This window comes from Agromyces sp. NPDC057865 (assembly GCF_042796995.1).
GTDB lineage: Bacteria > Actinomycetota > Actinomycetes > Actinomycetales > Microbacteriaceae > Agromyces.
Map to the genome: position 1 here is coordinate 1 of NZ_JBHVMJ010000003.1, position 56,875 is coordinate 56,875.

General features: G+C 70.6%; 52 protein-coding genes (1 of these 52 cut by a window edge). 36 read left to right on the forward strand and 16 right to left on the reverse strand.

The window, feature by feature from the left end:
- The first annotated feature begins 207 nt into the window (after positions 1-207).
- A complete protein-coding gene (locus ACFVN5_RS12985) occupies positions 208-603 on the forward strand; it encodes a hypothetical protein (protein WP_376955652.1) in 396 nt (131 codons plus the stop codon).
- Here the strand turns inward: ACFVN5_RS12985 and ACFVN5_RS12990 are convergent, their stop codons facing one another.
- From ACFVN5_RS12990 to ACFVN5_RS13010, 5 genes are all read right to left on the reverse strand, one after another.
- Entirely contained in the window at positions 604-1,071 is a 468-nt protein-coding gene (locus tag ACFVN5_RS12990) for a GbsR/MarR family transcriptional regulator (RefSeq protein ID WP_376955653.1), read from the reverse strand.
- Between the two features lie 27 nt (positions 1,072-1,098).
- The gene (locus tag ACFVN5_RS12995; protein WP_376955654.1) at positions 1,099-2,721 is read right to left on the reverse strand and encodes an ABC transporter permease; all 1,623 of its coding nucleotides are present in this window, start codon (positions 2,719-2,721) and stop codon (positions 1,099-1,101) included.
- The gene (locus tag ACFVN5_RS13000) at positions 2,718-3,650 is read right to left on the reverse strand and encodes an ATP-binding cassette domain-containing protein (protein WP_376955655.1); all 933 of its coding nucleotides are present in this window, start codon (positions 3,648-3,650) and stop codon (positions 2,718-2,720) included. The genes ACFVN5_RS12995 and ACFVN5_RS13000 overlap by 4 nt, the downstream gene beginning before the upstream one ends.
- Positions 3,651-3,738: 88 nt before the next feature.
- Positions 3,739-4,407 carry a potassium channel family protein gene (locus tag ACFVN5_RS13005; RefSeq protein WP_376955656.1) on the reverse strand — a complete coding sequence of 223 codons (669 nt, stop codon included), beginning with the start codon at positions 4,405-4,407 and terminating at the stop codon, positions 3,739-3,741.
- Positions 4,400-5,845, reverse strand: a complete 1,446-nt coding sequence (locus tag ACFVN5_RS13010; protein ID WP_376955657.1) for a TrkH family potassium uptake protein — start codon at positions 5,843-5,845, stop codon at positions 4,400-4,402. Before ACFVN5_RS13010 ends, ACFVN5_RS13005 begins: the two co-directional genes overlap by 8 nt.
- Positions 5,846-5,917: 72 nt before the next feature.
- Here ACFVN5_RS13010 and ACFVN5_RS13015 point away from each other — a divergent pair, with 72 nt between their 5' ends.
- Together ACFVN5_RS13015 and ACFVN5_RS13020 are read left to right on the forward strand one after the other, a co-directional pair.
- Positions 5,918-6,346, forward strand: a complete 429-nt coding sequence (locus ACFVN5_RS13015; protein ID WP_376955658.1) for an ArsR/SmtB family transcription factor — start codon at positions 5,918-5,920, stop codon at positions 6,344-6,346.
- Between the two features lie 231 nt (positions 6,347-6,577).
- Positions 6,578-6,970 carry a GIY-YIG nuclease family protein gene (locus ACFVN5_RS13020; protein WP_376955659.1) on the forward strand — a complete coding sequence of 131 codons (393 nt, stop codon included), beginning with the start codon at positions 6,578-6,580 and terminating at the stop codon, positions 6,968-6,970.
- A 68-nt stretch (positions 6,971-7,038) separates the two neighbouring features.
- Here the strand turns inward: ACFVN5_RS13020 and ACFVN5_RS13025 are convergent, their stop codons facing one another.
- The gene (locus ACFVN5_RS13025) at positions 7,039-7,527 is read right to left on the reverse strand and encodes a DUF1772 domain-containing protein (protein WP_376955660.1); all 489 of its coding nucleotides are present in this window, start codon (positions 7,525-7,527) and stop codon (positions 7,039-7,041) included.
- 46 nt (positions 7,528-7,573) lie between these two features.
- Complete coding sequence (locus tag ACFVN5_RS13030) at positions 7,574-8,083, reverse strand: GNAT family N-acetyltransferase (RefSeq protein ID WP_376955661.1); 510 nt, start codon at positions 8,081-8,083, stop codon at positions 7,574-7,576.
- 117 nt (positions 8,084-8,200) lie between these two features.
- On the opposite strand from ACFVN5_RS13030, the gene ACFVN5_RS13035 reads away from it, so the two are divergent.
- The 6 genes from ACFVN5_RS13035 (at position 8,201) to ACFVN5_RS13060 (ending at position 15,427) form a co-directional block, all read left to right on the forward strand.
- Positions 8,201-8,299, forward strand: coding sequence for a 30S ribosomal protein bS22 (locus tag ACFVN5_RS13035; protein WP_003792170.1), 99 nt, complete (start codon positions 8,201-8,203; stop codon positions 8,297-8,299).
- Positions 8,300-8,379: 80 nt separating this feature from the next.
- Positions 8,380-8,649 (forward strand): glutaredoxin family protein, encoded by a 270-nt coding sequence (locus ACFVN5_RS13040; protein ID WP_376955662.1) that lies wholly within the window; start codon positions 8,380-8,382, stop codon positions 8,647-8,649.
- An 81-nt stretch (positions 8,650-8,730) separates the two neighbouring features.
- Positions 8,731-10,311 (forward strand): FAD-dependent oxidoreductase, encoded by a 1,581-nt coding sequence (locus ACFVN5_RS13045; protein WP_376955663.1) that lies wholly within the window; start codon positions 8,731-8,733, stop codon positions 10,309-10,311.
- A 176-nt stretch (positions 10,312-10,487) separates the two neighbouring features.
- The gene (locus ACFVN5_RS13050; RefSeq protein WP_376955664.1) at positions 10,488-12,836 is read left to right on the forward strand and encodes an arylsulfatase; all 2,349 of its coding nucleotides are present in this window, start codon (positions 10,488-10,490) and stop codon (positions 12,834-12,836) included.
- A gap of 11 nt (positions 12,837-12,847) precedes the next feature.
- Positions 12,848-13,771, forward strand: coding sequence for an HAD family hydrolase (locus tag ACFVN5_RS13055; RefSeq protein WP_376955665.1), 924 nt, complete (start codon positions 12,848-12,850; stop codon positions 13,769-13,771).
- A gap of 3 nt (positions 13,772-13,774) precedes the next feature.
- The gene (locus ACFVN5_RS13060) at positions 13,775-15,427 is read left to right on the forward strand and encodes a SulP family inorganic anion transporter (RefSeq protein WP_376955666.1); all 1,653 of its coding nucleotides are present in this window, start codon (positions 13,775-13,777) and stop codon (positions 15,425-15,427) included.
- A gap of 81 nt (positions 15,428-15,508) precedes the next feature.
- Here ACFVN5_RS13060 and ACFVN5_RS13065 read toward each other — a convergent pair whose 3' ends face one another.
- Both ACFVN5_RS13065 and aspS read right to left on the reverse strand, forming a co-directional pair.
- Positions 15,509-16,438: a formylglycine-generating enzyme family protein gene (locus ACFVN5_RS13065; protein ID WP_376955667.1), complete on the reverse strand. Its 930-nt coding sequence runs from the start codon at positions 16,436-16,438 to the stop codon at positions 15,509-15,511.
- Between the two features lie 349 nt (positions 16,439-16,787).
- Positions 16,788-18,131 carry an aspartate--tRNA(Asn) ligase gene (gene aspS / locus ACFVN5_RS13070; protein ID WP_376955668.1) on the reverse strand — a complete coding sequence of 448 codons (1,344 nt, stop codon included), beginning with the start codon at positions 18,129-18,131 and terminating at the stop codon, positions 16,788-16,790.
- Positions 18,132-18,317: 186 nt separating this feature from the next.
- On the opposite strand from aspS, the gene ACFVN5_RS13075 reads away from it, so the two are divergent.
- The 8 genes from ACFVN5_RS13075 to pulA all read left to right on the forward strand — a co-directional run bounded on the left by ACFVN5_RS13075 (position 18,318) and on the right by pulA (position 32,882).
- Entirely contained in the window at positions 18,318-18,995 is a 678-nt protein-coding gene (locus ACFVN5_RS13075; RefSeq protein WP_376955669.1) for a histidine phosphatase family protein, read from the forward strand.
- Between the two features lie 59 nt (positions 18,996-19,054).
- Entirely contained in the window at positions 19,055-19,681 is a 627-nt protein-coding gene (locus ACFVN5_RS13080) for a TlpA family protein disulfide reductase (RefSeq protein ID WP_376955670.1), read from the forward strand.
- Between the two features lie 32 nt (positions 19,682-19,713).
- Positions 19,714-20,469: a cytochrome c biogenesis CcdA family protein gene (locus ACFVN5_RS13085; RefSeq protein ID WP_376955671.1), complete on the forward strand. Its 756-nt coding sequence runs from the start codon at positions 19,714-19,716 to the stop codon at positions 20,467-20,469.
- Positions 20,470-20,479: 10 nt separating this feature from the next.
- Complete coding sequence (locus ACFVN5_RS13090) at positions 20,480-22,276, forward strand: cytochrome c biogenesis protein ResB (protein ID WP_376956801.1); 1,797 nt, start codon at positions 20,480-20,482, stop codon at positions 22,274-22,276.
- Between the two features lie 150 nt (positions 22,277-22,426).
- Positions 22,427-23,383 carry a c-type cytochrome biogenesis protein CcsB gene (gene ccsB / locus ACFVN5_RS13095; protein ID WP_376956803.1) on the forward strand — a complete coding sequence of 319 codons (957 nt, stop codon included), beginning with the start codon at positions 22,427-22,429 and terminating at the stop codon, positions 23,381-23,383.
- 307 nt (positions 23,384-23,690) lie between these two features.
- Positions 23,691-26,258, forward strand: a complete 2,568-nt coding sequence (locus tag ACFVN5_RS13100) for an ATP-binding protein (RefSeq protein WP_376955672.1) — start codon at positions 23,691-23,693, stop codon at positions 26,256-26,258.
- Between the two features lie 160 nt (positions 26,259-26,418).
- Positions 26,419-26,649 carry a hypothetical protein gene (locus ACFVN5_RS13105; RefSeq protein WP_376955673.1) on the forward strand — a complete coding sequence of 77 codons (231 nt, stop codon included), beginning with the start codon at positions 26,419-26,421 and terminating at the stop codon, positions 26,647-26,649.
- Positions 26,650-26,852: 203 nt separating this feature from the next.
- Complete coding sequence (gene pulA / locus ACFVN5_RS13110; protein WP_376955674.1) at positions 26,853-32,882, forward strand: pullulanase-type alpha-1,6-glucosidase; 6,030 nt, start codon at positions 26,853-26,855, stop codon at positions 32,880-32,882.
- 77 nt (positions 32,883-32,959) lie between these two features.
- On the opposite strand, the gene ACFVN5_RS13115 is transcribed toward pulA, so the two are convergent.
- Both ACFVN5_RS13115 and ACFVN5_RS13120 read right to left on the reverse strand, forming a co-directional pair.
- The gene (locus ACFVN5_RS13115) at positions 32,960-33,193 is read right to left on the reverse strand and encodes a hypothetical protein (protein WP_376955675.1); all 234 of its coding nucleotides are present in this window, start codon (positions 33,191-33,193) and stop codon (positions 32,960-32,962) included.
- 127 nt (positions 33,194-33,320) lie between these two features.
- Positions 33,321-34,349: an o-succinylbenzoate synthase gene (locus ACFVN5_RS13120; RefSeq protein ID WP_376955676.1), complete on the reverse strand. Its 1,029-nt coding sequence runs from the start codon at positions 34,347-34,349 to the stop codon at positions 33,321-33,323.
- Between the two features lie 68 nt (positions 34,350-34,417).
- On the opposite strand from ACFVN5_RS13120, the gene ACFVN5_RS13125 reads away from it, so the two are divergent.
- Genes ACFVN5_RS13125 through ACFVN5_RS13135 form a run of 3 tightly spaced genes read left to right on the forward strand, consistent with a single transcriptional unit; the run spans position 34,418 to position 36,957 of the window.
- On the forward strand, positions 34,418-34,639 hold the full coding sequence (locus ACFVN5_RS13125; protein WP_376955677.1) for a hypothetical protein: 222 nt from the start codon (positions 34,418-34,420) through the stop codon (positions 34,637-34,639).
- Positions 34,640-34,691: 52 nt separating this feature from the next.
- Positions 34,692-35,684 carry a 1,4-dihydroxy-2-naphthoyl-CoA synthase gene (locus ACFVN5_RS13130; protein WP_376955678.1) on the forward strand — a complete coding sequence of 331 codons (993 nt, stop codon included), beginning with the start codon at positions 34,692-34,694 and terminating at the stop codon, positions 35,682-35,684.
- 7 nt (positions 35,685-35,691) lie between these two features.
- Positions 35,692-36,957 carry an AMP-binding protein gene (locus tag ACFVN5_RS13135; protein ID WP_376955679.1) on the forward strand — a complete coding sequence of 422 codons (1,266 nt, stop codon included), beginning with the start codon at positions 35,692-35,694 and terminating at the stop codon, positions 36,955-36,957.
- Positions 36,958-36,959: 2 nt separating this feature from the next.
- Here ACFVN5_RS13135 and ACFVN5_RS13140 read toward each other — a convergent pair whose 3' ends face one another.
- Positions 36,960-38,441 (reverse strand): MFS transporter, encoded by a 1,482-nt coding sequence (locus ACFVN5_RS13140; protein WP_376955680.1) that lies wholly within the window; start codon positions 38,439-38,441, stop codon positions 36,960-36,962.
- Positions 38,442-38,538: 97 nt separating this feature from the next.
- Here ACFVN5_RS13140 and ACFVN5_RS13145 point away from each other — a divergent pair, with 97 nt between their 5' ends.
- Both ACFVN5_RS13145 and ACFVN5_RS13150 read left to right on the forward strand, forming a co-directional pair.
- Complete coding sequence (locus tag ACFVN5_RS13145; protein WP_376955681.1) at positions 38,539-38,985, forward strand: MarR family winged helix-turn-helix transcriptional regulator; 447 nt, start codon at positions 38,539-38,541, stop codon at positions 38,983-38,985.
- Positions 38,986-39,279: 294 nt separating this feature from the next.
- On the forward strand, positions 39,280-40,269 hold the full coding sequence (locus tag ACFVN5_RS13150; protein WP_376955682.1) for a 1,4-dihydroxy-2-naphthoate polyprenyltransferase: 990 nt from the start codon (positions 39,280-39,282) through the stop codon (positions 40,267-40,269).
- 105 nt (positions 40,270-40,374) lie between these two features.
- On the opposite strand, the gene ACFVN5_RS13155 is transcribed toward ACFVN5_RS13150, so the two are convergent.
- Complete coding sequence (locus ACFVN5_RS13155; RefSeq protein ID WP_376955683.1) at positions 40,375-40,671, reverse strand: DUF4229 domain-containing protein; 297 nt, start codon at positions 40,669-40,671, stop codon at positions 40,375-40,377.
- A gap of 74 nt (positions 40,672-40,745) precedes the next feature.
- Between ACFVN5_RS13155 and ACFVN5_RS13160 the strand changes: the two genes are divergently transcribed.
- The 3 genes from ACFVN5_RS13160 to ACFVN5_RS13170 all read left to right on the forward strand — a co-directional run bounded on the left by ACFVN5_RS13160 (position 40,746) and on the right by ACFVN5_RS13170 (position 43,972).
- On the forward strand, positions 40,746-41,237 hold the full coding sequence (locus ACFVN5_RS13160; RefSeq protein WP_376955684.1) for a PLD nuclease N-terminal domain-containing protein: 492 nt from the start codon (positions 40,746-40,748) through the stop codon (positions 41,235-41,237).
- The gene (gene menD / locus ACFVN5_RS13165) at positions 41,230-43,026 is read left to right on the forward strand and encodes a 2-succinyl-5-enolpyruvyl-6-hydroxy-3-cyclohexene-1-carboxylic-acid synthase (RefSeq protein ID WP_376955685.1); all 1,797 of its coding nucleotides are present in this window, start codon (positions 41,230-41,232) and stop codon (positions 43,024-43,026) included. Before ACFVN5_RS13160 ends, menD begins: the two co-directional genes overlap by 8 nt.
- Before the next feature lie 85 nt (positions 43,027-43,111).
- On the forward strand, positions 43,112-43,972 hold the full coding sequence (locus ACFVN5_RS13170) for a polyphosphate kinase 2 family protein (RefSeq protein WP_376955686.1): 861 nt from the start codon (positions 43,112-43,114) through the stop codon (positions 43,970-43,972).
- A gap of 247 nt (positions 43,973-44,219) precedes the next feature.
- Here ACFVN5_RS13170 and ACFVN5_RS13175 read toward each other — a convergent pair whose 3' ends face one another.
- Both ACFVN5_RS13175 and ACFVN5_RS13180 read right to left on the reverse strand, forming a co-directional pair.
- Complete coding sequence (locus ACFVN5_RS13175) at positions 44,220-45,512, reverse strand: isochorismate synthase MenF (protein ID WP_376955687.1); 1,293 nt, start codon at positions 45,510-45,512, stop codon at positions 44,220-44,222.
- A gap of 75 nt (positions 45,513-45,587) precedes the next feature.
- The gene (locus ACFVN5_RS13180) at positions 45,588-45,872 is read right to left on the reverse strand and encodes a DUF427 domain-containing protein (RefSeq protein ID WP_376955688.1); all 285 of its coding nucleotides are present in this window, start codon (positions 45,870-45,872) and stop codon (positions 45,588-45,590) included.
- A 153-nt stretch (positions 45,873-46,025) separates the two neighbouring features.
- Here ACFVN5_RS13180 and ACFVN5_RS13185 point away from each other — a divergent pair, with 153 nt between their 5' ends.
- The 3 genes from ACFVN5_RS13185 (at position 46,026) to ACFVN5_RS13195 (ending at position 49,529) form a co-directional block, all read left to right on the forward strand.
- Positions 46,026-46,742 (forward strand): class I SAM-dependent methyltransferase, encoded by a 717-nt coding sequence (locus ACFVN5_RS13185; RefSeq protein ID WP_376955689.1) that lies wholly within the window; start codon positions 46,026-46,028, stop codon positions 46,740-46,742.
- Between the two features lie 243 nt (positions 46,743-46,985).
- Complete coding sequence (locus tag ACFVN5_RS13190) at positions 46,986-48,110, forward strand: polyprenyl synthetase family protein (protein ID WP_376955690.1); 1,125 nt, start codon at positions 46,986-46,988, stop codon at positions 48,108-48,110.
- A 33-nt stretch (positions 48,111-48,143) separates the two neighbouring features.
- The gene (locus ACFVN5_RS13195; protein WP_376955691.1) at positions 48,144-49,529 is read left to right on the forward strand and encodes an FAD-dependent oxidoreductase; all 1,386 of its coding nucleotides are present in this window, start codon (positions 48,144-48,146) and stop codon (positions 49,527-49,529) included.
- 96 nt (positions 49,530-49,625) lie between these two features.
- Here ACFVN5_RS13195 and ACFVN5_RS13200 read toward each other — a convergent pair whose 3' ends face one another.
- Positions 49,626-49,949, reverse strand: coding sequence for a hypothetical protein (locus ACFVN5_RS13200; protein ID WP_376955692.1), 324 nt, complete (start codon positions 49,947-49,949; stop codon positions 49,626-49,628).
- A 95-nt stretch (positions 49,950-50,044) separates the two neighbouring features.
- Here ACFVN5_RS13200 and ACFVN5_RS13205 point away from each other — a divergent pair, with 95 nt between their 5' ends.
- The 8 genes from ACFVN5_RS13205 to ACFVN5_RS13240 all read left to right on the forward strand — a co-directional run.
- Positions 50,045-50,680 (forward strand): prepilin peptidase, encoded by a 636-nt coding sequence (locus tag ACFVN5_RS13205; protein ID WP_376955693.1) that lies wholly within the window; start codon positions 50,045-50,047, stop codon positions 50,678-50,680.
- Between the two features lie 237 nt (positions 50,681-50,917).
- Complete coding sequence (locus ACFVN5_RS13210; protein ID WP_376955695.1) at positions 50,918-51,100, forward strand: Flp family type IVb pilin; 183 nt, start codon at positions 50,918-50,920, stop codon at positions 51,098-51,100.
- Positions 51,101-51,184: 84 nt separating this feature from the next.
- The gene (locus ACFVN5_RS13215) at positions 51,185-51,565 is read left to right on the forward strand and encodes a TadE/TadG family type IV pilus assembly protein (protein ID WP_376955696.1); all 381 of its coding nucleotides are present in this window, start codon (positions 51,185-51,187) and stop codon (positions 51,563-51,565) included.
- Positions 51,553-52,530: a pilus assembly protein TadG-related protein gene (locus ACFVN5_RS13220; RefSeq protein ID WP_376955697.1), complete on the forward strand. Its 978-nt coding sequence runs from the start codon at positions 51,553-51,555 to the stop codon at positions 52,528-52,530. Before ACFVN5_RS13215 ends, ACFVN5_RS13220 begins: the two co-directional genes overlap by 13 nt.
- A 66-nt stretch (positions 52,531-52,596) precedes the next feature.
- The gene (locus tag ACFVN5_RS13225; protein ID WP_376955698.1) at positions 52,597-53,340 is read left to right on the forward strand and encodes a Flp pilus assembly protein CpaB; all 744 of its coding nucleotides are present in this window, start codon (positions 52,597-52,599) and stop codon (positions 53,338-53,340) included.
- Positions 53,337-54,692, forward strand: a complete 1,356-nt coding sequence (locus tag ACFVN5_RS13230; protein ID WP_376955699.1) for a CpaE family protein — start codon at positions 53,337-53,339, stop codon at positions 54,690-54,692. The genes ACFVN5_RS13225 and ACFVN5_RS13230 overlap by 4 nt, the downstream gene beginning before the upstream one ends.
- Positions 54,692-56,197, forward strand: a complete 1,506-nt coding sequence (locus tag ACFVN5_RS13235; RefSeq protein WP_376955700.1) for a CpaF family protein — start codon at positions 54,692-54,694, stop codon at positions 56,195-56,197. Before ACFVN5_RS13230 ends, ACFVN5_RS13235 begins: the two co-directional genes overlap by 1 nt.
- Before the next feature lie 5 nt (positions 56,198-56,202).
- Positions 56,203-56,875 carry the 5' portion of a type II secretion system F family protein gene (locus tag ACFVN5_RS13240; RefSeq protein ID WP_376955701.1) on the forward strand. 272 nt of this gene lie beyond the right edge of the window, so 673 of the gene's 945 nt are visible here — the first part of the coding sequence; it begins with the start codon at positions 56,203-56,205; its stop codon lies off the right edge, out of view.

Sequence of the window (56,875 nt, forward strand, 5' to 3'; positions counted from 1 at the left end):
GCCGGAGGCCGACGCGTATCGAGACCGAACATGCCGGGTCTCGATACGCGTCCGGCTGCGCCGGGCGCTACTCGACCACCGGGAAGGCTGCGCCGGGCGCTACTCGACCGCCGGGAAGGCTGCGCCGGGCGCTACTCGACCACCGGGAAGGCTGCGCCGGGCGCTACTCGACCACCGGGGAGGGCCGCGTCCGCTACCGTGTGCTCCATGGATGCGTCGGAGGTCGTCTCGGTCGTCGCCGAGGTGATCGGGTGGATCGCCCTCGGCGGCGGTCTCGTCTGCCTCCTGCTCGCGCTGCTCATCCGCCTCGCCGACGGCCGATGGCTCCCCACGGAGGCGGTCGTGATCGACCAGGAGCACGGCGCGACCATCCGCTGGTTCGCCGAGGGCGCGTTCCACCAGCGCCGACTCAGCGACGAGGAACGCGCGCACGTGCGGCATCCCGAGGAAGAGCCCGCCTACTTCAAGGAGCGCGAGCCCGACCGCCTGCGCCTGCACGAGTCGCCGCCCGGCCGTCGCATCATCCGGAACGTGGGGCTCATCCTGATCGGCATCGCCGTGGTCGCCGGCATCGTCGGCCTCGTGCTGATGTTCACCGCCTGATCAGCGCTCGCGCAGTTCCTCCCACTCGCGCATGAGATCGGGCATCCGTGCATCGATGAAGCGGTAGAACCGCGCCATCTCCCGGGCGCGTGCCGCGCCGGCATCCGTCTCGTCGCCGATGGCGTCGGCGGCACGATCGCCGAGGTCGGCGATCACTCCGTAGACCGGGCTCTTCGCCATGAGCGCGGTGTACCAGGCGTCGTCGAGGAACTCCCAGCGGTCACGGCGACTGCCCGCCTGCGGCACTCGGTGGAGGATGCCGATCTGCGAGAGGTAGCGCACCGCACCCGAGATCGCGGCGGCGCTCACGCCGAGCCGCTCGCCGAGCTCCGACGCGGTGAGGCCGCCGGCTTCGGCGACGAGCAGGGCCATGAGCACGCGCGCCGGCATCCGGGGGAATCCGGCCGCGGTGAGGACCGCGGCCGACTGCTCGACCGCGGCCTTCAGGCCCTGTTCGTCGCGTGGCATCCGCTCAGTCTCCCATCCGGCCGGCGCTCACCCGCCCGACGCCAGTTCGCGTCGCCGCATCGACCAGACCGCGACCGCACCCAGCCCGAGGCCGATGGCGAGCATCCAGAAGCCGCCCGTCCAGTCGGTCCCCCCGCCGGACGGGACCGGCGAGTGGTGGAACGGCGAGAGGTTCACGAGCCAGTCGGGGGCCTGCAGGATCGGGCCCCAGACACCGAGGATGGCGGCGACGCCGACGACCGTCCACCCGGCCGGGATGGTCGCGCGCGGCAGGAAGGCGAAGACGAGCAGCGTCAGCCCGAGGAAGACGAGGCATGCGGGCAACTGGGCCAGCGCCGCCTCGAGCACGTTCGGGATGAGCGACTCGGGATCGGCCGCGCTGCCCGCGCCCGCGATGCCCGCGAGCGCCGAGGCGGCGAGCACGATCACGATCACGATCACGCCGACGATCCAGTACTCGAGGAGCCAGCGCAGCCGCGGCACCGGCGTGCCGAGCACGATCTCGGCGGTGCCGTGCACCTCCTCCTGGCGTGCGCGGATGCCGACCTGGACTGCGCAGCACGCCGCGAGGATGCCGACGATCGAGTAGAAGACGGCGACGAACGCCTCCTCGATCGAGGCCTCGCTGCCGATCGCGTTCCGCAGCGTCTCGAGGATCTGCGGTGCGTCGGTCGCCGCCTGGTTCACCACGGATGAGAGGGACGTCGCGAGCAGGCCGGTGGCGATGCCACCCGCCGTCCACGCCAGCAGGATCGACGTGTTCAGGCGCCACGCGAGTCCGAACGAGCTCGACAGCACCGGCCCGGCGGTCGCCCGGCCGGCCCGGCCCGGCAGCAGGCTGGCGCCCTGGTCGCGGACCGACTGGAGCGCGAAGACGACCCCGATGAGCGCCGCGGCGAACGCCAGCGGGATGAGCAGCAGCGTGAGGTCGTTCTCGACGTAGGCGCCGGTGAACTGCCCGTAGCCGATCGGCGACAGCCAGCTCGGCCATGCCGGCGTGACATGCAGCAGGTCCGCCGACGGGGTTCCCGCGGCGTCGCCGATGCCGCGCAGCAGGTAGGCGGCGAGCACGAAGGTGACGGACAGGCTGTTCGCCCCGCGCGAGGTGCGGAACAGCTGGGCGGCGAACAGCCCGAAGGCGAGGAACGCGAAGCCGGAGACCGTCATCGCGGCGCCCCAGACGAACGATCCGCCGGGCTCGAGGCCACTCGCGATGAGGGCGAGCGCCGTGAGCAGTCCGAGCGCGACGTTGGCGAGGACGCCGTGGATCACCGTCGCGGTCGTCGGCAGGATGCGCCCGGCGCCGGTCGCGGCGACGGCCTCGGCACGACCCTCCTCTTCTTCCTTCCGGGTGTGGCGAACCGCGAGGAAGGTGCTCATCAGGCCGCCCATCAGCGCGAGCCAGGCGAACAGGAGGAAGAAGGCGAAGGCCCCGTCGTCCACGCCGTTCGGCGTGCCGCGGAAGATGAGGATGGTGCGGGTCGCGATCGCGACGCCGAGGATCTCCTTGCGGTCCTGCTCCTCGCCGTAGGTCGAGAACACGGCGCTCATCGAGGCGTACGTGAGCACGGCGATGCCGATGATCCACAGCGCGAGCTGCAGGCGGTCGCGACGGATGCGCTGCCGGAGCAGCACCATGAGCGTGGTCACGCCCGTGCCTCCTCCTCGACCGGGGCGAGCTCGTCGCCGTAGTGGCGCAGGAAGAGGTCCTCCAGCGACGGCGGCGCGACCGTGAGGCCCTGCACGCCGAGTCGTCCGAGGTCGGGGAGCACGTCGGCCACCCGGTCGCTGTCGACCGTGAAGCGCACGCGTCCCTCGTCGATGACGAGATCGTGTATACCCGGGATCGCGGTGACGCCGGCCTCCTTGGCGGGATCGTGGACGAACGAGATCTCGGTGCGGGTCAGGTGGCGGAGCTCGGCGAGCGTGCCGCTCTCGACGACCTTGCCGGCGCGGATGATCGTGACGCGGTCGCACAGCGCCTCGACCTCCGAGAGGATGTGGCTCGACAGCAGCACGGTGGCGCCCTCGCGGGCGACGCGGTCGATCTCGCGGTTGAACACCTGCTCCATGAGCGGGTCGAGGCCGCTCGTCGGCTCGTCGAGCACGTAGAGGTCGGCGGGCGTGGCGAAGGCGGCCACGAGAGCGACCTTCTGGCGGTTGCCCTTCGAGTAGGCGCGGCCCTTCTTGCGCGGGTCGAGCTGGAACACGTCGAGGAGGCGCTGCTTGCGCTCGCGGTAGGCGGCCTTGTCGGTCATCCCGCCGCGCAGGCGCGTGAGCAGGTCGATGGCCTCGCCGCCGGTGAGGTTCGGCCAGAGCGCGACGTCGCCCGGCACGTAGGCCACGCGCTTGTGCAGGTCTGCGGCATCCGTCCACGGATCGCGCTCGAAGAGGGTCGCCTCGCCGCCCGACGCCCGGGCGAGCCCGAGCAGGATGCGGATGGTGGTGGACTTCCCGGCGCCGTTCGGGCCGAGGAAGCCGTGGATCTCGCCGGCGTCGACGGAGAAGTCGAGGCCGTCGAGGGCGATGGTGCGCCCGAAGCGCTTCTCGAGGCCTCGGGTGCTGATCACGGTGGTCATGAGCGCGATGCTACGCGCGATTCACAATTTTGTGAATTCTCTTAACGGATCCCTAACGGGCACGGCGCGCCGCGGCATCCGTGCGCCCCTATTCGAGCGCCGCGAACTTCTCAATGTCGCCCTCGGTGCCCGACACGATGATGAGGTCGTGGTTCGACACGACGGTCTTCTCGGTGGCGTACGTGAACGGCTTGCCGGGGCTCTTCACGCCGACGACGGTGACGTTGTGGCGCGAGCGCACGCCCGACTCCGTGAGGTTCTTGCCTCGGATCGGCTTCGGCGGGTACATCTTCACGAGCGCGAAGTCGTCGTCGAACTCGATGAAGTCGAGCATGCGGCCGCTGACGAGGTGCGCGGTGCGCTCGCCCGCCTCGCGCTCGGGGTAGATCACGTGATTGGCGCCGATGCGCTCGAGGATCTTGCCGTGCGAGGCCGAGATCGCCTTCGCCCAGATCTGCGGGATCTTGAGGTCGACGAGGTTCGCGGTGATGAGCACGGATGCCTCGATCGATGATCCCACCGCGCAGACGGCGATCGAGAAGTCCTGGGCGCCGATCTGGCGCAGGGCGTCGATCGAGCGCGCGTCGGCCACGACCGCGTGCGTGACGCGCTCGGCCCACTTCTGCACGAGCGTCTCGTCGTCGTCGACCGCGAGCACCTCGCGACCGAGCCGGTCGAGCTGGCCCGCGGTCGCAGCTCCGAAGCGGCCGAGGCCGATCACGAGGACCGGCGCGTCGTGCTTGATCCGATCAACCAACGATGGGCCTCTCTTCCGGACGACGGTACAACTGCCGGCGCTGGCTGGCGGCCAGGGCCGCGGCGAATGTCACTGTACCAACCCGCCCCAAGAACATCGTGGCGCCCATCACGTAGACGCCGGCGGGCGGGAGTTCGCCCGTGAGGCCGGTCGACAGGCCGCACGTGGCGAACGCCGAGATGACGTCGAAGAGCACGTAGTCGAAGGGCTCCTTGGTGATCTGCAGAATGGCGATCGACGACACCGCGACGATCGTCGCGCCCCACAGCACGACGCTCACCGAGAGGCGGAGCATGTCGCGCGGGATGCGCCGGCCGAACGCCTCCATCGCGGGCGCGCCGCGCGCCTCCGCGAAGGCGGCGAGGAACAACACGGCGAGCGTTGTGACCTTGATGCCGCCGGCGGTGGACGCGGAGCCGCCGCCGATGAACATGAGCATGTCGGAGACGAGGAGGCTCGACCCGTTCAGGTCGTGCATGTTGATGGTCGCGAAGCCGCCCGACCTCGTCATGGCGGACATGAACAGCGACTGGAAGACGGTCGGCGCGGCATCCAGCTGCCCGTAGGTGCGGGGGTTGTTGTACTCGAGCAGCAGGAACATGCCGGCGCCGAGCACGAACAGGATCACGGTCGTCGTGATCGTGAGCTTGACGTGCAGGCTCCAGCGGCGGGGCGTGCGCCACGATCGCGCGAGCGCGAAGATCACGGGGAAGCCGAGGCTGCCGACGAAGACGCCGATCATGAGCAGCGTCTGCATCCAGTAGTCGTGCTCGAACGGCTCCATCCCGCCGGGGTTCGGGCTGAAGCCCGTGTTCGTGAACGCCATCGCCGAGTAGTAGAAGCTGTACCAGATCGAGTGGAACCAGTCGTATCCCTCGCGCAGCATGCTCGGGATCATCGCCACCGCGAGCGTCAGCTCGATGACGAGGGCGGTGATCACGACGGTGACGAGGAGGCCGCCGACCTCGCCGAGTCGCACCGCCTGCCGCTCGGAGACGGGGCCGACGTGGATGCGCGACGGGTTCGTGTCGCTCGCGGCGATGAGCTTCGCCCGCAGGCCCAGTCGCCGCGAGATGACGAATCCGAGGATCGATGCCAGCGTGAGTACGCCGACGCCGCCGATGTTGACGCCGATGAACACGAGGGCGTTGCCGAACGGCGACCAGTACGTCGCCATGTCGACCGTCGCGAGGCCCGTGACGCAGATGACCGAGACCGCCGTGAAGAACGCGTCGTGCAGCGGCGCGCCGGACCCGGAGCCGGCTCGCGCGATCGGCAGCGAGAACAGCAGCGTGAAGACCAGGATGAGCGCCGCGAACACGAGGATCGCGAACCGCGACGGCGAGCTCTTGACGAGCGCGTCGACGGCGTCGCGCAGCCGGCCGAGCCAGGACCGCCGATCCGATCGACCGAGGCGGTCCATCGCCCGTGCGCGCATCGAGCCCCCTAGCCGCCGTCACCGAATGCGTGAGTCATGGTACTCCTCGGCGGGAATGACTACCCTTGACGCATGGCGGACATCTTCGACGTGGTGGCGGACACGACACGGCGCGACATCCTCGGGGTGCTCCTCGATCGCGAGACGTCCGCGCCCGAATCCGGCGGTGAGATCAGCGTCTCCGAGATCGTCTCGACGCTCGGCCTCAGCCAGCCCACCGTCTCGAAGCACCTGAAGGTGCTGCGAGAGGCGGGTCTCGTGGGCGTTCGCGAAGAGGGACAGCACCGCTACTACCACCTCGACCGGCGTCCGCTCGAGACACTCGAGGACTGGCTCATTCCGTTCGTGTCATCCGATGCGGCAGCGGATGCCGCGACCCTCGCCGGGGCCGAGGCGCAGGACACGGGGCTCAACGACGACCAGCTCGCCTGGGCGTCCGCGATCGGCCAGCGCTTCGCCGAGGCCGCTCACGCGGTCGTCGGCCCGAAGAAGCGTCGCTGAGGCTGCCGGTCGTCGAGGAGCGTCGCGCGAAGCGCGACGCGCATCGAGACGCAAGTCCCGCAGCCGGTCGTCGAGTAGCGCCCGGCGCAGCCGGACGCGTATCGAGACGCAGGTTCCCGCAGCCGGTCGTCGAGTAGCGCCCGGCGCAGCCGGACGCGTATCGAGACGCAAGTCCCGCAGCCGGTCGTCGAGTAGCGCCCGGCGCAGCCGGACGCGTATCGAGACGCAAGCATGGCGGGATCCCGTCCTCCCCATACGCATTCCCACAAGATCCGGAAGCAAGAACGCTTCGAATGCCGCAATCGCCTGGCCCACCCACGCAATCTGGCATCCATGCCGCACTTTTACATCCTCGAATGCATCGACCGCACCATGTATGTCGGGAGCACCATCGATCTCGAGCGGCGGATCGAGCAGCACCAGCGAGGTGAGGGCTCGTCCTACACTCGGCGCCGACTGCCGGTGCGGCTCATCTTCAGCCAGGAATTCGAACGCATCGAAGACGCATTCGCGCTCGAGAAACAGGTGCAGGGATGGAGTCGCGCGAAGCGGATCGCGTTGATCGAGGGCCGGTTCGATGCGCTGCCGGGGTTGTCGCGGAAGCGGTGGAGGCGAGGCGAGTAAGGTGGGCGGCTCGCTGCGTCTCGATATGCGTCCGGCTGCGCCGGGCGCTACTCGACGACCGGGGCAGGTCAGCCTGCCGCGAGCAGGGCGAGCGTGAAGCCCAGGCAGGCGAGCGCCGCGGTGAGCGTGCGGACGTGGTTCCACGCCTGCCAGCCCGGGCGGAACGCCGTCCATGCGGCGGCCAGCCCCGCGGCATCCGTCGTCGATGCAGCGGCGAGCCGGTTGTTCCGGGGCACGTTGGCGGCGCCCGTGACCCCGATGACGCCGACGAGGTAGAGCACGGATGCCGCGATCGCCCACCAGGCGCCGTCCTCGAGCGATCCGAGCAGCGCGAGCACGAACACCACGCCCGCGATGAGCGCCGTGCCGAAGAGCTCGACCATGAGCGGTGCGCGAACGGCGGTGACGTTGACCTCCTGCATGGCCCGCGCGGCATCCGCCGGCTGCAGTCGGTCGAGCCCCTGGGTCACGAACCCGGAGAACGCGTAGAAGACCCCGGCGGCGATGCCGGTGCCGAGGATCGCGGCGATGAGCAGCACGTGGATGAACACGGTCATCACGCAAGTCTGCCGTGACCCGCCGTCAGCCAGGCGAGGCCCGCCGTCAGCGCAGCGGCTTGACCATCTCGAGCTCGAGTCCGCCCGGCGGGAGCTCGTACTCGCGGCTGCGACCGGTCAGGACGAAGCCGAGCTTCTCGTAGAACCGGCGGGCGCGCGGGTTGTCCTCGTGCACCTCGAGGCGCAGCGTGTCGCCGTGCTCGCGCGCCCAGTCCTCGACCGCCTCGAGCAGCCGGCGCGTCACGCCGAGTGAGTCGCCGCGGTAGGCGGGCGACACGTAGACGCCGACGAGCAGCGGGCCGGTGCGTGCATCGGGGATGTACCCGCCCATGTGCCCGACCCAGCGGCCGCCGTCGATCGCGACGATCGACGTCTGGCCGGGCGTCGTGCCCCGCGCGCCGCGGAGCCGCCAGCCGGACTCGTCGACGTGCTCGGCGTGCTCGAGGGTCTCGCCGTAGGCGAGCGGGTAGTCGCGCAGCATCTCGAGCCGCAGCGTGCGCACGGAGGTCCAGTCGTCCTCGGTCGTGGTGCGGATCACGAGGTCGTCGGCGCGCATTCCTCGACGGTAACGCATCCGAACGGCACTCCCGCGCGGATCCGCTAGACTATCCCGAGGCTCTCCGCCCCGGGCTGCGGCACGCGCGCCCGACTGATCTTTTTCTGTGAGGTTTCGATGGGTTCCGTCATCAAGAAGCGCCGCAAGCGCATGGCGAAGAAGAAGCACCGCAAGCTGCTTCGCAAGACGCGTCACCAGCGTCGCAACAAGAAGTAGTCGTCTTCGCACGATCGGCTGAGCGTCAGGCCCCTCGGGCCTGGCGCTTTTCGCTGTGCCCGCCGACGTACGCTGGAGGCGTGACCCGAGACCACCGCCTCACCCTCATCGGCAAACCCGGCTGCCACCTCTGCGACGATGCGCGCGAGGTCGTGCAGGCCGTCATGGCCGAGGTCGAGGCGTCGGATGCCCCGCCGCGCATCACGCTCGAGGAGCAGTCGATCCTCGACGACGCCGCGCTCGCCGAGCGCTACGCCGAGGAGATCCCGGTGCTGCTCGTCGACGGCGAGGTGCACAACTACTGGCGCATCGACCCGGTGCGGCTGAAGACGGCGCTCCTGGCCGGCTGAAAGCGGCGTCCGGGGCATAGTCGCGGCATCCGTCGGGGTCAAACCCTTGCCGGTGCCTCGCCCCGGGCGTTGACTGTGCGCATGGCCTCGCTCTGGAGGGACCTCGCAGCGGCCGCCGTGAACGGCGATGCCGCACCCACCGCCCGGTACGAGGGCGCCGTGTCGCCGGGGGAGCGGTTCGACGTCGCAGTCGTCGGCGCCGGCATCACCGGGCTGTCGACCGCGCTCATGCTCGTCGACGCCGGCGTGCGGGTCGTCGTGCTCGAGGCGCGGGACGTCGGCGCGCTCGCATCGGGCCTCAACACCGGCAAGGCGAGCGTGCTGCAGGGCGCGATGCTGCAGCGGCTGCGTGAGGCGCACCCGGCCAAGCTGGCGCGCGCGTACGTCGAGGCGAACCTCGACGGGCAGCAGTTCATCGCAGACTTCGCCCGGCACCACGGCGTGCCGTTCAGCGAGGAGACCGCGTACAGCTTCGCCACCTCCGACGAGGGGCTCCGCACGGTCGACCGCGAGTTCGCGGCGGCGGCCGAAGCCGGCCTGCCGGTCGAGCGGGTCGAGCGGATGCCGCTTCCCTTCCCGTTCGAGGGCGGCGTCGCGCTGCCCGGGCAGCTCGGGCTCGATCCCTACCGGCTGCTCGTAGCGATGGCGCGCGCCTTCGTCGCGGCGGGCGGCGTGCTCCTCGAGGACATGCGCGTGCAGGGCGTGCACGCCGGGCGACCGGTCGAGCTGCACACGCCGAACGGCGCGGTGCGAGCGGATGCCGCGGTGATCGCCACGGGGCATCCGGTGCTCAATCGCGGGCTCTACTTCGCCAAGCTGCGCCCGTCGCGCTCGTACCTTACGACGTACCGGGCCGACGGACGGTTGCCCGAGGGGCTCTTCATCTCGGTCGACGGCGAGACCCGGTCGCTGCGCATGGTGCCCGACCTCGACGCCGACGCGCCTCCGCTGCTCATGGTCGGCGGCAACCACCACGCCCCGGGTCGCGTGCCCTCGACCGAGGCGAAGGTGCAGGACCTCGTGGACTGGACGGGCGTGCACTTCCCGGGCGCCGAGCTCACGCACCGGTGGGCCGCGCAGGACTACCACTCGGCGAACCTCATCCCGTTCGTCGGGCGGATGCCGCGCGGCTTCGGACGGGTCTGGCTCGCCACCGGCTACGCGAAGTGGGGCCTCACGAACGGCGCCGCGGCCGGCATCCGCATCAGCGAGGAGATCCTCGGCGTGCCGTGGCGGGAGCGCCGCGAGTGGATCCGCGTGATCAGCACGCGCACGACGATGCCGTCGGACCTCTGGCGCGGGATGGCGGAGGGCTCGCAGGTCGGGAAGTGGATCGCGGTGGGCTGGGCCGAGGCGGAGACGCGACGGGCGCCCGCCGACCGTCCGGCCGAGGGGAAGGGCGTCGTCGTCACACGCGGCGGGGTGCCGCACGGGATCTCCACGGTCGACGGGCGCACGGTCGCCGTCCGCGCGGTCTGCACGCACCTCGGTGGGGTGCTGCAGTGGAACGACGCGGAGTGCACGTGGGACTGCCCGCTGCACGGCTCGCGGTTCGAGGCATCCGGTGCTCGCATCGAAGGGCCCGCCGTGCACGACCTGCCCGAGGAGCCGCGGAAGCCCAAGGCGTCGACGGCGAGGAGTCGGTCGATGCCCGACGGGTGAGTGCGCGCGCAGGCGTCTCGATACGCGTCGGCTGCGCCGGCGCTACTCGACGACCGACCGCGGGAGCTGAGCTTCGCTCGCACCTCGTTCCTTGCCACCGCGGATGCCGCATGGCAACGTGAGTGGCACGGCCGCCGAACCCCTCGGCGGCCGTCGAGGGGGAAGGGGTTCGCGAAGTGGCGAAGGAATTCAAGGGCCGGATCGAGCTCGACGTGCGCGACTCGGAGGGCGACTGGGACGCGTTCCTGCCGGAGCCGGCACCGAAGGGCGCACCGAACGTGCTGGTCGTGCTCTACGACGACACGGGGCAGGCGGCCTGGTCGCCGTACGGCGGGCGCATCGACATGCCGACGATGGAACGGCTCGCGAAGGACGGACTCACGTACACGCAGTGGCACACCACGGCGCTGTGCTCCCCGACGCGGTCGACGTTCCTCACCGGACGCAACCACCACGCGAACGGGTTCGCGACCATCTCGGAGTCCTCGACGGGCTTCCCCGGGTACAACTCGCACATCCCGCCCGAGAACGTGCCGATGGCGCACCTGCTGCGCGACGCCGGCTGGGCGACGTTCTGGGTCGGCAAGAACCACAACGTGCCCATCGACGAGTGGACGGCCGGCGCCTCGAAGAAGAACTGGCCGCTCGCGCAGGGCTACGACCGCTTCTACGGGTTCGTCGGCGGCGAGACGAACAACTGGTACCCGTCGCTCGCCGAGGACAACCACTACATCGAGCAGCCGTACACGCCTGAGGAGGGCTACCACCTCTCGAAGGACCTCGCCGACCAGGCGCTGAAGATGATCCGGGACGTCAAGCAGACGGAGCCCGACAAGCCCTGGTACCTCTGGTTCTGCCCGGGCGCCAACCACGCGCCCCACCACGCCCCGCAGGAGTACATCGCCAAGTACAAGGGCGCGTTCGACGACGGCTACGAGGCCTACCGCGAGTGGGTGCTCGCGCGCATGATCGAGAAGGGCATCCTGCCTGAGGGAACGGAGCTCACGCCGCTCAACCCGATGCCCGAGGGCACGTTCTCGGAGTCGGATCGCGTCCGCCCGTGGGACGAGCTCGGCGACGAGGAGAAGGCGATGTTCTGCCGCATGGCGGAGGTCTACGCCGGCTTCTCCGAGTACACCGACGCGCAGGTGGGCCGGATCATCGACTACCTCGAGGAGTCGGGCCAGCTGGAGAACACGCTCGTCATCTACGCGGCCGACAACGGGGCATCCGGTGAAGGAAGCCCGAACGGCTCGGTCAACGAGGGCAAGATCTTCGGCGGCTACCCCGACTCGCTCGAGGACAACCTGCGCCTCGTCGACAAGCTCGGCAGCCCCGACACGTACAACCACTACCCGACGGGCTGGGCGGCCGCGTTCTCGACGCCGTACCGCATGTTCAAGCGATACGTGTACCAGGGCGGCGTCTGCGATCCGCTCGTCATCTCGTGGCCGGCCGGCATGCGGGCGCGCGGCGAGATCCGCAACCAGTACCACCACTCGACCGACATCGTCGCGACGATCCTCGACGCGTGCGGCCTCTCGCTGCCCGAGTCCTACAACGGCGTGACCCAGCGTCCGCTCGACGGCGTCTCGATGCGGTACTCCTTCGACGCCGAGGTCGACGGCCCGACGCAGAAGGAGACCCAGTACTACGAGATGTTCGGCAATCGCGGCATCTGGCACGAGGGCTGGAAGGCCGTCACGGAGCACGGACCGGTGAGCGGGAAGGGCGACTACGACAACGACACGTGGCAGCTGTTCCACACCGACGTCGATCGAGCCGAGTCAGCGGATCTCGCGGCGGCGCATCCCGACAAGGTCGAGGAGCTGAAGGCACTCTGGATGGCGGAGGCGAAGCGCAATCTCGTGCTTCCCCTGAACGATCTCGCCATCCTCTCCAATCCGAAGGACTTCGACCTCTTCGTCAACCAGATGGAGTTCCACGTCCCGGTGCCGCCGTCGGGCCAGTACACGTACTACCCGGGCACGTCCGAGGTGCCGGAGCGCTCGGCGGCGAACACGCACGGCGTCTCGTACAAGGTGCTCGCCGAGGTCGACCTCACGCCGCAGACCGAGGGCGTGATCTTCGCCCACGGATCGCGGTTCGGCGGCCATGCGCTGTTCATCAGGGACGGCCAGGTCGTGTACGTGTACAACTTCCTCGGCATCCCGCCGATCTACCGCGTCGCGGCGCCGGCGCCCACCTCGGGATCGCACGTCATCGGCGTCGACTTCGCGAAGGAGAAGACGGGGGAGTACCGCGAGGGGATCGGGCCGCTGCGGCTGCACATCGACGACCAGCAGGTCGCCGAGACCGAGATCCGTACGGTGCTCGGCCACTTCTCGCTCTGCGGAGAGGGCCTCTGCATCGGCTACGACTCGGCCGACGCGGTCGCGGCCGACTACGCCGGGTCGAACTTCCCGTTCGCGAACGGCGAGATCCGCAAGGTCGTGTTCGACATCGCCGACGACGCCTACGTCGACCTCGAGGCGCACCTGGCCGCGGCGATGGCCAGGGACTGACGGGGCAGCGGATGCCCCGCGCGCTCCCGTCGTGGTCCGACGGGCCGACCCGCGACGCGATCATCGCGTTCGCGACGTCGGTCTCGTCGGGCCCCGACGCCGTGCCCGAGGCCGAGCGCGTCGCCGTTTTCGACAACGACGGCACGCTCTGGACCGAGAAGCCGATGCCGACGCAGCTGCACTTCATCGTGGAGCAGTGGAAGGCGGCCGCCGACGCGGACCCGTCGCTCGCCGAGCAGCAGCCCTACAAGGCCGCCGCCAGCGGTGACCTCGCGTGGCTCGGCGCCGCCATCGACAAGCACTACAACGGCGACGACTCCGACCTGCACGCCATGGTCGGGGCGATCCTCGCCTCGACGGCGGGAGAGAGCGTCGACGACTACGAGGCGCAGGTCGCCATGTTCTACCGCGACGCCCAGCACCTCACGCTGCATCGGCCGTACCGGTTCGCGATCTACCAGCCGATGATCGAGCTGCTGCGGTTCCTCGAGGCGCACGGGTTCGCGTGCTACATCGTGTCGGGCGGCGACCGCGACTTCATGCGCCCGATGACCGTGGAGTACTACGGCATCCCGCCCGAGCGGGTCGTCGGATCGGCGGTCGGGCTGACGTACGACGACGACGCGACGGCCGTGCGCTACGGCTCGACGTTCGACTTCATGGACGACGGACCCGAGAAGCCCATCCGCATCTGGAGCCGCATCGGGCGCCGACCGCTCCTCGCCGCGGGCAACTCGAACGGCGACGTGCCGATGTTGCGCTACGTACAGGGACATCCGCGCTCGCTCTCGCTGCTCATCCGCCACGACGACGACGGCCGTGGCGACGCACCCTACGACACGGGGGCCGAGCAGGCGCTCGCCGCGGCATCCGACCACGGCTTCACCGTCGTGAGCGTCAAGCGCGACTGGTCGACCGTCTTCCCCGAGGCCTAGCGGATGCCACGCGCCGAGGCCCCGGCGGTCGCCGCCCCGCGCCGGTTCCGCCTGTTCCCGACGCTCGCGGGATACCGGCTGGGCTGGCTCGGCCCCGACGTGCTCGCCGGGCTCTCTGCGGGCGCGGTGGTCATCCCGCAGGCGATGGCGTACGCGACCATCGCCAACCTGCCCGTGCAACTCGGCCTCTACACGTGCATGGTGCCGATGCTCGTGTACGCGATGCTCGGCGGCTCGCGCGCGATGAGCGTTTCGACGACGTCCACGATCGCGACGCTGAGCGGCACCACCCTCGTGTCAGCCGGGGTCGCCGCCGGATCCGACGATCCCGTGCCCGACCTCATGGCGCTCACGCTGCTGGTGGGCCTGATCCTGCTCGTGGCGCGCGTCGCGCGCCTCGGGTCGCTCGTCGAGAACATCTCGAAGGCGACGCTCGTCGGCATCCAGGTGGGGGTCGGCGCCACGGTCGCGGTCGGGCAGCTGCCGAAGCTGCTCGGCGAGACCGACGACCTCAGCACGCACGGGTTCATCCGCTCGGTGGTCGCCGTGTTCGAGGCGATCCCCGGCGCGAACGTCGCCACCATCGCGTTGTCGGCGGGCTCGATCGCGGTGCTGCTGCTGCTGAAGCGGTTCCTGCCGCGCGTGCCCGGCCCGCTCGTGGTCGTCGCCGGCGGCATCCTGCTCGTGGCGTTCGCGGGGCTCGGCGACGCGGGGGTCGCGCTCATCGATCCGGTGCCGCAGGGGTTCCCCGCTCCCGAGCTGCCGTCGTTCGCGAACCTCGGCGCGCTCGTGCCCGGGGCGCTCGCGATCGCGATCATGGCGTTCCTGGAGTCGGCGGCGGTGGCGCGGGGCATCCGCAAGCCCGGCGAGCCACAGGTCGACAGCAACCAGGAGCTGCTCGCGACCGGAGCCGCGAACACGCTCGGCTCGTTCTTCCAGGTGCTGCCCGCGGCCGGCGGCTTCTCGCAGAGCGCCGTGAACCAGGGCGCCGGCGCCCGCACCCAGCTCGCCTCAGTCGTGACCGTGGTGCTGGCCGTGCTCGTCGCGCTGTTCCTCGCGCCGGTGCTGAGCCTGCTGCCGCAGGCGACGCTCGCCGCGCTCGTCTTCGTCGCGGTCATCGGGCTCATCGACATCGCGTCGCTCGTGCGGTTCTGGCGCATCAGTCGCAACGACTTCTGGATCGCCGTCGTCACCGCCGCGGTCGGCCTCACGGGGGGGCTCCTGCTCGCCGTCGCCGTCGGCATCGTCGCGACGCTCGGCGTCGTGCTGCGTGAGCTCAACCGGCTGCGGGTGGAGGTGGACGAGCCCGTCGACGGGGTGTTGCCGATCCGGCTGCTCGGCCCGCTCTACACGGCGAACTCGCTCGCGTACGAGAACGCCGTGCTCGACGCGGTGCGGTCGCGCGGCGACACGAGCGTGCGCGCCGTCGCGCTCGAGCTCACGCGCATGGGCGTGACGTCGATCACCGTGCTCGACACGCTCGCCGACCTCGACCGCGAGCTCGCCGGGCACGGGGTCGAGCTGCGGCTCGCGGCGGTGCCGGAGTCGGGTGCGGCGGCGGCGCGGCGGGGGAGCTGGTTCCGCGGGCTGGAGGAGGCGGGTCGGGTCTACCCGACGCTCGCGGACGCGGTCGCGGCGGGGCATCCGGCCGAGTGAGGCGGGCTGCGGCTGGGCAGCGGGCGCTGGGGCGCGCGGTCGCCGGGGCGCGCGGTTGCCGTCGCGGGGTCAGGGGGCCGGTCAGGCGGCGTCGCGCGCGCAGCGGAAGCCGATGTGCGTCGTCGCGGTGTCGTCGGCCTGCGGCGAGCGGGCCGCCGGGCGGTAGCGCAGGCAGTAGTCGGGCGAGCAGAGGTGCGAGCCGCCCTTCAGCACGCGGCGTGGGATGCGCGAGCCCGGTTCGGCGGATGCCGCGGCGAGCAGGTTCTCGCGGTGGCCCGCGTCGACGGGCTCCTGGCCGGGCACCTCGTGTCGCGAGGTGTAGTAGTCGGTCGTCCACTCCCAGACGTTGCCGGTGACGTCGTAGAGGCCGTAGCCGTTCGCCGGGAACGTCATGACGGGCGACGTGCCGGCCCAGCCCTCGGCGCCGGTATTGCGCCACGGGAACGAGCCCTGCCAGCGGTTCACCATGAGCTTCCCGTCGGGGAACTCGTCGTCGCCCCACGCGAAGCGGGCACCGTCGAGTCCGCCGCGGGCCGCGAACTCGAACTCGGCCTCGGTGGGCAGGCGCCGGCCGGCCCAGGCCGCGTAGGCCGAGGCATCCTCGAAGCTGACCTGCACGACCGGATGCCGCGGCCGGGCCTCGAGCACGTCGAGACCGGCGTCGGGCCCGAACGGATGCCGCCACGTCGCGCCCTCGCCCCAACGCCACCACTGCCGCCAGTCGCGCAGGTCGACCGGACCGGGCGTCGGCGTGAACACGAGCGCGCCCGGCACGAGCTCGTCGGGGTCGTACCCGGGGAAGTCCGCCGGATCGAGGGGGCGCTCCGCGACCGTCACGTAGCCCGTCGCCTCGACGAACGCGGCGAACTGCTCGTTCGTCACCGGATGCAGGTCGAGCTCGAACACATCGACCGTGCGCTCGTGCACGGGCGTCTCATCGGGGTAGAACTCCGCGGACCCCATGCGGAACGTCCCGCCCTCGATGCGCACCGTCGGGGTGAGGTCGACCATCCTCCGAGCCTACGTCCCCGGTGATCGAGTCGGGCCGCGCGGAGCGCGACCTTCCCCGGTGATCGAGGAGGGCCGCGCGGAGCGCGAGCTCCCCTGGTGATCGAGTAAGGCCGCGCGGAGCGCGACCTCCCGGTGATCGAGTAGGGCCGCGCGGAGCGCGACCCGTATCGAGATCCCCTCGCCGCGTCTCGATACGCGTCCGGCTGCGCCGGGCGCTACTCGACGACCGGTGGAGTCCGGCTGCGCCGGGCGCTACTCGACGACCGGTGGCGTCCGGCTGCGCCGGGCGCTACTCGACGACCGGTGGCGTCCGGCTGCGCCGGGCGCTCCTCGACGACCGGCAGGCGGCCTACGGCAGCAGGCGCGTCGGACCGCGGAAGAGGTACGTGGTCTCGCGGATCGAGCCCTCGCCGAGCATCAGCATCAGCACGCGGGCCAGGCCCATGCCGAAGCCGCCGTGCGGCGGCACGCCGTACTTGAAGAACTCGAGGTAGGTGCCGAGCTCTTCGGGGTCGAGGCCCATCGACTCGGCCTGCGCGATCAGCACGTCGACGCGGTGCTCGCGCTGCGCGCCCGTGGAGATCTCGGTGCCGTTGTAGATGAGGTCGTACGACTTCGTGAGCGACGGGTCGTCCTCGTGGCGCATGTGGTAGAACGGCCGGATCGTCGACGCGTAGTCCGTGAGGAACACGAAGTCGTGCCCGTACGTCTCCTTGACGTACTGCGAGATGCGGCGCTCGCCCTCGGGGTCCATGTCGGCGTCGGCGCGTGGCACGACGTAGCCGTGGTCGGCCACGATCTGCTTCGCCTCGGCGAGGGGGATGCGCGGGAACGGCGTGGTCGGCACCGTCAGCTCGATGCCGAACAGCTCGGCGACCTCGGCGCCGTGCTTCTCGACGACCGCGGTGAACCCCGCGACCATGAGCTCCTCGTGGAGCTGCATGACGTCCTCGTGCGAGTCGATCCAGCTGACCTCGGAGTCGATCGACGTGAACTCGGTCGCGTGGCGCGACGTGAACGACGGGTCGGCGCGGAACGCGGGGCCGACCTCGAAGATCTTGCCGAAGCCGGCGGACTGCGCCATCTGCTTGAAGTGCTGCGGGCTCTGCGCGAGGTACGCGGTCGTGTCGAAGTACTCGAGCTGGAAGAGCTCGGCGCGCGATTCGGACGGGGAGGCCATGAGCTTCGGCGTCTGGACCTCGACGAACTCGTGCTCGACCCAGTACGTGCGCAGCGCATGCAGGAACGTGGTCTGGATGCGGAAGATGAGGTTCTGCTTCGGGTGCCGCAGGTCGAGGAAGCGCCAGTCCATGCGCTTGTCGAGGCCCGAGTCCGCCGCGATGGGGATCTCGAGGGCCGCCGTGACGACCTCGAGGTCGCCGATCTTCACCTCGAGCCCGCCGAGCTTGACGCGCTCGTCGTGCTTGAGCTCGCCCGTGACGCGCACGAACGTGCCGTGCGAGAGGCCCGAGATGCTCTCGGTGAGGGCGAGCGCCTCGGCCGCGCCGACGCTGACGCCCTCGGGGTCGAGCTCGCGCACGGCGGGGTTCACGACCTGCACCGCGCCGGTCTCGTCGCGCAGGATGACGAACTGCACCTTCTTCTGATCGCGCACGGTGTCGACCCATCCGGCGACGGAGACGGGGCCGTCGGGAAGCGCGGCGAGGTTCTTGATGAGGGTGCGGGAAGTCACGGGCACCCATCCTACCGGCGCGCCCTCCCGCCCTCGACAGGGCCGAATGGGCGATCTTGGCGCGCTCTGCGAGGAGAAAGCGCCAAGATCGCCCACTCGCGAGCCGAGCGGATGCCGCGGGGTCACGATGCGCGGCCGCCCCGCCCTCGGCGGATTCAAAGGGAACCGCTCTCTAGACTGGAGACCGTGCCGGCCGAGCAGATCCATCTCGTGCGCCATGGCGAGGTGTTCAACCCCCAGGGCGTGCTCTACGGCCGACTCCCGGGGTACGGCCTGTCGAGCCTCGGGCAGGAGATGGCGCAGTTCGCCGCCGACGACCTGCTGTCTCGCTCCCGGCCCGTGACCGCACTCGTCGCGTCGCCGCTCCAACGGACGCAGCAGTCCGCCGAGCCGATCGGCCGGGCGTTCGACCTCGAGGCCGCGCTCGACGACCGCGTCATCGAGCCCGAGAACCGCTTCGAGGGCAAGCGTATGAGCGGGCCCGACAGTGCGCTGCTCGACGTGCGCAACTGGGCGTTCCTCATCAACCCGTGGGAGCCGAGCTGGGGCGAGCCGTTCGGCTCGATCGCACGGCGCATGCTGCTCGCCATGGACGACGCGTGGAACGCTGCGGACGGCGGCGATGTCGTGATCGTGAGCCACCAGCTGCCGATCTGGATGGTGCACCGCAGGGTCGCCGACAAGTCGCTCGCGCACGACCCGAGACGCCGCCGCTGCGCGCTGTCGAGCATCACGACGTTCGAGCGTCGCCGTGCGACGGGCGCGGGGTTCAACAGCAATTCCGGTACCGATTGGGTCGAGGTGGGCTACCGCGATCCGGCCGCCGGTCTCTCCGCCAACGCGACCGACGTGGGGGCGGTGTGATGCGCTCCCGAGGAGGTCTCGATACGCGTCGCGCTGCGCGCGGCGCTCCTCGACCAACGGTGGCGATCGTCGCGCTCGCCGCGGCATCCGCCCTGCTGCTCGCCGGCTGCTCGAGCGACCCGCTCGCCGACCAGTACCGCGAGGGCAGCGGCAAGAACTACATCGCCGGCGACGGCACCATCTCGGAGTTCGACGCGTCGCAGCGCGGCGAGCCCATCGAGTTCTCGGGCGAGACGGTCGAGGGCGACACGTTCGACTCCACCGACACGCTCGGCGGGGTCACGGTCGTCAACTTCTGGTACGCGGGCTGCGCCCCGTGCCGCGTCGAGGCGCCGATCCTCGAGGAGGTCTCGCAGTCGTTCGGCGTCGGCGAGCCGACCGGGTCGGCCGACGCAGAGTCGACCACCGAGAACCCGGGCGTCGCCTTCGTGGGCGTGAACGTGCGCGACCAGGCCGGCACCGCGGCATCCTTCGAGCAGACCTACGGCGTCAGCTACCCGTCGATCCTCGACGTGAACGACGGCACCGCGCAGCTCGCCTTCGCGGGCGACGTGCCGCCGGCCGCCGTGCCGACGACGATCGTGCTCGACCGCCAGGGACGCGTCGCGGCCCGCGTGCTCGGCCAGCTCACGGACGCGTCGATCCTCGAGTCGATCATCGACGACCTCCTCGCCGAGCAGGCGTAGCAGGCGTAGCAGGCAGAGGAGGCATCGGGAGCGTGGGAGGCGTCGGCGACATCGTGCTGAACGGGCAGTTGCTCGCGGCCGTGCCGATCGCGCTCGCCGCGGGACTCGTCTCGTTCCTGTCGCCGTGCGTGCTGCCGCTCGTGCCGGGCTACCTCGGCTACCTGGGCGGTTTCACGGATGCCTCGGCCGAGCCCTCGGAGGAACGGCGCTACCGCCGCCGGCTCGTGCTCGGCGTGCTGCTGTTCATCGCCGGCTTCACCCTGGTGTTCGTCACGTTCAACCTGCTCGCGGGCGTCGCGGGCGCATGGTTCAACGCGTACGGCGAGCTCATCACGCGCGTGCTCGGCGTCGTGCTCATCGTCATGGGGCTCGTCTTCATCGGGCAGTTCACGTTCCTGCAGCGCACCATCAAGCCGTCGTGGCGTCCCGCGACCGGGCTCGCCGGCGCTCCGCTGCTCGGCATCGTGTTCGGTCTCGGCTGGACGCCCTGCATCGGCCCGACCCTCGCGGTCGTGCTCGCGCTCAGCGCCGACTCGGCGTCGGCCGGCCGGGCGCTGCTGCTCGGCCTCGCCTACTGCCTCGGCCTCGGCATCCCGTTCCTGCTCGTGGCGCTCGGCTTCGGCTGGGTCACGGGCTCGCTCGCGTTCCTCCGCCGGCACATCCGCACGATCAACATCATCGGCGGCTCGCTGCTCATCGCGATCGGCCTGCTGATGGTGTCGGGACTCTGGACCATCTGGATGTACGAACTGCAGGCGGTGATCACCGGCTTTGTCCCCGCGATCTGATCCCGACGCGCTGTCGCGCCCCGACGACCACATCGACGCCCCCGTGCGCGATGACGGGTCGACGGATGCCGCGAGCCACCTTCGACGAGCTCAGGGACCGGAAGGAGGAGCCGGCGACACGGTCGCGCAGCCGAAGCTGGGATTCGTCGGCTGGCTGCGCTTCGCCTGGCGCCAGCTCACGAGCATGCGCACGGCGCTGCTCCTGCTGCTCCTGCTCGCGATCGCCGCGGTCCCCGGATCGCTCGTGCCGCAGCGCTCGAGCGACCCGAACGGCGTCACCCAGTACTTCGCCGACAACCCCGACCTCGCGCCCGTGCTCGACGGGTTCCAGATGTTCGACGTCTACACGTCGGCGTGGTTCTCGGCGGTGTACCTCCTGCTGTTCGTGTCGCTCATCGGCTGCGTCATCCCGCGCACGAAGCACCACTTCGACGCGCTCCGCGCGAGGCCGCCGCGCACGCCGGTGCGGCTGCAGCGGCTGGCGGGGTACACGGAGGGGTCGCTGACTGCGTTCGAGGAGGCATCCGAGGATCTCGATACGCGTTCGCCTTCGGCGAGCGCTACTCGATCACCGGCTGAGGCAGCGGACGCCGCCATCGCCGCTGCGGCGACGCAGCTGAAGCAGGCGGGCTACCGAGTCGAGCGCTACGAGCTGCGCGGCGAGGCATCCGTGTCGGCCGAACGCGGCTACCTTCGCGAGACCGGGAACCTCATCTTCCACACGGCGCTGCTCGGCGTGCTCGTGGCCGTCGGCATCGGCGGCGGATTCGGGTTCTCCGGCCAGCGCGTCGTGGTCGAGGGCCAGTCCTTCGTGAACACGCTCGCCGCCTACGACTCGTTCAACCCGGGCCGGTTCTTCGACGACACGCGGCTCGACCCCTACCGGCTGTCGCTCGAGGAGCTCGACGCGGTCTACGAGACGCAGAACCAGGAGGCGATCGGGCAGCCGATCGACTTCACCGCGCGCGTGAACGTGCAGGCGCAGGGCGGCGAGCCGTCGGAGGGCGTGGTCAAGGTCAACGAGCCGCTGCGCGTGCACGGCACCGACGTGTACCTGCTCGGCAACGGCTACGCGCCGACCATCACCGTGCGCGACCCCGACGGGAACGTCGTGTTCACCGACTCGGTGCCGTTCCTGCCGCAGGACGCGAACCTCACCTCGATCGGCGTCGTGAAGGTGCCCGACGGCCTCGCCGACCAGCTCGGCATGGTCGGGTTCCTCTACCCGACGCAGACCACGCTCCCGTCGGGCGCGTACACGTCGAGCTACCCCGACCTCGTCTACCCGGTGCTGACGCTCAACGTGTACCAGGGCGACCTCGGCATCGACGGCGGCACCCCCACCTCGGTCTACACGCTCGACCCGTCGACCATGGAACAGCTCACGGGCGGCAGCACCGGCGTCGACTCGCTCGAGCTCATGCCCGGCGACACCGTCGACCTGCCGAACGGGCTCGGCACCATCACCTTCGAGGATGTGTCTGCCAAGACGGGTGGCGATCCGGATGCCGCGGACGACGACTTCTCGCACAGCGTCTCGCGGTTCGCCAGCTTCGACATCCACAACGACCCCTCGCAGGGCTGGGTGCTCGTCTTCGCCGTGCTCATCGTCGGCGGCCTGCTGCTCTCGCTGTTCGTGCCGCGCCGCCGCATTTGGGTGAAGGCCGCGCGCCGGCCCGACGGCACGATCGTGCTCGAATACGCAGGCCTCGCCCGCGGCGAGGATCCCGGCCTCGAGGACGCCGTGGCGGCGTTCGCCGACAAGCACGCGGGCACGGCGCGCGATGACGGTCCGGTCGTCAAGTAGCGCCCGGCGCAGCCGGACGCGTATCGAGTCGCGCAACGGGTCTCGATACGCGTGCTTCGCTCGCTACTCGACCACCGGGTCGCGAATCCACCGACGTAAGGTAGTCACGTGACGCTCGACGAGATCTCCATCATCCTCGTGTACTCGGCCATGGCCGTGTACGCGCTCGCGTTCATCGCGTACGCGATCGACCTCGCGCGTCGCTCGGCCGTTGCGGCGAAGGCCGCCGACGACGCGAAGGCCGCCTCCGTCGAGGCATCCGGAGCCGAGGCCGCCGAGGCGGCCGGCGGGGGCACGATCGTGGCCGCACCGCCGAAGCGCGCGGCATCCGTCGCCTACGGCCGCTCGCCCTCGCTGCGCGTCGGCGTCGCCCTCACCGTCGTCGCGTGGCTGCTGCACCTCGCGGCCGACATCACGCGCGGGCTCGCCGCGGGCCGCGTGCCGTGGGCCAACATGTACGAGTTCGCGCTCACGGGCACGCTCATCATCACGAGCGTCTACCTGCTCGTCCTCGTGGTCTCGAAGCACGACCTGCGCTTCCTCGGCACGTTCGTGACGGGCCTCGTGCTCGTCCTGCTCGGCATCGCCACGGTGAACTTCTACGTCAGCGTCGTGCCGCTGCCGCCCGCACTTCAGTCCGCCTGGCTCGTGATCCACGTGTTCGTCGCGACCTCGGCGGTGGGTTTCCTCGCGCTCGGGTTCGCCCTGTCGGTCGTGCAGCTCATGCAGGCGCGCCGCGAGTCGATCGCAGCATCCGGCACGGCGGCGAAGCAGTCGTTCCTCGCGACGCTGCCCGACTCGGCGACGCTCGAGAACCTCGCCTACCGCGTCATCATCATCGGGTTCATCCTCTGGACGTTCACGCTCATGGCCGGCGCGATCTGGGCCGAGGCCGCCTGGGGCCGGTACTGGGGCTGGGACACCAAGGAGGTGTGGACCTTCATCATCTGGGTGGTCTACGCCGGGTACATCCACGCGCGCGCGACGCGCGGCTGGCGCGGCTCGCGGTCGGCCTGGCTCGCGATCATCGGCTTCTCGACCGTGCTGTTCAACTTCACGATCGTCAACCTGTTCTTCAAGGGCCTGCACGCGTACTCGGGTCTCTGATCGCCGGATGCTCCTTCGGCTCCGCGCCTGAGCGCGCCTGACCGCGGCCGACCGCGCCCGCGCGAGCAGGATCGACCTGCCTGCATCGACGTTTCGAATCCGCCTCATGTGAGGCGGATTCGTCATGAGGATCGCGATGCGCGATTGGTTCAGGTCCGCCTCATGTGAGGCGGATTCGACATGAGCCTGGAGGATCGATCGCCCGCTGCCGACAGCGGCGATGGCGAGCGCTCGCGAGGCACGTGTCGCGTACTCGGGTCTGCGCAGCCTCGTTGCGCTCCGTCGGCGGAGCAGGCACGATCGCAGGATGAGGCTGCTCGAGCGCGAGCGTGATCTCGCGGAGCTCGGCGACGCGGTGCGGGCCGCGACCGAGGGGCGCGGAGGCGTGGTGCTGGTGCACGGCGAGGCCGGGATCGGCAAGTCGAGCCTCGTGGGCGCCCTGCGCGAGCAGCCGCCCGACGGCAGCCGTGTGCTGGTCGGCGCGTGCGACGCGCTCTCGACGCCACGCACCCTGGGGCCGCTTCGCGACCTTGCTCCGTTCGTGGGACCCCGTCTTCGCGACGCGCTCCGGGCGGGCGACCGCGAGGAGGTCTTCGGCGCGCTCCACGAGGAGCTCGCCTCCCCTCCCGCGACGGTCCTCGTCGTCGAAGACGCGCACTGGTCGGATGAGGCGACGCTCGACGCCCTGCGATTCATCGCCCGTCGCATCGACCGGCTCCCCGCCGTGCTCGTGCTCACCTACCGCGACGACGAGCTCGATCGGGACCATCCGCTCGGCCGGCTCCTGGGCGACCTGCACACCAACGTGCACCACATCGCGCTGCGGCGACTGTCGCAGGCAGCGGTCGCGACGCTGGCCGCCGGACGTGAGGACGCCGGTCGCGTGTTCGCGTTGACCCGCGGCAATCCGTACTTCGTCTCGGAGCTCGTCGCCTCGACGGACGCCGCACAGGTGCCGCGAACGGTCGTCGATTCGGTCACCGCGCGCCTGCGGCGCCTGGACCCGGTGACGCAGGGCTACGTCGAGCAGCTCGCCGTGGTTCCCTCGGTCGTGGTCGCCCCCGAGCTCGCTCGGCTCGTTCCCGGCGGCGCAGGTGCCCTCGGCGCCGCCGAGGAGGGCGGCCTGTTGACCGTGCGACCCGACGGCGTGCAGTTCCGGCACGAGCTCACGCGCCGCGCGATCGTCGACGCGCTCCCGGCCTCGCGGCGCATCGAGCTCAACGCCCGCGTGCTCGCCATGCTGATCGAGGTCGGCGCCGATCCGAGCCGGATTGTCTCGCACGCGGCCGAGGCCGGCGACGTCGACGCGATCGTGGAGTGGGCGCCGCGGGCCGCACGCGATGCCTCCGTCAGCGGTGCCCATCGACAGGCCGCCGCCCACTACCGGGCGGCGCTCGACCATGCGGACCGGTTCGACGTCGAGGCGCGTGCCGAGCTGCTCCAGAACTATGCGATCGAGGCGTACGTGCTCGGCCGTGAGCCGGAGGCCGTCGAGGCGGAGACGGAAGCGGTGCGCCTCCGTCGAGGGCTCGGGGACCGCGACGCACTCGGCGCGAGCCTGCGCTGGCTCTCCCGGTTCGAGTGGATCGCCGCGAATCGACCCGCCGCCGAGGCGGCGGCGGCGGAGGCGTCCGCCGTGCTCGCCGAGTCCGAGAATCGTGGGCTGCTGGCCCTCGCGCTGAGCAACGAGGCGCAACTGGCGATGCTCGCGCACGACCTGCCCCGCACGATCGAGCTGGCGACCCGGGCCGTCGAGCTCGCCCGGGAGTCCGGCGAGCAGCGCGCCCTCTCGCACGCGCTCAACAACCTCGGCACCGCGCGCATGCTGCAGGGCGACGATGCGGGCATGCAGGACCTGGTCACGGCGGCCGAGATCGCGGCAGCCGCCGGCTTCGTGGACGACGCCGCGCGCGCTCACGTCAACCTCGTCTGGAGCCTGCTCGACCAGTACCGCCTCGACCTCGCCGAGCAGTACCTGCAGCCGGCGATGGAGTTCTCGGAGCGCACCGAGGTGCTGGGGCTCTGGACGTACCAACAGGTGGAACGTGGGCGTCTCCACCTGGCGCGGGCGCAGTGGGACGAGGCCCTCGCCGCTGCCGCCTACTCCTCGGAGCTCCTGCCGCAGGCGGAATGCGTCGCCCTCGCGATCGTCGGGACTGTTCGCACCCGCCGCGGCGAACCCGGCGCCGACCTGGCGCTCGACGAGGCGAGGCAGCTCGCCGAGCGGGTCGGCGAGCTGCAGCGCACCGGGCCCGTCGCCGCGGCACGGGCCGAGGCTGCACTGCTCCGCGGCGACCCCGACGAGGTGCGCGCGATCGCCGGACCCGCCTACGCGGAGGCCGCGCGACTGCACGATCGGAACCTCCAGGCGGAGCTCGCGTGGCTGCTCCGGCGAGCCGGCGACGACGTGGCTCCTCCCGAGGGCGACCACCCGTTCGCGGTGCAGGCCCGTGGCGACTGGCAGCGCGCGGCCGAGCTCTGGCGAGCGAGCGGATGCCCCTACCACGAGGCATCCGCGCTTGCGGAGAGTCCGCACGAGGCGGACCTGCTGGCCGCCGTCGCGATCCTCGACCGCATCGGCGCGGAGCCGCTCGCCCGCCGGGTCCGCGCGGACCTGCGGGAGCGCGGCGTTCGGAGCATCCCCCGCGGCCCGTCGACACTGACGCGCCGCAACCCCATGGGGCTCACGGATCGTCAGGTCGATGTGCTCCGGCTGGTCGCGGACGGACTCACGAACGTCCAGATCGCCGACCGGCTCGTCGTCTCGGTCCGCACGGTCGACAGTCACGTCGCCGCGATCCTCGCCAAGCTCGGCGTCCCGACCCGACAGGATGCGGCGCGGCTCGCACCCGGGGTGCTCGAGCAGCTCGGCTGACGCGAGCACGTCGCACCGGGCTCGGCACCGGATGCGTCGAGATCTCGGTAGCCCGATCGGGTGATCTCGGTAGCCGTCGCCGATGAGGCGATGCACCGGTCGGCGCTGTACTGGGGTCATGGCCCGCACCGGGCGGGCCCCGCAACCATCGAGGATCGTCATGAACACCGCACTCACCATCAGCTCCTCCGCCCCGGCGACCGAGGTCGGCGCGGTCCACGGTCTCGCGCGGATGGCGCAGGCGACCCGCGCTCGCGTGCTCGCCCTGTTCGCCACGTCGCGACAGCCGCTCAGCCGCGACGAGCTCGCAGCACTCCACGAGCGCCGCCTCGAGGGCGCGCGTCTGCGCGACGAGATGCGCCGCTCGGTCTACCTCACGCACACGTTCTGATCGCCGCCGGGCCAGAGGACTCGACGGGAGCAAAGGGCCCGCACCTCCGTGAGAGCGCTTGCAATGCGGATGCCGCCTCGACGCGGCATCCGCATTGTCGTGGGCGAGTTGTGTTGCAAGCGCTTGCATTAACGCGAGCCCCGCTGCTAGCGTCACCCCCAGCCGGGTGGCACGTCGACGTGCCCTGAGAACTGGAGTCGAGGATGACGCGGAGCGCGAAGCAGCGCAGGTGGTTGGCGGCGATCGTGACGGGAGCGCTCGCGGCATCCGCTGCGGTGGTGCTCCCGGTGCTTCCCGCACAGGCGGAGGACCGGTCGTTCGCCCTGGTCGGCAGCCTGCAGTCGGAGCTGGGCTGCTCGGGCGACTGGCAGCCCGAGTGCGCGCAGACCGAGCTCGCGCCCACGGCCACGCCCGGCGTCTACGCCGCGGACTTCACCATCCCGGCCGGCACCTGGGAGTACAAGGTCGCCGTGAACGACGGCTGGGCCGAGTCGTACGGCCTGAACGGCGGCGGCGACAACATCCCGCTGACCGTCGACGGGGACACCCCCGTGCGCATCGTGTTCGACGACACGCTCAAGCGCGTCGGCCTCGAGGCCACCGGACTGCGCGGCGCGTACGACGAGGCATCCGACGCTGCCCTCGTGGCCGACCCCGTGCGCCAGCCCGGCAGCGACGAGGTGTTCTACTTCGTCATGACCGACCGGTTCGCGAACGGCGACGCGTCGAACGACCAGGGCGGGCTCACGGGCGACGCCCTCACGACCGGCTTCGACCCGACCCACAAGGGCTTCTACCAGGGCGGCGACCTCGCCGGCCTGCGCTCGCAGCTCGACTACATCGACGGCCTCGGCACCACGGCGATCTGGCTCACTCCGAGCTTCAAGAACCGTCCGGTGCAGGGCGAGGGCGCGAACGCGAGCGCCGGCTACCACGGCTACTGGGTGACCGACTTCACGCAGATCGACCCGCACCTCGGCACCAACGCGGAGCTCGAGGCGCTCATCGCCGACGCCCACGCGCGCGGCATCAAGGTGTACTTCGACATCATCACGAACCACACGGCCGACGTCATCGACTACGAGGAGCAGCAGTACTCGTACATCGACCAGAAGACCTCGCCCTACACGGACGCCGCCGGCAACCCGATCGACCTCGCCGAGTACGCCGACGGCTCGAAGCCGTTCCCGGCGCTCGACGCGGCGACGAGCTTCCCCTACACGCCGAAGGTCGCCGCCGAGGACGCCGACCTCAAGGTCCCGGCGTGGCTCAACGACCCGACGCTGTACCACAACCGCGGCGACTCGACGTGGGAGGGCGAGTCGGTCACGTACGGCGACTTCGTCGGCCTCGACGACCTCATGACCGAGCACCCGACCGTCGTGAACGGCTTCGTCGACGTGTACGAGGACTGGATCGACCTCGGCATCGACGGGTTCCGCATCGACACCGCCAAGCACGTCAATTTCGAGTTCTGGGAGCAGTGGGCCACCGACGTGCTCGACTACGCGCACGCCCACGACAAGCCCGACTTCTTCATGTTCGGCGAGGTCTACGACGCCGACCCGCAGAAGCTCTCGCCCTACGTGCGCAAGACCGACATGAACTCGGTGCTCGACTTCACCTTCCAGTCGCAGGCGGTGAGCTTCGCGGCCGGCAACTCGGCGAAGAACCTGCAGTCCCTGTTCGCGGGCGACGACTACTACACGACGCCCGACTCGTCGGCCACCGCGCTGCCGACCTTCCTCGGCAACCACGACATGGGTCGCGTCGGCTACTTCCTGCAGTCGACGGATGCCCCGATGCAGCGCGACGAGCTCGCGCACGACCTGCTCTTCCTCACGCGCGGCCAGCCCGTGGTCTACTACGGCGACGAGCAGGGCTTCGCAGGGATCGGCGGCGACCAGAGCGCGCGCCAGACCCTCTTCCCGACCCAGGTCGCGGAGTACCAGGGCCAGTCGCTCGTGACCGGTGAGGCGTTCGGAACCGGGGCCCACACGGGCACCGACGTGCCGCTCTACGGCCACATCAGCGAGCTGTCGGCCCTTCGCCAGGCGCACCCCGCGCTCGCGACGGGCGCCCAGGTCGAGCGCTACGTCGACAACGGCGCGGGCGTCTACGCGTTCTCGCGCATCGACCGCACCGAGAAGGTCGAGTACCTGGTCGCGGCGAACAACTCGAACTCGGCGAAGACCGTCGACGTGCCGACGCTCACGAAGGGCGGCGTGTTCGCGCCCCTCTACGGCGCCGTCGCCGGCGTCTCGGCGAACGCCGACGGCGTGGCCTCCGTCACGGTGCCGGCGCTCGGCGCGGTCGTGCTGCAGGCCGACCGCACCGTGAGCGCGCCCGACGCGGCATCCGCCATCTCGGTCGCCACCCCCGCCGCCGGCGCGGGCGTCACCGGCATCACGCCGGTCGTCGGCGACGTCGACGACGCCACCTGGGCCGAGACGAGCTTCTCGTGGCGCGTCGCCGGCGGCGACGAGTGGCACGCGCTCGGCACCGCCGAGGACACCACGCCGCGCGTGTTCCACGACACCGCGGGCCTCGCGAAGGGCACGCTCATCGAGTACCGCGCGGTCTCGACGGATGCCGCGGGCCACCGCTCGGCCGCCTCGACCTACGCCTCGGTCGACAACGCCGTGAACCTCGTCGAGGAGGAGGAGCCCGAGCAGCCGATCGACCTCGTGACGGTGCCCGGCAGCCACAACTCCGAGATGGGCTGCGCCGGCGACTGGGCGCCCGGCTGCGAGGCGGCGAAGCTCACGAAGCGCGCCGACGGTATCTGGGAGGGCACCTTCACGGTTCCCGCCGGCAGCTACGAGTACAAGGTCGCGATCAACGGCAGCTGGGACGTGAACTACGGCGCGAACGGCGAGCCGAATGGCCCGAACGTCGCCTACACGACCGACGGCACGAAGCCGGTGACCTTCTTCTGGAACCCGGTCACGAAGGTCGTCTCGTCGACGGCCGAGGGTCCCGTCGTGACGCTGCCGGGCAGCTTCCAGTCCGAGGTCGGATGCCCCGGCGACTGGCAGCCCGAGTGCCTCGCGTCGCTCATGCAGGACGGCGACAAGGACGGCGTGTACACGTGGTCGAGCTCGTCGATCCCGAGCGGCAACTACGAGGTCAAGGTCGCGCACGACCGCAGCTGGGCCGAGAACTACGGCGTCGGCGGCGCGCGCGACGGCGGGAACTACTCGTTCACCGCGACCGACGGCAAGCTCGTCGAGTTCCGCTACACGCTCTCGACGCACGTGCTCGAGATCGTCGTGACGGACCCGCCGCTGGCGGGCACCGGGCAGTCTCGAGCGCACTGGGTGAGCGAGGACACGCTCGCCTGGCCGGCCGACCTGCTCGGCGGGGCATCCGCGGCCTCCGCGACGTGGGCGCTCGAGCACGCGGCCGACGCCGGACTCGCGGTCGCCGACGGCGCTGTGACCGGCGGCGGCGAGCCGATCGAGCTCCGGCGCGACCCCGCGGGACTCACGGACGCGCAGCTCGCGAAGTTCCCGGCGCTCGAGGGCTTCATCGCCCTGCACCCGGTCGGGCTCGACCGGACCGACGTCCAGCGGCTCCTCACCGAGCAGCTCGCGGTGTCGCAGCGGACGGGCTCAGCGACACGGACCGCCTTCACGGGCGTGCAGGTGCCGGGCGTGCTCGACGACCTCTACGCCGACGCCGTGGCATCCGTGCCGCTCGGCGCGACGGTGAGCGGCCAGGGCGCGACCCTGCGCCTCTGGGCGCCCACCGCGCAGTCGGTCTCGCTCGAGGTGTGGCCGTCGGGCGGAACCGGTGAGCCGACGGTGGTCGCGGCCGAGTTCGACCCGGCGAACGGCACGTGGAGCGTCGACGGCCGCGCGGTCGGCGACGAGTACCGCTGGTCCGTCACGGTGTTCGCACCCACGACGGGTGAGGTCGAGGTCAACTCGGTCACCGACCCGTACTCCGTCGCCCTCACCACGAACTCGGCGCGCACGGTCGTCGTGAACCTCGACGACGACTCCCTCGCTCCCGCACAGTGGGCGAAGACGCCCGCGCCGAAGGTGGGGCGAGCCGTCGACCGGGCGATCTACGAGCTGCACGTGCGCGACTTCTCGATCACCGACGAGACGGTGCCCGAGGCGGAGCGCGGCACGTACGCGGCGTTCACCCGCGACTCGGCCGGCACGGCGCAGCTGCGCCAGCTCGCCGACGCCGGCATCAACACCGTGCACCTGCTGCCGACGTTCGACATCGCCACCATCGAGGAGCGACGCGACCAGCAGGCGACACCCGCGTGCGACCTCGCGTCGTACGGTCCGGCGTCGACCGAGCAGCAGGCGTGCATCGACGGGATCCGCGACCTCGACGGCTTCAACTGGGGCTACGACCCGTTCCACTACCAGGCGCCCGAGGGCTCCTATGCGGTGGACCCGGACGGCGGCGCCCGAGTGGCGGAGTTCCGCGGCATGGTGGGCGCGCTGCACGGCATGGGCCTGCAGGTCGTGCTCGACGAGGTGTACAACCACACCGCGGCATCCGGTCAGGGGGAGAAGTCGGTGCTCGACAGGATCGTGCCCGGCTACTACCAGCGCCTGAACGGCGTCGGCAACGTCGAGACCTCGACGTGCTGCCAGAACATCGCCACCGAGCACGAGGTCGCCGGCAAGCTCATGGTCGACTCCGTGGTGCTGTGGGCCAAGGAGTACAAGATCGACGGCTTCCGCTTCGACCTCATGGGCCACCACTCTCGCGACAACATGCTCGCGATCCGGGCCGCGCTCGACGAGCTCACGCTCGCCGAGGACGGCGTCGACGGCTCGGCCGTGTACCTCTACGGCGAGGGCTGGAACTTCGGCGAGGTGGCCGACAACGCGCTGTTCGAGCAGGCCACGCAGGGCCAGCTCGGCGGCACGGGCATCGGCACGTTCAACGACCGGCTCCGGGACGGCGTGCACGGCGGCAGCCCCGTCGACGCGGGGTCGAAGTTCGACCAGGGCTTCGGCACCGGGCTTGCGGGCGACCCGAACGGGCACCCCGTTCGCGAGGGCACGCGCACGCTGGGCCAGCAGACCGACCTCGTGAAGCTCGGACTCGCGGGCAACCTGCGCGCGTTCGAGTTCACCGGCTCCGACGGCACGGCGAAGCGCGGCGACGCGTTCGACTACAACGGCTCGCCTGCCGGCTACGCCGACCAGCCCGACGAGGTCATCAACTACGTCGACGCGCACGACAACGAGACGCTCTTCGACCTCGGGATCCTGAAGCTCCCGACCGACACGTCGATGGCCGACCGCGTGCGCATGAATACGCTGTCGCTCGCGACCGTGACGTACGCGCAGACGCCCTCGTTCTGGCACGCCGGCACCGAGCTGCTGCGCTCGAAGTCGCTCGACCGCAACAGCTACAACTCGGGCGACTGGTTCAACCGCATCGACTGGACCGGCCAGGAGTCGACCTTCGGCTCGGGCCTGCCGGGCGAGGCGGACAACGGCGACCACTGGAACGACATGGCGCCGCTGCTCGCGAACCCCGCGCTGAAGCCGACCGCGGCGGACATGGCGGCGGCCGAGGCATCCGCCCTCGACCTGCTGCGCGTGCGCGACGAGGTCGACCTGCTGCAGCTGGGCTCGGGCGAGCTGATCGACCAGAAGGTCAGCTTCCCGAACAGCGGGCCGGATGCCACGCCGGGCCTCATCGTGATGCAGATCGACGACCTCGTGGGCGATGACGTCGACCCCGAGCTCGACGGTGCCCTGGTGGTGTTCAACTCGTCGCCCGACGCGATCACCGAGCAGGTCGACGGCCTCGCCGGCCGGGAGTTCGCGCTCGCCGATGCACTGGCGAAGGGCTCCGACCCGGTCGTGAAAACGACCGCGTGGAACACCGCCTCGGGCACGCTCACGCTCCCGGCACGCACCGCAGCGGTGCTCGTCGACGAGCAGGAGCCGCCCGCCGTCTCGACGAGCGTCATCGCGGTGCCGAGCAAGGTGCTCGCGAAGGCCGGCTCGGCGGTGAAGGTCGCCGGGCAGGTGACGGCCGCCGACGGCACCAAGCCGGTCGGCACGGTCACGATCTCCGACAATGGGACCGCGATCGCGACCACGCAGGTCGCGGTCGACGCCCGCGGGCGGTTCGACGTGAAGCTGCCGAAGCTCGGTGCCGGGGTGCACGCGTTCACCGTCGAGTTCGACGGCGGCGAGGGCTATGCCGACTCGAGCTCGGTCCCGATGGTGGTGGTGCTCTGGTAGCCCGTCCGTCGGGGACCGTCCCGGCATGAGACAGGCCCGGGTGGAGCGGCATCGCTCCACCCGGGCCTGTCGGTTGCTCACTCGGGAGGAAGCTCGATCCCGCAGATCTCGAGGCTTCCGAAGATCTCCGCGCCGTATGCGGCGAAGACCTCGTCGATGCCCTTGCCGTCGCCGGCCTTCTCGGGGTGCGGGTTGTTCGAGGCGATCGTGCCGCCCTGGCCGGTCGCGCCCTTCACGTGGATCGTGAACGACGAGGGAGCGCCGGTCTCGGCGTAGGCGTCGAGGAAGCACGTCGCATCCTCCTCGGACATGGCGCGCACATCCCCCCACGGTCGCGTCATCGTCGACGCGAGGCATCCGTGCGACCCCTGACTAGCGGAGACTTGTCTCCGCCATGAGTGCCCAATCCGGGGGGTTAGGCCTTCGGCGCGCTTCGCCCTACTCGGCCGCCGGGCCGGCGGTGAGCACCGCGTAGGCGCGACCGAGGCGCTCCAGCCACCAGTCGGTGTGCGCCTCGTCGGCGGCGTACCGGTCGAGCAGCTCGGGGTCGGGCACGACGCGGCGCACCGCGATCGACCCGTCCTCGGGCAGGAGCGGCGCCCGCGTGACATCCGCCGCCAGCAGCGACGCCGTGCCGAGGCCGCAGTCGAAGTCGAGGTTCGGCACGGATGCCGCGAGGTGCGCGCCCATCGCGAGGCCAATGCTCGTGTCGAGGGCGCTCGAGACGACCACGGGCAGCCCGGCGCGCTCGATGATCCGCAGCGCCCGGTGGATGCCGCCGAGAGGCTGCGCCTTGATCACGAGCAGGTCGGCCGCGCCCGCCTCGGCCACCGCGAGCGGGTCGGACACCCGCCGCACGCTCTCGTCGGCGGCGATCGGAATGCCCATGTACTTCGTGCGGAGGCGGATCTCGGCGAGCTCGTCGATCGACGGGCAGGGCTGCTCCACGTACTCGAGGTCGAACGGCGCGAGGGCGTGGATCGCGTGCTCGGCCTCGTCGACGTTCCAGCCGCCGTTCGCGTCGACGCGGATGCGTCCCTCGGGGCCGAGCGCCTCGCGCACGGCGCGCGCGCGCGCGACATCCGTCGACAGGGTCTCGTCGCCGCCTGCGACCTTCACCTTCGCGGTGCGGCAGCCGGGGAAGCGCTCGAGCACGACGCGAACGCTGTCGGGGTCGACGGCCGGCACGGTCGCGTTGACGGGGATGCGGTCGCGCAGCGCGGGCGGCGGCGCGCTCCAGCCGAAGTCGATGGCCGCGGCGAGCCACGCGGATGCCTCCTCGTCGTCGTACTCGGCGAAGGGCGAGAACTCCGTCCAGCCCTCGGGGCCCTCGAGCAGCATCGCGGCGCGCACCTCGATGCCGCGGAATCGCGTCACCATCGGGAGGGCCACGACGCGCGCCGTGGCGAGCAGCTCGTCGAGGGTCGGGAGCGCGCCGGAGGTCGGCAGTGCGGCGTCATCGGTCACCCTCCCATCGTGGCACCTGTGAACCGGAGAACACTCGTCTGTTAGCGTGAGGTTCCTTGGGGGTGCCTATGTCCGACGAACTCGACCAGCTCGGCGTCGAGGAGACCGAGGTGCGCCGCGACTCGGCGGGCCGCAACGTGGTCATCGCCGTCATCGGACTCGTGCTGCTCGTCGCGGCGCTCATCCCGCTCACCTACGGCGCGATCTGGGTCGGCTCGGTCGTGTACGCGGGCGTCGTCGCCTTCTTCACCGGCGGTCCCACGCCCGAGCCGCCGCTTCCCGTCACCTAGGCCGCGGAGGTACCCGCCCGCTCCGTCGGAACGTCGGGAATAGGCTGGACGCATGGCGCGCGAGGTCTCCGAACTGTTCGATGCGAGCGAGTGGACGGATGCCGCACCCGGCGTCCCCGGCGGGCGGCCCGAGGGCTTCACCGACATCACCTACCACCACTCGAACGACGGGCGCATCGCCCGTGTCGCGTTCGACCGGCCCGAGGTGCGCAACGCGTTCCGGCCGCACACCGTCGACGAGCTGTTCCGCGCGCTCGAGGACGCCCGCACGAACCCCCGCATCGGCGTCGTGTTGCTCACGGGCAACGGCCCGAGCCCGAAGGACGGCGGCTGGGCGTTCTGCTCGGGCGGCGACCAGCGCATCCGCGGTCGCGACGGCTACAAGTACGAGGAGCCCGGTGGTCGAGTAGCGCCGCCGGAGGCGACGCGTATCGAGACCCAGGACGCCGACGCAGAGACGCACGCCTCCCGAGACCCCTCCCTCTCCTCGCTCGGCCGCCTGCACATCCTCGAGGTGCAGCGGCTCATCCGCTTCATGCCGAAGGTCGTCATCGCGGTCGTGCCCGGCTGGGCGGCCGGCGGCGGGCACTCGCTGCACGTCGTCTGCGACCTCACGATCGCGAGCCGCGAGCACGGCCGGTTCAAGCAGACGGATGCCGACGTCGGCTCGTTCGACGCCGGGTACGGCTCCGCGTACTTCGCCCGCCAGATCGGGCAGAAGTTCGCCCGCGAGGTGTTCTTCCTGGCCGAGGAGTACTCGGCGCAGCGCGCCTACGAGATGGGCGCCGTGAACCGGGTCGTGCCGCATGCCGACCTCGAGCGCGAGGCGCTGGCGATGGCGCGCACGATCCTCACGAAGTCGCCGACGGCGATCCGCATGCTGAAGTACGCCTTCAACGCGGTCGACGACGGCATGGTCGGACAGCAGGTGTTCGCCGGCGAGGCCACGCGGCTCGCGTACGGGACCGACGAAGCGGTCGAGGGCCGCGACGCGTTCCTGCAGAAGCGCGACCCCGACTGGGGTCCGTACCCGTGGCACTACTGAGGCCGCGATGAAGCCGCTGATCCGGGTTCCGGCGAGTGACGTGACCGCGGTAGCGGACGCGCTCCGTGCCGCCCTCGCGGGCGGGCCCGCGGTGTGGCCCGTTCCGGTGGGGGGTTTCGAGACGCGTCCTTCGGGCGCTCCTCAACCCGCGGCGGACCCCACCTGGCTCGTCGACGACCACATCGCCCTCGTGGTCGAGACGAGCGGCTCCACGGATGCCCCGAAGCGCGTGCTGCTCTCCGCCGACGCCCTCCGCGCGAGCGCCGCGGCGACGGAGGCCGCGCTCCACGGTCCGGGGCAGTGGCTGCTCGCCCTGCCCGTGCACTACATCGCGGGCGCGCAGGTGCTCGTCCGCTCGATCGTGGCGGGCACCGAGCCCGTGCTGCTCGCCGGCGAGCACTTCGACCCGGCCGAGTTCGTCGCGGCATCCGCTCGCCTCGACAAGCGGTACCCGCGGTACACGTCGCTCGTGCCCGTGCAGCTGCAGCGGCTGGTCGATGCGGCGCACACCGACCCGAAGGTCGCCGACGCGCTGCACGTGTTCGACCGCATCCTCCTCGGCGGACAGGCCGCTTCGCCTGCCCTCACCCTTGCCGCCGACACGCTCGGCGTGCGCATCACGCGCACCTACGGCTCGAGCGAGACCGCCGGCGGATGCGTCTACGACGGCCGTGCACTCGACGGTGTCGCCATCCGGATCGTCGACGCCCCTTCGACGGGCTCAGGGCGCCGCCCTTCGACGGGCTCAGGGCACCGCCCTTCGACGGGCTCAGGGACCGGCGCCGTGGAGCTGTCGGGCGCGATGCTCGCCGACGGCTACCTCGGCGACCCCGAGCGCACCGCGGCCGCCTTCACGACCGACGCCGACGGCACGCGTTGGTACCGCACGGGCGACCTCGGGGAGCTCACGCACGACCGCACGCTCCGCATCCGCGGCCGCGCCGACGACGTGATCATCTCGGGCGGCGTCAAGGTCTCGCTCGGCGACGTCGAGCGGGCTGTGCGGGCGGTCCCGGGGTTCGCCGACGCGGTCGCGGTGAGCGTCCCCGATCGCGAGTGGGGCGAGCGCGCGGCGGTGGTGGCGACGCGCACGGATGCCGCCGCGGCATCCGCCGGGCTCGAGGCCCTCGCGGCGGCGACCGATGCCGCCCGCCTGCCGCCCGCCGCCCGGCCCGTGCGCCTCGAGCTCGTGGATGCGCTGCCGCTGCTGGCGTCGGGCAAGCCCGACCGCCGCGCCCTCGAGGCGAGGATGCGCGGCGGCGGGGACGGCTAGCCTCACGCGACGGGCGCGGGCTCCACGGCCTCGGGGTCGACGTCGGCCACGGCGAGGCGGCGCGCCTCCTCGAGGTGCGCCTGCACGCGACGGCGGCTCGGCAGCAGCAGGCTGGCGAGGGCCGCGATCGCGAAGCCCGCCACCGACACCCAGACGGAGACCTGCAGCGCGGTGAGCACGTGCTCGCGGCTCCAGTCGTCGCCGATCACGGTGAAGAACACGGTGGTCGAGATCGCGACGCCCGCCGCCGCTCCGAGCTGCTGGAACGTGCTGTAGGCACCGGATGCCGCGCCGGCGTCGGCCACCGGCACCGTCGCGAGCGCGACGTCGACGAGCGGGATGATGAGCAGCGCGAGCCCGAGGCCCGACAGGAGCATGGGCCACACGGCGGCCCAGCCGGTGAAGTCGGCGCCGGTCTCGGCGACCACTGCGAAGACCCAGAGCACGCCGACGGCGAGGATCACGGCGCCCGCGGTGACGAGGTACTTGCCCACGCGTCCGACGAGCGGGATCACGACGCCGGTGCCCACGAGCGCGCCGAGGCTGAACGCCAGGAGGTTGAGGCCCGCGGTGAGGGCGTCGAAGCCGAGTCCGACCTGCAGGTAGATGATGAACGGCAGGGTGAACGCGTTGAGCGAGCCCTGGAACGCGGCCTGCGTCACGATGCCCGCCGAGAACCCGCGATCGGCGAACAGCGGCATGGGCAGCAGGGCGGAGCCGTCGCGGCGCATGCGCCGGCGCTCGTGCAGCACGAAGACCCCGAGCAGCACGACGCCCGCGGCGACGGGCCACCACAGCCAGGCCGGCCAGCCGAGCGACTGGCCCTCGACGAGCGGCACCATGAACGCGAGCACGACGGCGCTCAGCAGCGCGACGCCGACGAGGTCGAGGCGCATCGGGCGCGGCGAGCGCGTCTCGGGCACGAACCGGGCGGCCAGCACGAAGATCACGATGCCCACCGGGATGTTGATGAGGAACACCGTGCGCCAGCCGAGGCCCCATAGGTCGGCGTCGACGAGCCAGCCGCCGAGCACCGGACCGAGCACCGCGGCGAGGCCGCTGACGCCGCCGATGAGGCCGTACATTGGCGCACGCTCCTTCGGCGAGAACAGCGCCTGCACCGAGGCGAGCAGCTGCGGCACCATGAGCGCGGCGAAGAGTCCCTGTGCGATGCGGGTGACGACGAGCGCGTCGCCCGACCAGGCGAACGCGGCGGCCGCCGAGGCGAGCGTGAACCCGGCGACGCCGACGAGGAAGATGCGGCGACGGCCGAACAGGTCGCCGAGGCGGCCGCCCGTGATGAGCGCGACGGCGAACGCGAGCATGTAGCCGCTCACGATCCATTCGAGCTGCGCCTCGGACGCCCCGAGGTCGGCGCCGATCGAGGGCAGCGCCACCTGCACGATCGTGACGTCGAGGAGGTCCATGAACGAGGCGAAGAGGAGGATGCCGATGGCGAGGCCTCGGCGTGGGGTGGTGGCCATGCTCGTCGTCCTTTCGTATGCTGAAGTTGCTTCCATTGCGGGATAGTCCCGATATGGGATAATCCCATAACGGGAACGATAAGGAGTCGGAGCGCAGATGTCAAGCAAGGCGGAGGTCACCGGACGCATCGCGGGACTCATGCAGCTCGTGATCGCCTCGTCCGTGATGACGAACGAGCGCATCGCGCGCTCGCTGGGGCTCAACGTGGTCGACTTCCAGACGTTCGGCTACATCGCCCGCAACGGCGCGCCGATGACCGCCGGCGAGGTGAGCCAGCAGACGGAGCTGCCGACGAGCACGACCACCCGGGTGCTCGACCGGCTCGAGCAGCGGGGATTCATCGAGCGGACGACCGATCCGAACGACCGGCGGCGGGTCGTCGTGCGCGCTCGGCCCGAGGCGATGGCGGGCGCCGGCGAGGGCGGCGAGGACGACCCGTACCGGGGCATCCTCGACGGGATGAACCGCGTGCACGAGCAGTTCACCATCGCCGAGCTCGAGGTGGTGGCGCGCTACCTGGAGGCCGTGAAGGACGTGCGCTGAGGCCGGGGTCGCGACTCCGGTCGTCGAGTAGCGCCGACGAAGTCGACGCGTATCGAGACGCAACCACCGGTCGTCGAGTAGCGCCGACGAAGTCGACGCGTATCGAGACGCAACGATGCCGATCGAATGAGGCTCGCCACGTCTCGATACGCGTCCGCCTCCGGCGGGCGCTACTCGACGACCGGGAAGGGTCCGCCTCCGGCGGGCGCTACTCGACGACCGGGAAGGGTCCGCCTCCGGCGGGCGCTACTCGACGACCGACGAAGACATAGCGTCGCGAACTACCATGGCCGTGTGGCACGCCCGAAACCCCAGCGAGTGAACCCCGACGACGTCCGCGCCCGCACCTACGGGAAGTCGGGCAATCCGGCGAGAGCGGGCTCCGGCCCGCGCGCCCCGCGCGGCCCCGCGACCGCCGCCGACTGGGTGGCCGGTGCGCGCCTGCGCACGCTGCCGCTCGCGATCGCGCCCGTCGCGCTTGGCACCGGAGCCGGCGTCGTGGCCATCGCGGACGGCCCGTGGCATCCGGCCCGCGCCCTGCTCGCGCTCGTCGTCGCGCTGGCCCTGCAGATCGCGGTGAACTTCGCCAACGACTACTCCGACGGCATCCGCGGCACCGACGACCACCGCGTCGGACCCGCGCGACTCACGGGCTCGGGCGCTGCGAAGCCCAAGCAGGTGCTCGCGGTGTCACTGAGCTTCTTCGCGCTCGCGGCGCTGGCGGGCCTCGCGCTCGTGATCGTGACGCAGCAGTGGTGGCTGCTCGCGGTCGGTGCCGTCGCGATCGTCGCCGCGTGGTTCTACACGGGCGGGAAGCATCCGTACGGCTACTACGGACTCGGCGAGCTGTTCGTCTTCGTGTTCTTCGGCCTCGTCGCCACCGCCGGGTCGGCCTACGTGCAGGCGCTCACGGTGAACCTCGAGGCGTGGCTCGGCGGCGTCGGGGCGGGGCTGCTCGCCTGTGCCGTGCTCATGGCGAACAACCTCCGCGACGTCACGCAGGACAAGGCCGCGCGCAAGCGCACGCTCGCGGTGCTCGTGGGGCCGCGCGCCGGCCGGATCCTGTTCGCCGTGTTCATGCTCGTGCCGTTCGCGTTCGTCGTGTTCTTCGCGCTGCTCTACCCGACGGCGTGGCTCGTCATGTTCGCGCTGCTCCTGGCGATCCCGGCGTGCATCATCGTGCTCTGGTCGAAGACCACTCGAGAGCTGCTGCTGGCGCTGCAGCTCGCGAGCTTCACCGCGCTCGCCTACGGCGTGGGGCTGGGGCTCGCGTTCGCGTTCTGAGCTTCAGGCCGCCGGTCGTCGAGTAGCGCCCGGCGCAGCCGGACGCGTATCGAGGCGCAGTACGTGGAGATCTCGATACGCGTCGCCTTCGACGGCGCTACTCGATCACCGGTGGCGCTCCTCGTCGCTGGGGGTTGACTCCGCGGCGTCGACCGCTGCGTCCTCCTCCTCGTCGTCGACGCGCACCGCGGGCTTCTCGCGGTGGCGGGCGGCGTAGAGGTCGCCCGCGATCTCCTCGCGCTGGCGGCGCAGGAAGAGCAGCGAGGCGCTGAGCCCGAACAGGGCGGCGACGGCCGCGGACACCCACGGATTCACGCCCGCGATGAGCAGCACGGCGAGCGGGACCGCGAAGAGCAGGACGCGCAGCGCGGTGAACCAGATCCAGGTGGGCACGGATTTCACCATGACAGTGTAGGTCGACGCTCCCTGAGCGCTCTCACAGCCCTAACGGGCCGCGACGCGCCTAGACTGTGAGAATGGCCCGGCTGCTCTTCGGACTCGGCGTCGCCGCCGTGATCTTCACGATCTACGCCGTCGCCGACTGCGCGTTCTTCGACCGGACGCGCATCCGCGGACTGCGCCGCGGATGGTGGATCGTCGTGATCCTCTTCGTGCCCATCATCGGGCCGCTGCTGTGGTTCATCATCGGCCGCGGGCGGGCCAACCGCGTCGGCTCCGCACGGGGTCGCACGATGGCGCCCGACGACGACGCCGAGTTCCTTCGTCAGCTCCGCGACGACGCCGCGCAGGACGAGCGAATCCGCCGCCTCGAGCAGGAGCTCGCCGACCTCGACGACGACGACCCCGCGAAACCGTCCAAGCCCGGACGCTCGCAGGGTCGTGCCGCCGGCGAGGTCTCGTCCGACGGGTTCGAGACGGGTGGCGACACCCTCGGCACCGAGCGCAAGCGACCCGACGCCCCCGACGCGCCCGGCGAGGCAGGCCCCTCCGGGCGCCCGAATGGGTGATGCGGAGCCCCGACCGGTCGTGACCCGGCGGAGCCCCGCGAGCGATGCCGCGACGGCGCTCCTCGGCGCGCTCGTGCGCGAGGGCGTGCGCGACGTGGTCGTGGCGCCCGGCTCGCGTTCTCAGGCGCTCGCGCTCGCCGCGGCGGAGCTCGAGCGCGTCGGCGCCATCCGCCTGCACGTGCGCATCGACGAGCGGGGCGCGGGCTTCCTGGCGCTCGGCACGGCCGTCGAGTCCGGCCGTCCGGCGGTGGTCGTGACGACCTCGGGCACCGCCGTCGCGAACCTGCACCCCGCCGTGCTCGAGGCGCACCACGCCGGCGTGCCCCTCATCGTGTGCTCCGCCGACCGCCCGGTGGAGCTCCGCGGCATCCGCTCGAACCAGACCACCGTGCAGCCGGGCATCTTCGCCGGCGCCGTGCGGCTCGAGCGCGACGTCGCTGCACCCAATGACAGCGCAGGCGAAGCGGATGCCGCATCGCGCCTCGCCCGCGAGGCCGTCGACGCGGCGCTCGGCCGCGACGCCTCTGGCGATCCCGTGCCGCATCCCGGCCCGGGCCCGGTGCACCTCAACCTCCAGTACCGCGAGCCGCTGTCGGCCGTGGTCCCGCTCGACGAACCGCCGCGGGCGAGTGCCCGGGGCGAGCGGGCGGCGCTCGACCGTCAGGGCGCGAACGCGGCATCCGTCGACGCGACCGTCATCGAGGCCGGACCGCGCACGCTCGTCGTCGCCGGCGCGGGCGCCGGCCCGATCGCCGAGGAGTTCGCGCGCGCCGGCGGCTGGCCGCTCGCCGCCGAGGTCACGAGCGGCGCGCACTTCGGTCCGAACCTCGTCGTCGCCTACCGCGAGCTGCTGCACGAGCCCGGATTCGGCGACTCCGTCGAGCGCGTCGTGGTGTTCGGGCATCCGACGCTCTCCCGTGAGGTGCCCGCGCTCGTGCAGCGCGACGGCGTCGAGACGATCGTCGTGGCGCCGTGGGGGAGCGAATGGTACAACCCCGGGCACAAGGTGCGCCGCTTCGAGCGCGCGGTGCGCGCGGCCGACCACGCGCAGACACCCGAGGAGCGCGCGTGGACCGGCCGCTGGGTGCGGGCGAGCCGCATGCTCGTCGACGAGGGGCTGCCGGCCGTGGCATCCGTGCGCGACGGCATCGACGAGACCGGGCACGTGTCGGACTTCGCCGCGCAGCGCGAGTACATGCGTGCGCAGCTCGCCGTCGTGCGGGCCCCCGTGACCCGGCGGATGCTCGTCGATGCGCTGTGGGCCGCGACGTGGCCGCACGACCGGCTCGTGTTCGGGGCGTCGAGGCTCATCCGCGACGCCGACCGAGCCGTGCCCGGACGGCGAATCACCGTGCATTCGAACCGCGGCCTTGCGGGTATCGACGGCACCGTCGCGACGGCGCTGGGCATCGCGATCGCGAGCCAGTCGCCGAACCCGGGCTCCTCAACCAGCGGAGGTGGCGTCACCCGGGCCCTCATCGGCGACCTCACGCTGCTGCACGACGTCGGGTCGCTGCTGCTCGGGCAGGGCGAGCAGCGTCCGCGCATCCAGGTGATCGTGGGCAACGACGGCGGCGGCACGATCTTCGACGCGCTCGAGGTCGCCGGTTCGGCCCCGCCCGAGGCGTTCGACCGGGTGCAGTTCACGCCGCAGCAGGTCGACTTCTCCGCACTCGCCGCGGCCTACGGCTGGGCCTACGTCCGCGTCACGACGCGCGGCGAGCTCGACGAGGCGCTCACGGGCCGCATCGACGGCCCGCAGCTCGTCGAGGTGCCGCTCGAGCGCTGACGTTCCGCGCCACCCCTTGCCGCGGCATCCGCCCGCTCGACAGGATGGACCTGCGCGTCGCCGCGTCGCGCGAGGGGAGCGTGACATGAGCCGCGAGTCGTACTGGACCGAGGACCCGAAGCTGCTCCTGCGCGTGGAGCCGGGGTTCCAGCTGATCACCGCCCCGACGGACACGCATCCGGGCTTCGAGGGCAACAAGGCGGGCGGCGTCGCAGCCCTCGCCGAGGGTGCGCTCGTGCTCGCCGACCTCCAGGAGCGCCTCTATGCGAACCACCAGGCCGGCGACGACGGGCGTCGCGTGCTGCTCGTGTTGCAGGCGATGGACACCGCCGGCAAGGGCGGCATCATCAAGCACGTGATGGGCTCGGTCGACCCGCAGGGCGTGCAGCTCGCGGCCTTCAAGAAGCCGACCGAGGAGGAGCTCGCCCACGACTTCCTCTGGCGCATCCGGAAGGAGGCGCCCCAGGCGGGCAAGATCGGCGTCTTCGATCGTTCGCACTACGAGGACGTGCTCATCGGCCGGGTGCGCGAGCTCGCGCCGCCCGAGGAGATCGAGCGGCGCTACGGCGCGATCAACGAGTTCGAGGCCGAGCTCGTCGACGAGGGCACGACGATCGTCAAGGTCATGCTGCACATCTCGGCGGCCGAGCAGAAGGTGCGCCTGCTCGATCGGCTCGAGCGGCCCGAGAAGCAGTGGAAGTTCAACCCGGGCGATATCGAGGAGCGCATGCTCTGGCCCAAGTACCAGGACGCCTACCAGGTGCTGTTCGACCGCACGTCGACGCCGATCGCGCCGTGGTACGTCGTGCCCGCCGATCGAAAGTGGTACGCGCGGCTCGCGGTGCAGCACCTGCTCATCGACGCGCTCGAGGCGATGGACCTGCAGTGGCCGGGCGTCGAGTACGACGTCGAGGCGGAGAAGGCGCGGCTGCTCGCGGCGACGTGACGCCACCGGTGGTCGAGGTGCGAGCGGAGCACGCGTATCGAGACCGGCTTGCGCCATCGGTGGTCGAGTAGCGAGCGAAGCACGCGTATCGAGACCGGCGTGACGCGTCTCGATACGCGTTCGGCTTCGCCGAGCGCTACTCGACGACGGGAGGGCTTCGCCGAGCGCTACTCGACGACCGGAGGGCTGCGCCGAGCGCTACTCGACGACCGAGGGGCTCCGAGCGCTACTCGACGACCGGAGGGGGTCAGCCGCCGAAGGCCTCCACGATCGGACGGAACTTCATGACCGTCTCGGCGAGCTCGTCGGCCGGCACGGAGTCGTGCACGATGCCGCAGCCCGCGTAGGCGGCGACGGTGCCGTCCGGCGCGACCTGGGCGCAGCGCAGCGCGATCGCCCACTCGCCGTCGCCTCCGCCGTCGATCCAGCCGACCGGGCCGGCGTAGCGGCCGCGGTCGAACCCCTCGAGCTCCGCGAGCACCTGCAGCGCCACGCGTCGCGGCGTGCCGGCGACCGCGGCGGTCGGATGCACCGCCTGCACGAGGTCGAGCGAGCTCGATCCATCGCCCAGCGTGCCCTTCAGGTCGGTGGCGAGGTGCCAGAGGTTCGGCAGCTGGAGCGTGAACGGCTCGGGGCTCGTGTCGAGGCGCGCGGTGTGCGGCTCGAGGCGCTTCACGGCGCTCGCGACGGCGAGGGCGTGCTCGGCGAGGTCCTTCGCCGACGAGGCGAGTGCCGCTGCGCGCTCGCGATCGGATGCCTCGCCCGCGCCCCGCGCGGTCGTGCCGGCCAGCACGCGCGCCGAGACCGTGCCGTGGTCGACGCGCACGAGCGTCTCGGGGCTCGCTCCGATGAGGCCGTCGACCGCGTACACCCACGTGTCGGGGTAGTCCTCGGCGAGGCGGTTGATGGTCGCGCGCAGGCCGTCCTCCTCCTGCAGCTCGCCGAGGAGCTGGCGGGCGAGCACGACCTTCTCGAGGTCGCCCGCGTCGATGCGGCGCACGGCCTCGGCCACGGCGGCCTGGTATTGCTCGGGCGGCACCGCGCCCGGTGAGAACGTCACCCGGGGAACGCGACGCCTCGGCGCCGGATCGGGGATCTGGAGCACGTCGGAGGCCGCGGCATCCGCCGCCTCGTCGTCGCCCGTCGCGAGCGCGATGCGGGTGACCCAGGCGCGTCCCTCGCGGATGCCGAGCACGAGCTCGGGCACGACCAGCACGCTCGTCGATTCGGACTCGTCGGCGAACGCGAACGCGCCGAACGCGACGAGACCCGTGCCGGGCAGGCCGACGCGGTCGTCGATGTCGGCGTCGGCGGCGAGCGACGTCCACGCGGCCGCGGCGTCGACCACGCGGTCGCTCCCGCTCGTTTCGATCCGCAGCGTCTCGCCGAGGCCGACGATGCCCTCGCCGCGTCGCATCCAGAGCAGCGGATGCCGCGGGTCGGCGCGCTGGATCAGGGGGGCGAGCTCGTCGACGGGCTCGGTGCGGACGACGAGACGCGGTCGCGCGGCGTGCGACGCCGAGGCATCCGGGTGAATCACCGCACCAGCCTAGAGCCCGGTGGTTGAGGAGCGCCCGGCGGAGCCGGACGCGTCTCGAAACCCCGTGCCGCCGAACTAGGCCGCGACGACCTCCACGCCGTGCCAGAAGGCGACGTGGCCCGCGATCTCGGTCGCCGCCTCGGAGGGCGTCGGGTAGAACCAGGCCGCGTTCGGGTTGCGCTGCCCATCGACCTCGACGTGGTAGTAGCTGGCGGTGCCCTTCCAGTGGCAGACGCTCCGGTTGCCGCTCGACGAGAAGTGCTGGTCGACGAGCGACTCGCGCGGGAAGTAGTGGTTGCCCTCGACCACGATCGTGTCGTCGGACTCCGCGATCACCGCGCCGTTCCAGATGGCCTTCATGGATTCCTCCCCGCGGGCGTCCGCCCGCATAGCTTCCGGGTGATGGAACGCCGCGGCATCCGATTGCATTCCGATGTATGCAGCGCGCTCAGGACCTTCGCAGGCGGGCCGACCGCGCCGGAACGGCGGGCGTGCGCGCCGTAGACTCGAGGGATGACACGCGCGGACCTCGGCAAGGATCCCGACCAGGTCTCGGCCATGTTCGATCGGGTCGCGGCCCGCTACGACCGCACCAACAACGTGCTCTCGGTGGGCAATGCACCGCTGTGGCGGGCTGCCACCACGAAGGCCGTCGCACCGAAGGCGGGGGAGCGCATCCTCGACGTCGCGGCGGGCACCGGCACGTCGAGCGCCAGCCTCGCCAAGTCCGGGGCATCCGTCGTGGCCGCCGACTTCTCGCCCGGCATGATCGAGGTCGGACGCCGTCGTCAGGTGGGCATGCCGAACATCGTCTTCGTCGAGGCGGATGCCACGAAGCTCCCGTTCGGCGACGAGGAGTTCGACGCCGTCACGATCTCGTTCGGCCTGCGCAACGTGAACGAGCCGAAGCAGGCGCTCGCGGAATTCTTCCGCGTCGCGAAGCCCGGCGGACGCCTGGTCATCTGCGAGTTCTCGCACCCACCGGCAGGGGTCGTGAAGACCGGGTACCACGCGTACCAGCGCTACGTGATGCCCTCGCTCGTGAAGCTGTCGAGCTCGAACGACACCGCCTACGAGTACCTCAACGAGTCGATCAACGCGTGGCCCGACCAGCGCACGCTCGCCGGCTGGATCCGCGACGCGGGCTGGGTCGACGTCGAGTGGCGCAACCTCTCGATGGGCATCGTCGCGCTGCACCGGGCGCGCAAGCCCGACCCGGTGGTCGAGTAGCGCCCGGCGCAGCCCCCTCCCGGTGGTCGAGTAGCGCCCGGCGCAGCCGGACGCGTATCGAGACCCATGCTGCGTCTCGATACGCGTCGCCTCCGGCGGCGCTACTCGACGACCGGGCGGGTGCGTCGGCCTCCGGCCGGCGCTACTCGACCACCGGCGCCATCGCCGAGGCGGCGAGCGACGGGGCATCCGCTCGCCGTCATCGACACGGCTCACAGGAACCGCACCGGTAGGCTGGGGAACGTGAAACCGAGCAGTCCGGTCGCCCGACGCGGCTCCGCGCTCGCCGCGAATCTCGGCTTGAGCGAGCGGGTCTTCGCGTCATCCGCCGACCGGGCCATGGCGCGTGCGATCGACGACGGCATCGAGCGCGTCGAGGCCGGCCTCCTGCGCGAGGTGAGCTTCGCCGACTCGATCGCGGACGTCTCGACGCGCTACCTGCTCGAGGCGGGCGGCAAGCGCGTGCGTCCCATGCTCACGCTGCTCACGGCCCAGCTCGGGGCGGGCGTCACCGACGACGTCGTCACCGCGGCCGAGGCCATCGAGATCACGCACCTCGGCTCGCTGTACCACGACGACGTCATGGACGACTCCGAGCGCCGCCGCGGCGTGCCGAGCGCGCAGACCGTGTGGGGCAACTCGGTCGCGATCCTCACGGGCGACCTCCTCTTCGCCCGCGCCAGCCAGCTCATGGCGAGCCTCGGCGAGCGGGCGATCCGCATGCAGGCCGACACGTTCGAGCGCTTGGTGCTCGGCCAGCTGCACGAGACGGTCGGGCCCACCAACGGCGACGACCCGATCGCGCACTACATCCAGGTGCTCGCCGACAAGACCGGCTCCCTCATCGCGGCGGCTGCGCAGTCGGGCGTCGTGTTCTCGGGCGCCGACCCCGCCTTCGAGAAGCCGATCGTCGAGTTCGGCGAGAAGATCGGCGTGGCGTTCCAGCTCATCGACGACGTCATCGACCTCTCGCCGCAGCCCGAGGAGACCGGCAAGGTTCCGGGCACCGACCTGCGCGCCGGGGTGGTCACGCTGCCGCTGCTGCGTCTCGATGAGCTCGCACGCACGGATGCCGCATCCGCCGACCTGCTTCGCCGCATCAAGCGCGACGTGGTGACCGTCGCCGAGCCCGCCACCGCGTTCGACCCGCACGACACGAACACGCAGGCCGCGCGCATCGTGCCGTCGCGCCGCACGGTCGACTCGATCGTCGCGGAGCTGCGCGAGCACGAGGCCACGCGCGCTACGCTCGCTGAGGCCCACCGGTGGGCGCGCGAGGCCGTGGATGCGCTCGCGCCGCTGCCCGAGGGCAGCGTGAAGAAGGCGCTCACGCGATTCGCCGAGACGATCGTGGAGCGACAGAGCTGACCGACAGCCAGACCTGATGGAGAGACCACGCCCGTGACGAGGAACAAGCTGCGACTCGCGATCGTCGGAGCCGGCCCCGCCGGCATCTATGCCGCCGACATCCTGCTGAAGGCCGAGCGGAACTTCGACGTCTCGATCGACCTCTTCGACCACCTCCCCGCGCCCTACGGACTCGTGCGCTACGGCGTCGCGCCCGACCACCCCCGCATCAAGGGCATCATCACCGCCCTGCGTGAGGTGCTCGACCGCGGCGACATCCGCATCTTCGGCAACGTGCGCTTCGGCACCGACATCACGCTCGACGACCTCAAGCACCACTACAACGCAGTGATCTTCGCGACCGGCGCCGTGCGCGACGCGTCGCTCAACATCCCGGGCATCGAACTCGAGGGCTCCTACGGCGCCGCCGAGTTCGTGAGCTGGTTCGACGGGCACCCCGACTACCCGCGCACCTGGCCGCTCGAGGCCGAGGAGGTCGCGGTCATCGGCAACGGCAACGTGGCCCTCGACATCTCGCGGATCCTCGCGAAGCACGTCGAGGACCTGATGCCCACCGAGATCCCGGCGAACGTCGCCGCCGGCCTCGCCGAGTCGCCCGTCACCGACGTGCACGTGTTCGGCCGCCGCGGCCCGACGTCGGTGAAGTTCACGCCCCTCGAGCTGCGCGAGCTCGGCGAGCTGCGCGACGTCGACATGATCCTGTACGACGAGGACTTCGACTACGACGACGCCGCACGCGCGGCGGTCTCGGGCAACAAGCAGGTCTTCGTCATCGACAAGGTGCTGCAGCAGTGGCGCCAGCGCGAGGTCGGGCAGGCATCGCGTCGCCTGCACCTCCACTTCTACGCCAAGCCGCTCGAGGTCCTCTCCGACGGCAACGGCCGCGTGGGCGCCATCCGCTGGGAGCGCACCGAGCCCGACGGCGCAGGCGGCGTGCGCGGCACGGGCGAGATCCGCGAGCTGCCCGTGCAGGCCGTCTACCGCGCGGTCGGGTACTTCGGCACGCCGCTGCCCGGCATCCCGTTCGACAAGAAGTTCGGCGTGATCCCGAACCACGAGGGCCAGGTGCTCATCCGCGACAAGGAGTCGGGCGACCCGCGCCAGATGTACGGCGTCTACGCGACCGGCTGGATCAAGCGCGGCCCTGTGGGCCTCATCGGGCACACGAAGTCCGACGCCATGGAGACGATCCGCCACCTCATCAACGACCTCGGCAACTGGTGGCGTCCCGAGTCACCGTCGGAGGAGTCGGTGATCGAGATGCTCGAGTCACGCGGCATCGAGTGGACCGACCTCGACGGCTGGCACCGCCTCGACGAGCACGAACTCGCGCTCGGCGCGGCCGAGGGCCGGGTGCGCGTCAAGGTCGTGCCCCGCGACGAGATGGTCACGATCTCGCGCGACGAGCTGGCGAGCTAGGTCCCGGTGGTCGAGTAGCGCCGGCCGAAGCCGACACCGGTGGTTGAGGAGCGCCCGGCGGAGCCGGACGCGTCTCGAAACCACGCCCCGGGTACCCTACGACTGATGCCCGACCGGCGGCTCGCCGACGAACTGGTGCGCCTCCCGGGCCAGCTCCGACCAGAGCTGCAGATCGGCGACCCGCACCCAGTTGCGGCTGTCGCCGCCCTTCGTCGAGTGGAACGCCACGGCGATCCCGCGCTCGCGCAGGTCGGCCGAGCGGGCCTCGGGCAGCTCCACGACGAGGTCGTCGTCCTCGAGGAACGCGAACAGCCGGCCCTTCACGAGCAGGCCGTCGGGCGTCAGATCGACGTCGTAGTCCTCGTCCATGAGCAGCTCGCGCGTGACCGCTTCGTATGCGAGCTCGACTTCGCCGGCCATGTCGCCCCCTCCGTGTGGTCCCTCCACTGTGGCAGTCGCGGCGCACGCTGTCGATGCGTCGAGCCGCTACGCTGCACATCATGCCGCTCGAGACCGTGACCACCGCCGTGGTCGCGGCCATCGTCGGGGCCGCCCTGGGGTGGTGGCCGCTCGCCGCCTGGACCCAGTATTCGATCAAGGGCGAGCGGATGCCGCTGCGCACCGTCCGTGTGGCTGGCGCCGTCGTCACCGCCGTCACATACGGCGCGCTCGCCTGGCGGTTCGGCCTCTCGTGGATCCTGCCCGCCCTGCTCGTCTTCGCCGCGGCATCCACGGTGCTCGCCCTTGTCGACCTCGCTGAGAAGCGGCTCCCGAATGCGGTCATCTTCCCGACGCTCGGGGTCGTCGGGGTGCTGCTCGTCCCGCCGACGTGGGCCGCGGGCGAATGGATGGCTCTGGTCTGGGCGGCTGCCGGAGCGGCGGGGATGTTCGCGGTGTACTTCGTCATCGCCTTGATTTCGCCCTCGGCTATGGGCATGGGGGACGTCAAGCTCGCGCTCGTGATCGGCCTCCTGCTCGGGTGGTTCGGGCTGAGCGCGTGGGTTGTCGGGTTGCTCGCCGCGTTCGTTGTGGGGGGCATCATTGCGATCGTGGCGCTGCTGTTGCGGCGCGTCACCCTCCGTGGGTCGATTCCGTTCGGTCCATCGATGCTCGCAGGTGCTCTGATCGCGATGCTCTACACCGGTCCCTGAACTCGCCCAAAGATTCTCGTGTCAACCCCCTTGGGGTACACGTTCGTACCCCCAGACCGGGGGACCAGGAATCGGTGAATCCGCGATTTTCCGGGCTTTCCCACGGGCTCATGTGCTGCAAACGCTCTCAGACCCCCAAACGGGGCATGGCTCGGTATGCATACGCACGGTTACCGTCAATCAGCCGCTGGTGCCCGCCGGCGGCAAGTGTTACCCCCGAACCCGAAGGATCCTGCAATGCTCAAGCTCTACACGCGCGCCCAGGCGCGCCTCAACGCCCTCCGTGCCGACGAGTCCGGCAACGCCGCTGAGTATGGCCTCATCATCGCGATCGTCGCGCTGGGCATCGTCGTCGGCCTCGGTGCACTCGCGCTGGCGCTCAACGGCATGTTCACCGACGTGGCGACCGAGCTCGGCTAGACGTCCACGAAGCGACCGCATCTGCGGCGAGGCGGACTCCGGGGCCACCCGGGGTCCGCGTCGCCGTCGATCGGAAGGATGCGCATGCGTAGGATCTCCCGAGAGCGGGGGGCCGCCGCCGTCGAGTTCGCGCTCATCGTCCCGGTGCTCCTGCTCCTGGTGTTCGGCATCTTCGAGTTCAGCCGGTTGTACAACGAGCAAATCTCGCTAAGCAATGCGGCGCGCGCCTCTGCACGCGTAATGGCGATCTCGAACGACCAGGTCAAGGCGAGGACGGCGGCGACGTCCGGCGCTCCGGCGCTGGACCCGTTGATCGCCGGCGGGCAGGTGTCGTTCTCCCCGGCGACGTGTTCGCCCGGCGGGACCATGACGGTCACCATCACCTACCCCACCGACCTCCTGACCGGCTGGTTCGGCGCATCGATGACGCTTACAGGTAAAGGGGCCATGCCATGCGGCGGCTGATTGGGCACGCTGACCGCGAACGCGGCGCGAGTGCTGTGCTGTTCGGGCTCCTGCTGATCCCGCTGCTCGGATTCGGTGGGATCGCGGTGGATGTGGGCGCGCTCTACGCCGAGAAGGCGGAACTGCAGAACGGCGCCGATGCAGCGGCACTGCAGGTTGCGGTCGCGTGTGGCAAGAGCGAGACCGCAGCAGCCTGCATTAGTCCGACTCCGGCATCGATCGCCGGAGCGAACGACTCGAACGACAACGTCGCCGACATCCAATCGGTCGCCGTGAACACGAGCTCCAACATCGTCACAGTGAAGACAAAGACCGAGAATCTCGGCGTGCGGCATCCTCTCGCGTCGATGATCCCGGGGATCGGCGATGCAACGGTGGTGCACGCGGAGGGCGCCGCCGAGTGGGGCGTTCCCGTGCGTGGAACAACCATCCCTCTGGCCATCGGGTATTGCGAGTTCGCCGACCATCCACCGCAGGAGGGCGTGGCGAATCCGACGAAGATCCTTGTGGAGTACAACACGGGCACGAGGCGGAACTGTCCTGGCGCCTTCGCTCCTGGCGGTTTCGGATGGCTGGCTGACTCCGACTGCTCCGTCGTAGTCGACGTTGCCAACCCCTGGGTAGCGAGCACGACCGGGAACAACGCCAATGGAACCGGATGCAACGACAGCCTCTTCGCGAGTCTGATCGGCCAGACGGTTTTTCTCCCCGTCTACGACGATTTCACCGGCACCGGCAACAACGTCCAGTTCCACGTCAGGGAGTTCGCCGCCTTCAAGGTGACCGGCTTCAAGATCACTGGTGGCAATAGCTACACCGACCCGGGGGCCCCCCGCTGCACGGGCAACTGTCGCGGTATCCAGGGCTACTTCATGAAATACGTCTCTGTGAGCGACGCTTTCAAGCTTGGCAGCGGCACGGGGGCAGGGACCGGCGCTGCGATCGTCCGACTCATCCTTCCGTGAACCTGCATAACCTGACATGACTCGGCTGTTCCAGACCGCCGGACTCCCTACAGAAAGGCGCCCGAGATGATCCGTATCATCGGTGCGATCGTGGCAGTGCTCCTCGCTGTCGCTGGAGGCTTCGCCCTCTACCTCTACGTACAGAGTGCGGACGCGCGCGCAGCCGAAGGTGCCGAGTTCCAGAAGGTGTACATCGTCACGGACGAGGTGCCCCAGGGGACGCCCGGCGAGTCGATCAACGAGTTCATCGAAGTCGATGAGCTGCCCGCGATCTCCATCCAGTCCGACATCGTCACCGACCTGACCACGCTCGAGGGCCTCGTCGCCAATGCGACCCTGTATCCGGGTGAACAGCTCATCGAAGCCAGGTTCTCGAACCCCGAAGAGCTCGCCGCCGAAGGCGAAGTCACGGTCCCCGCGGGCATGCAGGAGATCACCGTCGCACTTCCGGTCGAACGCGTCGTCGGCGGAGCGGTGGTGCCCGGCAGCAAGGTGGGCGTCGTGATCTCGTCGAACACCGCGAGCCAGTCGGTGAACGACCAGACCGCGCAGACCCAGTTCACCTACCACGGCATGCTCGTGACCCGCGTCACCCCCGGTCGGACGCTCGTGTCGGGCGACTCGGAGGAGTCGACCGAGGTCAGCGCCTTCCTGGTCACGCTCGCAGCGACCACTCCGCAGGTAGAGAAGATCGCCTACGCGGCGGAGCAGCAGGACGACAACAACGGCGGCATCTGGTTGACGCTCGAGCCCGACACCGCCGACCAGTCCGGCAGCACCCAGCGCAACGGGGAGAACATCTTCCAGTGACCAGGTTCTTGCTGGTCAGCCGTAGTGCGGAGTACGAGTCGCGACTCCGCAGGTTGATCCGTGCGCGCTTGCAGATCGTACCGGCCGAGTACGTCACCTTCGGTGCCGAGGCGGTCGTCGACAAGGTCGTCGGTCAACCGCGGATCGCACTACTCGGACCACTACTCAGCTTCGAGGAGACGAAAGCGCTCAGCGAGAGCCTCAGCGCGCGGTACCCCGGCATCGGGCTGATCGTCGTCCGCGAGCAGCGCTCCGATCTCGAAGACTGGGTGGACGGGATGGAGATCCACGCGGTCCTCAGCCCGGATGCCGCCGACTCGACCAACGAAGGGCTTATCACCCGCCTCGACTCCTGGCTGGCGGTGTCGGGCCGCCTTCCCGACGACGGGGAAGAGTTCATCGACGAGTCAGAGGTCGAGGAAGCGGAGGGTGACGACGTACTCGTTGCCCTTCTGAACCCGCAATTCGAGCGGGAATCGCGGCCCGCGCTCGAAGAGACGGACCTCGACGACGAATCCGAGCCGGAGGCGGAGTCGGAGCCAGATCCCGCAGAACCCGAGTGGATCCTCCCGCCGATCGCAGAGAACGTGAGGTCCGAGGTCATCGTCGTCGCGGCCCCGAAGGGCGGCCAGGGCAAGACCACGACAGCCATCAATCTCGCGGCGGGGCTCGCTGAAGTCGAACCGAACTCCGTCGTGTTGGTCGACGCCGATGTCCAGTTCGGCGACATCGCCAATGCCCTGGATCTCGAACCCCACTACTCGCTGACCGATGTCGCTCAGGCCGGAACCGATGAGGTCGCGCTGAAGGCGCTCCTGGCGCATCACGATGACGACTTCTTCGTCATCGCTGCGCCACCGTCACCGGAACTCGCGGACCACGTCACGACCGCGTCGCTCGGTGCACTGCTCGATCGCCTCGCGACCATGTTCCGCTACGTGATCGTCGACACGACGCCCGGTCTCGGTGAGCACACGTTGACGGCGCTCGAGCATGCGACCGACGGGGTGTTCGTGACCAACATGACCGTTCCGAGCCTGCGTGCCCTTCGCAAGGAATTCGAACTGCTCGTCGCACTCAACCTCGTGCCCAACAACCGGCACATCGTGCTCAATTTCGTCGAGAAGAACAACGGACTCCTGCGGAAAGATGCGGAGACCATCATCGGAGCCCAGATCGATGTCGAGGTTCCGCGATCGACCGCGGTCGTGCTCGCTTCGAACGATGGTGTTCCCCTCATCCACCACGACGTCCGAGATCCGGCTGCGAAGGCGATACGCGGGGTCGTGCTTCGAATCGATCCCACCGCGGTTCCGACCCGGAAGCGCATCCACAGGAAAGCGAGGGCGTGATGAGCCTGAGTGATCGGCTCGAGCGCGCCAAGGGCGTACATCGAGCGGCGGAAGCCGAGGAATTCGACCTCACGCTCCAAGAGCCTGCGCTCGTCGACGCATCGTCGAGTGTGACGGAGGAGAGCGATTCCTCGTCGGTCGAATCCGAGCAGCACACGAGTACGTGGACGGCATTGACCGGGAATGCGGAGCCCGCACCGGTCTCGGATGCACTCCTGGAGCTCAAGGAGCGTGCAGCGGAGGAACTGTTCCGTCGGATCGGATCGCGTCTCAACGACACGACCCTCACCGAGGAGAAGCTTCACGCACTCGCGCGCGAGGAGCTCGGTTACATCGTCGAGGCCGAGCAGGTGGCGCTCACCAGTGCCGAGCGGAACCGTCTCATCACCGAGATCGGCGCCGACGTGCTCGGATTCGGTCCGCTCGAACCGCTGCTCGACGACGCGCACGTCACCGAGATCATGGTCAATCGGTTCGATCAGATCTACGTCGAGCGCAATGGTCGCCTGTACGAGTCGCGGAGCCGGTTCACGGGCGAGCCGCAGCTGCGTCGGGTGATCGAACGGATCGTGTCGCGAGTGGGTCGTCGCATCGACGAGTCGTCCCCACTGGTGGATGCACGCCTCGCTGATGGATCGCGAGTGAATGCGATCATCCCCCCGCTCGCAGTCGACGGGTCGTCGCTCACCATCCGGAAGTTCTCGCGCACGCCGTACACGGTCGACGACCTCATCGGCTTCGACACCCTCACGCGCGAGATCGCCACGTTGTTGGACGCGTCAGTGCGCGGGAAGCTCAACATCCTGGTCTCCGGTGGAACCGGCACGGGAAAGACCACGCTCTTGAACGTGCTCTCCGCGTTCATCCCCGGCGACGAGCGCATCATCACCATCGAGGACGCCGTCGAGCTCCAGCTGCAGCAGGAGCACGTGGTGCGCCTCGAGAGTCGGCCGGCGAACATCGAGGGTCGGGGCGAAGTCACGATCCGCGACCTCGTTCGGAACTCGCTCCGCATGCGGCCCGACCGCATCGTGATCGGCGAGGTTCGTGGTGGTGAGAGCCTCGACATGCTCCAGGCGATGAACACCGGTCACGAGGGATCTATATCGACGATCCACGCCAACTCGCCGCGCGACGCTCTGGCCCGCCTCGAGACGCTCGTGCTGATGGCAGGCATGGACCTTCCGCTCCGTGCGATCCGTGAGCAGATCTCGTCCGCGATCGACCTCGTCGTGCAGATCTCCCGGCTCCGGGACGGCACGCGGCGCGTGGTGAGCTTGACCGAGGTACAGGGCATGGAGGGCGACATCATCACCCTGCAGGACGCATTCGCCTTCGACTTCGCCGCGGGCGTAGACAGTGACGGGCGCTTCCGAGGACACGCGGTTCCGACCGGCGTGCGCCCTCGATTCGTCGACCGGTTCAACGATCTCGGAATCGTGGTCCCGACGACGATCTTCCAGTATCAGCCTCGCGATCCCTACGGTTTGGGTGAGCTGGGATGACGCCCATGCTGGTCCTCGGGATCATCCTCGCGCTGTTCGCGCTGCTGGCGTTGGTGTTCCTGGTCGTCGCGCCTCCGCCGCGCCGAGTCGGCGTCGAGCGGCGCCTCGCGCCGGGCACCACGCACGTGTCCGCACTGTCGAAGGCGACCGACCGGACCGTGGCCACGATCGACGCGGCGATGTCGCGGCGACAGGGCGGGGCGTTCAATGAGGAACGCCTCGAGCTCGCCGGAGTTCGCATGACGCCGTCAGCGTTCGTGCTGGTCGTCTTCGCCGGCGCCGCGGTGCTCGCCGTCGTCGGGTTCCTCGTCGGGTTCGGTTCGTGGTGGTCGATCCTGTGGGCGCTTCTCCTCGCGGCATTGGCGCCGTTGTTCGCGACCCTTTACCTCTCCATCCGGACCGGCCATCGCCGCAGCGCGTTCGGCGACCAGCTCGATGACACGCTGCAGCTCGTGTCCGGCAATCTCCGCGCCGGACACGGTCTCGCGCAGGCGCTGGACTCGGTCGCGCGCTACGCCGATCCGCCCACCTCCGAGGAGTTCAGCCGCATCGTCAACGAATCGCGCATCGGCCGCGACCTGAACGACGCTCTGAACGACACCGCCGTGCGGATGCGCTCGGACGACTTCAGCTGGGCCGCTCAGGCCATCGCGATCAACCGCGAGACCGGCGGAAATC

Excerpts from the sequence above, each read along its gene's own strand:
- ACFVN5_RS12985 (WP_376955652.1), top strand. The coding sequence starts at position 208 with ATGGATGCGTCGGAGGTCGTCTCGGTCGTCGCCGAGGTGATCGGGTGG.
- ACFVN5_RS12990 (WP_376955653.1), bottom strand. The coding sequence starts at position 1,071 with ATGCCACGCGACGAACAGGGCCTGAAGGCCGCGGTCGAGCAGTCGGCC.
- ACFVN5_RS13000 (WP_376955655.1), bottom strand. The coding sequence starts at position 3,650 with ATGACCACCGTGATCAGCACCCGAGGCCTCGAGAAGCGCTTCGGGCGC.
- ACFVN5_RS13010 (WP_376955657.1), bottom strand. The coding sequence starts at position 5,845 with ATGCGCGCACGGGCGATGGACCGCCTCGGTCGATCGGATCGGCGGTCC.
- ACFVN5_RS13015 (WP_376955658.1), top strand. The coding sequence starts at position 5,918 with ATGGCGGACATCTTCGACGTGGTGGCGGACACGACACGGCGCGACATC.
- ACFVN5_RS13020 (WP_376955659.1), top strand. The coding sequence starts at position 6,578 with ATGGCGGGATCCCGTCCTCCCCATACGCATTCCCACAAGATCCGGAAG.
- ACFVN5_RS13025 (WP_376955660.1), bottom strand. The coding sequence starts at position 7,527 with ATGACCGTGTTCATCCACGTGCTGCTCATCGCCGCGATCCTCGGCACC.
- ACFVN5_RS13030 (WP_376955661.1), bottom strand. The coding sequence starts at position 8,083 with ATGCGCGCCGACGACCTCGTGATCCGCACCACGACCGAGGACGACTGG.
- ACFVN5_RS13035 (WP_003792170.1), top strand. The coding sequence starts at position 8,201 with ATGGGTTCCGTCATCAAGAAGCGCCGCAAGCGCATGGCGAAGAAGAAG.
- ACFVN5_RS13045 (WP_376955663.1), top strand. The coding sequence starts at position 8,731 with ATGGCCTCGCTCTGGAGGGACCTCGCAGCGGCCGCCGTGAACGGCGAT.
- ACFVN5_RS13055 (WP_376955665.1), top strand. The coding sequence starts at position 12,848 with ATGCCCCGCGCGCTCCCGTCGTGGTCCGACGGGCCGACCCGCGACGCG.
- ACFVN5_RS13060 (WP_376955666.1), top strand. The coding sequence starts at position 13,775 with ATGCCACGCGCCGAGGCCCCGGCGGTCGCCGCCCCGCGCCGGTTCCGC.
- ACFVN5_RS13065 (WP_376955667.1), bottom strand. The coding sequence starts at position 16,438 with ATGGTCGACCTCACCCCGACGGTGCGCATCGAGGGCGGGACGTTCCGC.
- ccsB (WP_376956803.1), top strand. The coding sequence starts at position 22,427 with ATGGCCGTGTACGCGCTCGCGTTCATCGCGTACGCGATCGACCTCGCG.
- ACFVN5_RS13100 (WP_376955672.1), top strand. The coding sequence starts at position 23,691 with ATGAGGCTGCTCGAGCGCGAGCGTGATCTCGCGGAGCTCGGCGACGCG.
- ACFVN5_RS13105 (WP_376955673.1), top strand. The coding sequence starts at position 26,419 with ATGAACACCGCACTCACCATCAGCTCCTCCGCCCCGGCGACCGAGGTC.
- pulA (WP_376955674.1), top strand. The coding sequence starts at position 26,853 with ATGACGCGGAGCGCGAAGCAGCGCAGGTGGTTGGCGGCGATCGTGACG.
- ACFVN5_RS13115 (WP_376955675.1), bottom strand. The coding sequence starts at position 33,193 with ATGTCCGAGGAGGATGCGACGTGCTTCCTCGACGCCTACGCCGAGACC.
- ACFVN5_RS13125 (WP_376955677.1), top strand. The coding sequence starts at position 34,418 with ATGTCCGACGAACTCGACCAGCTCGGCGTCGAGGAGACCGAGGTGCGC.
- ACFVN5_RS13130 (WP_376955678.1), top strand. The coding sequence starts at position 34,692 with ATGGCGCGCGAGGTCTCCGAACTGTTCGATGCGAGCGAGTGGACGGAT.
- ACFVN5_RS13135 (WP_376955679.1), top strand. The coding sequence starts at position 35,692 with ATGAAGCCGCTGATCCGGGTTCCGGCGAGTGACGTGACCGCGGTAGCG.
- ACFVN5_RS13140 (WP_376955680.1), bottom strand. The coding sequence starts at position 38,441 with ATGGCCACCACCCCACGCCGAGGCCTCGCCATCGGCATCCTCCTCTTC.
- ACFVN5_RS13145 (WP_376955681.1), top strand. The coding sequence starts at position 38,539 with ATGTCAAGCAAGGCGGAGGTCACCGGACGCATCGCGGGACTCATGCAG.
- ACFVN5_RS13160 (WP_376955684.1), top strand. The coding sequence starts at position 40,746 with ATGGCCCGGCTGCTCTTCGGACTCGGCGTCGCCGCCGTGATCTTCACG.
- menD (WP_376955685.1), top strand. The coding sequence starts at position 41,230 with ATGGGTGATGCGGAGCCCCGACCGGTCGTGACCCGGCGGAGCCCCGCG.
- ACFVN5_RS13170 (WP_376955686.1), top strand. The coding sequence starts at position 43,112 with ATGAGCCGCGAGTCGTACTGGACCGAGGACCCGAAGCTGCTCCTGCGC.
- ACFVN5_RS13180 (WP_376955688.1), bottom strand. The coding sequence starts at position 45,872 with ATGAAGGCCATCTGGAACGGCGCGGTGATCGCGGAGTCCGACGACACG.
- ACFVN5_RS13185 (WP_376955689.1), top strand. The coding sequence starts at position 46,026 with ATGACACGCGCGGACCTCGGCAAGGATCCCGACCAGGTCTCGGCCATG.
- ACFVN5_RS13200 (WP_376955692.1), bottom strand. The coding sequence starts at position 49,949 with ATGGCCGGCGAAGTCGAGCTCGCATACGAAGCGGTCACGCGCGAGCTG.
- ACFVN5_RS13210 (WP_376955695.1), top strand. The coding sequence starts at position 50,918 with ATGCTCAAGCTCTACACGCGCGCCCAGGCGCGCCTCAACGCCCTCCGT.
- ACFVN5_RS13215 (WP_376955696.1), top strand. The coding sequence starts at position 51,185 with ATGCGTAGGATCTCCCGAGAGCGGGGGGCCGCCGCCGTCGAGTTCGCG.
- ACFVN5_RS13220 (WP_376955697.1), top strand. The coding sequence starts at position 51,553 with ATGCGGCGGCTGATTGGGCACGCTGACCGCGAACGCGGCGCGAGTGCT.
- ACFVN5_RS13225 (WP_376955698.1), top strand. The coding sequence starts at position 52,597 with ATGATCCGTATCATCGGTGCGATCGTGGCAGTGCTCCTCGCTGTCGCT.
- ACFVN5_RS13235 (WP_376955700.1), top strand. The coding sequence starts at position 54,692 with ATGAGCCTGAGTGATCGGCTCGAGCGCGCCAAGGGCGTACATCGAGCG.